The sequence below is a fragment of the Aquamicrobium defluvii genome (genome assembly GCF_004363725.1).
GTDB classification, from domain to species: Bacteria; Pseudomonadota; Alphaproteobacteria; order Rhizobiales; family Rhizobiaceae; genus Mesorhizobium; species Mesorhizobium defluvii.
In genome coordinates, this window is record NZ_SNZF01000002.1 from 1 (window position 1) to 55289 (window position 55289).

Genomic DNA, 55289 nt, shown 5'->3' on the forward strand with positions numbered 1-55289 from the left:
TCGCAACACGGTACGACAAGCTGGCAACAAACTTCGCCGCAGCAATCTTCATTGCCGCAATCATCACATGGTGGATCAATTGAGTCTCGACCCTAGAGCATTTTGCAGCCAAATGGAAACATTTTGGCGTCGCATAAATGCAGTATAAACAAGCAGATAGATCATTTTCTCGATTCCGTGAAACGAGGAAATGATCTATCGTCATGTGCGCAAGCGGACCGACCTGCTTCTGGCCGCAGCCAATCTGGCCATATTGCGCTTCGAATGGCGGGGCAACTCAACGCACTGGCGGCCCTATGTCGAAACGCTGGCCCTTGCAGTCTGGTTCCTCGACCAGCGATATCCGGGACTGGCGGATGCCATGCGCAGTCTGGATACGACACCGCCCTCGGCGATCCGCGGCTTTGCCGAGGCGACGGCACAGCTGGAGACGTTCGGTTTCCCGCAACCCGATGCGGTTCTGGTGCTCGACTCGATCATGGACATGACCGTCGATTCCGCTTCGAGCTGGCGGCGAATGGTGCGGATGGGCCGCGCCTTGCTGCAAGCCGGTCACGACGGACCCGAAGGCGCTCCATCGCTGGCGCCGCAAATACAGGCCATGACGAAAGCCTTGTCGGGCGACCCGGAAGAATGGTGGCGGCGCAAGCCCGCCCTCCTGCTCGACGGAGCGGAACTGCTGCTCGAGCGGACAGCGCAGGCTCAGGACGGGCGCGTAAACACGTAGACGACGCCCGCCACCATCAGCGCCGCGACCGATAACATGAGCAGAGGCCCCGGATTGCCGCCCTGCCAGAACAGCAGGAAACCCAGGCTCGTGCCCGCCAGCGACATCATCTTGGCCTTGCGGGGGATCGCGCCGCGCATGCGCCATTCGCGCAAGGTGGGTCCGAACCGCGGATGATCCAGGAGCCAGAACTCCAGCCGCCGCGACGATCTGGCAAAGCAGGCGGCGGCAAGGATCAGAAACGGCGTTGTCGGCAAAACAGGCAGGAAAGCACCCACGAAACCCAGCGCCACGAAGAAAAAGCCGAGTGCGAGGAACAGACCCCGCACAGGCGCGGAAACCGGCGCCGACTCCTCGCGCAGCGTGTCGTCCGGCAAGCTCATGCTGTCGTCACCTTGTGTATACGGGCGCGCGAATGGGCGGTGCGGGCAGCCATGGCTGATGACATTGGTCGCGTCCTGCGATCGGCCTTGAGCATTTCCGTGAACCGCGGAAACGCTTCAATTCTTTCGTTTCACGCAATTCCGGACACCAAACCGCTCGGCACTTTTGCCGGAATCGCTCTTCCCTCGCCGCGCTTGCCGATGGGCGCGGCAAGGCGATCAGTCTGTTCGCGCCGAACATCCGACAGGAACGGGCATCAATCAAGTGGACAAATCAACTCAAGATCAGCCTTCAGCAATCGCCTGCCCTGCACAGGCAGCGACGAAAGCCGGATTACGCTTTTGCCTGAAGAACTTAAAGCCGCGGGCATTCCGACGAACGCTGCTTGCGTTGCTCCAGCCTCTTTTCCTGGCCGCATTCATGCGACGTCAGACGATTCCGGCTGACTGCAAAATGCCAGATTGAAATCCGAACCTTGAAGCGTGTCGCGATCTTTCAGATTCGCTCCTTACGCTTCAAGTATTTGTTCTTACGAATGTCGTTGCCCGGAAACCGGGTCCCGCTTTCGGGCGACATGCTCTAGCCAGCAGGGCGCTCGTCGGCGATGACCTTGCCGTCATTCGGCAGGCTGTCCGGCGAAACGATCTCCACCCGGCCCTTCATCTTGGTCGAAGCCTGCAATGCCTGCTCCAGCGCCCCCGAAAGATCGCTGCCGGCCGATGCGGCTTCCGCTTTCAACACCATCTGGTCCTGCTCGTCGGCACGCGTCACGACCAGTCGCAGCCGGCCGAGTTCGGGAAACTTTTTCGCGATCGCCGCGATCTGGGCCGGATCGACGAACATGCCCTTGACCTTGGTGCGCTGGTCGGCGCGCCCCATCCATCCGGCCAGCCGCCGGTTGGTACGGCCGCACGGGCTTACGCCCGGCACGATGCGGGAAAGGTCCCCTGTGCCGAAGCGCAGCAGCGGATATTCGGGGCTGAGCCGCGTTACAACAACCTCGCCCACTTCGCCCTCGGCCACCGCTTCATCGGTGCCGGGGCGCACGATCTCCACGATCAGCCCCTCATTCACGACAAGGCCCGAGCGCGCGGACGTCTCATAGGCGATGACGCCAAGCTCGGCGCTGGCATAGGCCTGATAGGCATCGACGCCGCGCGCCGCCACCTCCTGTTGCAGAGAGGGAGGAAAGGCCGCTCCCGAAACCAGAGCGCGCTTTATGGGATTGTCGATGCCTGCCTCGGCCAGCCGGTCGAGCAGGATTTTCAGGAAATCCGGCGTACCGAGATAACCCGACGGCCGCAGCGCCGCGATCGCCTCGATCTGCTGCTCGGTATTGCCGACGCCGGCCGGGATGACGGCGCAGCCCAGCGCATGCGCTCCCGATTCCATGATGTAGCCGCCCGGCGTCAGATGATAGCTGAAGGCGTTGTGGACGATGTCGTGCTCGCGCATACCGGCCGCGAACAGGGCGCGCGCCGAACCCCACCAGTCCCGGCCGTGGCCTTCGGGGTCGAAGATCGGGCCGGGCGACACCAGCAATCGCTTCAGCCTGCCGGCCGCGACCGAAGTGAGGCCGGCAAAGGGCGGCGCCTTGGCCTGCAAAGCCACCAGATCGCTCTTGCGGATGACCGGAATCCCTTGCAGGGCGGCCCGATCCGTTATCGCACCGATGGAGATGCCATCCAGTTGCCGCTTGAGTGCCGGGGCCGTCTCCACCACATCCGCAAGCATGGTGCGAAGGGCCCCGAACAGGGCGTTCTCCCGGCTTTCCGGTGCCCGGGTTTCCTCGGCGTCGAAATGTTCAGGCATGGATGACATCGCTTCTGTAGGGATTCTGGACGGGTGACGGCTCAGCTCAGCCAGCGCTTGCGGCGCTTGTAGCTCTTCACGTTGCGGAAGGACTTGCGGCCCTCACCGCCGATGCCGAGGTAGAACTCCTTGACGTCCTCGTTGTCGCGCAGCGCATCGGCCGCGCCGTCCATGACGATGCGTCCCGTTTCCAGAATGTAGCCGTAGGTCGCGTATTTCAGCGCCATGTTGGTGTTCTGCTCGGCCACCAGGAAGGATACACCCTGCCTGGTGTTGAGGTCCTTCACGATCTCGAAGATCTCGTCGACCACCTGCGGGGCGAGGCCCATGGACGGCTCGTCGAGCAGGATCATCTTGGGCCGGCTCATCATGGCGCGGCCGATGGCGCACATCTGCTGCTCACCGCCGGAGGTGTAGCCAGCCATCGAATTGCGCCGCTGCTTCAGGCGCGGGAAATAATTGTAGATCATCTCCAGATCGTCGCGGATGGCGGCCCGGCCATCGCGCCTTGTGAAGGCGCCGGTCAGCAGGTTTTCCTCGATGCTGAGATGGCCGAAGCAGTGGCGGCCCTCCATCACCTGAATGCAGCCGCGCCGCACCAGCTCGTTCGGGCTCAGCCGGTCGATGCGCCCGCCATCGAACTCGATCGAGCCCTTGGTGACCTCGCCGCGCTCGGAATGAAGCAGGTTGGAGATGGCCTTGAGCGTGGTCGTCTTGCCGGCGCCGTTGGCGCCCAGAATGGCGACGATGCCGCCCTTCGGCACAGTCAGCGACACGCCTTTCAGCACGAGGATGACGTGATCGTAGATGACCTCGATGTTGTTGACCGACAGGATCGGCGGCGCCGGATCCGGAAGGCGGGAAACAGGGTCGGCAGTGGCAGGTTCAGGCATGGGTCAGCTCCGGATTGGGGCCCTTCCCCCGGCAGGCGGGGGAAGGGAAGCTGGCAAGGGCTTGCGCCTTACGAGGCGTCGCAGGCCTCGGTGCGCTCCGGCCATGGCGCATTCTTCTCCGCATAGGACTTCGCATCCTCATCGAGCAGCGGAATGACCTTGTCGCTCATCGGCGCGATGTAATCGGTCACCTTCTCGAAGGCGGTGCCGTTCCAGCTCTGCACGAAGTTGGACTGATGGCCGTTATGGTCGTTGCAGGAGAGCTTCAGCGGCTGGGTGAAGCCTTCGAGGCCAATCTCCTTGAGGCGTGCCTCGTCGATGTTGAGGTTCTCCAGACCGCGGCGCACGTCCTCGCCGGTCACCACCTTGTTGCCCGTCACCTCCTGCGCCGTGCGGATGGCCTCCGCGATCAGCATGGAGTTGTAGACCCCGCGGTTGTACAGCACCTGCCCGACCTTCGACTTGTCGGAGACCTGGCTCTTGCCCGCATCGACGACATATTTCTGGATGTCCTGGATAAGCGGGAAATCCGTGCCGGCGGCATGCCAGTTCAGCGTCTTGAAGCCCTTGGCGCCATCGCCGGCACCGCGCACGTCATCCTCGCCCGGCCACCACACGGAGATGAACTTCTCCATCGGGAAGTTGGTCTTCACCGCTTCCTTGACGGCGGTTGAGTTGAGCGCGCCCCAGCCGAACAGGATCATGTAGTCGGGCCGGTCGCGGCGCACGCTCAGCCACTGCGACGACTGGTTCTGCATGTCGGCGGCAGCCACCGGATAGAGCTTCGCCTCGAAGCCGAGTTCCTTGGAAAGCTGGTCGATGAGCGGCAGCGGCTCGCGCCCGAAGCTGGCATCCAGATAGATGTAGCCGATCCTCTTGCCCTTGAGCTTGTCGACGCCGCCGCCTTCCTGATCGGCGATGTAGTTCAGGATCTGCGTGAAGCCGTCCCAATAGGTCGCCGGCGGGTTGAAGATCCACGGGAAGACGTCGCCCTTGGCCGAAGCCGACAGGCCATAGGCCATGGACAGCACGGGAATCTTGTCGACGGCGGCCTTGGGGATCAGCGGCAGGGTGATGCCGGTCGACCACGGATTGACCAGGACCGGCTTCTTCGGCTTCATCGCCTCGTAGCATTCGAGACCCTTCTTGGTGTCGTAGCCGGTCTCGCATTCCTCGATCACCAGCTTGACGCCGCCGATACCGCCATCGCGCTCGTTGAGCATGGTGAGATAGTCGTGCATGCCGTCCGCGATCGGCGAGCCGGAGCCGGCGAAAGCGCCGGTGCGATACGTGAACAGCGGCACGTAGATCGAATCTTCGGCATTCGCAGCCTCGATGGCCGGCATGGCCAGCACCGATGCGGCTGAAAGTGCCAGTATCATTTTTTTCAGTGACATTTCCGTTCTCCTCCGGTTTCCACTCCCACCACGTGCACCGCCCCTCAGTAAGGGAACGGCCACACGCGAAGCTTCTGTTTGGTGATCTGCCAAAGCCGGGCCAGACCGTGCGGCTCGACGATGAGGAAGAAGATGATGAGCGCCCCGACGATCAGATAGGTCAGGTGCTCGACCGTGGCCGCCGCTACCGGCAGCCCCAGCGATTCCGGCAGGGCGCGGATGAAGATCGGCAATATATGGATCAGCGCTGCGCCCATGAAGGAGCCGATGAGCGATCCCAGCCCGCCGATGATGACCATGAACAGCAGCAGGAAGGACAGCTTGATGTCGAAGGCGGACGGCTCGGCCGCGCCCAGCCACAGGAACACCATCAGCGCACCCGCCACGCCGCAATAGAAGGACGACACGGCGAAGGCGAGCAGCTTGGCCGGCAGCAGGCGGATGCCCATGAGCTGGGCGGCGATGTCCATGTCGCGCACCGCCATCCATGTGCGCCCGATGCGGCCATGGACGATGTTGGAGGCGATCAGCGTCATCACCACCACGACGCCCAGCACCACGTAATAGCGGTTGACCGGCGTGGCCATCGGTCCGGTGATGGCGATGCCGAACAGCGTGCGGCCGGGCACCTCGATGGCGCCGGAGGGATTGTAGTTGTAAAGCCAGGCCACGCGCACGAAGCACCATTGCAGGAAGAACTGCGCGGCGAGCGTGGCGACTGCGAGGTAAAAACCCTTGATGCGCAGCGAGGGCAGGCCGAAGATCACCCCGATGCCGGCGGCGAAGAAGCCCGAGCACAGGATCCACACCAGTATGTTCACCTGCGGGAACATGGTGGAAAGCTTGTAGGCGGCATAGGCGCCCACGCCCATGAAGCCGGCCGTGCCGAGCGAGAGAAGCCCGGTATAGCCGACGAGGATGTTGAGCCCGATCGCCCCCAGCGACAGGATCAGGAACGGAATCATCACCGAGGCGAGCAGGAACTCGCTGCCGAACATGGGGATCGCCACGAAGGCGATGACCATGATGATGGCGAGGCCGTAGCGATCCTGAAGGATCGGGAAGACTGCGGAGTCCGCTGCGTAGTTCTGCTTGAACTGGCCGGTTTCGCGATAGAACATCGTGTCAGATCCGCTCGATTATCTTGTCGCCGAACAGGCCCTGCGGCCGGTACAGCAGGAACACCAGTGCGATCACATAGGCGAGCCAGCTCTCGATGCCGCCGCCGAGCAGCGGGCCCCAGTAGAACTCGCCGAGTTTCTCGCCCACTCCGATGATGAGGCCACCGACGATGGCGCCCGGCACCGATGTGAAGCCGCCCAGAACCAGCACCGGCAGGGCCTTGAGCGCCACGATCTCCAGCGCGAAGGAGACATCGGAGCGCGCGCCCCACATGATACCGGTGACCAGCGCGACGAGGCCGGCGGCGAACCACACGATGACCCAGATCTGGTTGAGCGAGATGCCGACCGAAAGGGCCGCCTTGTGGCTGTCGGCAACGGCGCGCAGCGCGCGGCCGATGCGCGTCTTCTGGAAGAACAGCGCCAGTCCCACGATCATCAGCGAGGCGATGACGGCGGCGGCGATGTCGATCTTCTGGAGGCTCACCAGGCCGCCCAGCATCTCGATGTCGACGGAGCCGCTTGGCAGGAACAACTCGTTGGCGATCATCTGCTTGGGGTCGCCGCCGAACACGATCTCGCCGAAGCCGATCAGCACATAGGTGATGCCGAAGGTGGCCATGAACAGGATGATGTCCGGCTGAGTGACCAGCGGGCGCAGCACCACCCGCTCGACCAGCATGGCAAGCACCAGCATGACGCCGGCCGCAAGCAGCAGCGCAAGGAAGGCGGCGGCGTGGCCGGAAAAGCCCCATGAGGAGAATTTCGCGTAGAAGCCGACCAGAGTAAGCGCAGAAAACACCACCATGATGCCCTGCGCGAAATTGAAGACGCCGGATGCCTTGAAGATCAGCACGAAGCCCAGCGCGATCAGCGCATAGAGAACACCCGAAACCAGCCCCTCCCACAGGGTCTGCACCAGCAGATCGGGCATCTGCACCATCTGCACGAACGGGTCGATGAATATATTGTAGAGCATCGATCCTCCCTGATCGACGTCAGCGCCGTCACGGACGGCGTGCCGTATCCTCGCGTTTCAGTGTCCGACGCCCAGATAGGCGTCGATGACCTTCGGGTCGGCCTTCACCTCTTCCGGCGTTCCGTCTGCAATCTTGTGGCCATATTCGAGAACCACCACCCGGTCGGACAGGTCCATGACCACGCCGATGTCGTGCTCGATCAGGGCGATGGTGGTGCCGAAATGCCGGTTGAGATCGAGGATGTAGCGGCACATGTCCTCTTTCTCCTCCATGTTCATCCCGGCCATCGGCTCGTCGAGCAGCAAAAGCTCCGGCTCCATCGCCAGCGCCCGGCCAAGCTCCACCCGCTTCTGGAGACCATAGGGCAGCTTGCCGACAGGCGTCTTGCGGATCGCCTCGATCTGCAGGAAGTCGATGATGTCCTCGACATGGCGGCGATGGTCGATCTCCTCGCGCATGGCCGGCCCGAAGCGCAGCATCTGCCAGAACAGGCCGCGATGCATGCGCAGCGTGCGCCCGACCATGATGTTGTCGAGCGTCGACATGCCCCTGAACAGCGCCACGTTCTGGAAGGTGCGGGCGATGCCCTGGCTGGCGGCCTGATAGGGGCGCATGCGCGAACGGGTCTGGCCCTTGTAGGTGATGCGGCCCTGCTGGGGATGATAGAAGCCGTTGATCACGTTGAGCATCGAGGTCTTGCCGGCCCCGTTGGGGCCGATGATGGCGCGGATCTCGCCCTTGCGGATATCGAAGGACACGTCGGTGATCGCCTTCACTCCGCCGAAGCCGAGCGACACGCCATCCACGGCAAGCAGGGTTTCGCCCATGGTTTCTCCCACGGCGTCCTTGGGGCCGCTCATGCCGCCACCTCCAGCCTGCCCGTTTCAACGGTCGCTGCATCGGTTATCTTCACCCGCGCCGAAATAACGCCCTTGCGGCCATCCTCGAAGGTCACTTCCGTCGAGATGTCGGCGGCCTCGGCACCGTTGTAGAGCGCATCGACCAGCGGCTTGTAGCGCTCGGCGATGAAGCCGCGCCGCACCTTCTGGGTGCGGGTCATCTCGCCGTCGTCGGCATCAAGCTCCTTGTGCAGGATGAGGAAGCGGCGGATCTGGGCGGCGGCCATGCGCGGCTCGGCGGCAAGCGCCCGGTTCACCTCGGCCACATGCCCGGCGCAGATGGCGTAGACCTCGGGGCGCTGCGCCAGTTCCTGATAGGATGCATAGGGAATGTTGTTGCGCTCGGCCCAGTTGCCCACCGCCGTCAGGTCGATGTTGAGCATGCAGGTGACGAAGTCGCTGTCCTGCCCGAACGCCACCGCTTCCTTGATGTTGGGGAAGAACTTCAGCTTGTTCTCGATGTATTTCGGGGCAAACATAGCCCCCGAACGCAGCCGGCCGACGTCCTTCGCACGGTCGATGATGGTGAGGTGGCCGTCCTCGTCGAAGAACCCGGCATCGCCCGTGCGCACATAGCCCTCCGGCGTGACCGTCTCGGCGGTACGCTCCTCGTCCTTGTAGTAGCCGATGAACTGGCCGGGCGAGCGGTAGAGCACCTCGCCCTCCTCGGTGATGCGGATATCGACGTTGGGCGTCGCCAGCCCGACCGTGCCGACCCGGATATGGCCGTCGGGATGGGCGGTGACATAGAGGAAGGCTTCGGTCTGGCCGTAAAGCTGCTTCAGGTTGATGCCGAGCGAGCGGTAGAAGGAAAAGAGGTCGGGCCCGATCGCCTCGCCGGCGGTATAGGCCACGCGGATGCGGGAGAAGCCGAGCACGTTCTTCAGCGGCGCATAGACCAGCAGATTGCCGAGCCCATAGCCGAGACGCGCGGTGAGCGGCACCTTGTCGCCATCGAGGATCTTCTCGCCCCAGCGGCGGGCGAGGCCGATGAAGTAATCGAACATGCGCCGCTTCAGCGCTCCGGCATCCTCCATGCGGATGGTGACGCGGGTGAGCAGCGCCTCGAACACGCGTGGCGGCGCGAAATAGAAGGTCGGCCCGATCTCCTGAAGGTTCGTCTCGACCGTCTCCCGGCTTTCGGGACAGGCCACGCAGAAACCCGACACCAGCGATTGCGCATAGTTGAGATAGTGGTCGCCCACCCAGGCCAGCGGCAGATAGGCCAGAACCTCGTCGCGGTCGGTCAGCTTGTCGAACGCCACGGTGTCGCGCGCCGCCGCGATGGAGCGACCGGCCGACAGGAGCACGCCCTTGGAACGGCCGGTGGTGCCGGAGGTGTAGAGAATGATGGAGATGTCGTCGCCGTTGCCGCGATCGCGCTCGGCATCGATGGCAGCCGCCACCGCCGGATCCGACGCGAGCAGCGTGCGTCCCTTTTCGATGATGCCGGAAACCGCATGCAGGCGGCTATGGTCGTAGTCGCGCAGGCCGCGCGGCTCGTCGTAGAGAACGACGCGCAGCTTCGGCACCTGATCCTGGATCGCCAGCAGCTTGTCGACCTGTTCCTGATCCTGCACGACCGCGAAGCCGACCTCGGCGTGACCGAGCACATAGGCCATCTCGTCGGCGACGGCGTCGGCATAGACTGGCACCGGAATGGCGCCGAGCCATTGCGCCGCGAGTATGGTCCAGTACATGGCCGGGCGGTTCTCGCCGATCACGGCCACGGTCGCGCCGCGTTCGAGGCCGAGGTCGCGCAGACCCGCCGCATAGGCACGGATGGTTTCGGCCATCTCGCGCCATGTCCATGTGTGCCAGATACCCAGATCCTTGTGCCGCATCGCGGGACGGTCAGGCCGCACACGAGCGTGCTCGCACAAGAGCTTGGCGAACGTATCGAGCATTGGCATCTCACTCCCTGGTGCCAAAGCAACTCCTCCCGTTATTGGACACCGGTGTTGGTCCCGGCTTGCTGGACGGAGATTGCAGATGTGGCCGCCCCTTTTCAACTTCCGCCTTGACAGACAGGAAGCCTTGTTGAATGTAATCTCACGAGGTTCTCTTTGCCTATTGGCAATAAGGCGAATCCGGGATTCGCCTAACCCCTTGCATATCCGGGCTTATTCGCCGTAGTAGCGCAGCCTCTCCAGGTCGAGGATCGTGACCCCGCCGCCCTCGTTGCGCAGCAGGCCGGCTTTTTCCAGTTCCTGCAGAACGCGATTGGCGACGGGTCGCGACACGCCGGCCAGCAGACCGATCTCTTCCTGGCTGATGTCGATATGCGAGCCCATGAACGGGCTGATCACCGGATTGAAAAGCGACGCCAGACTGCGCGCCACACGGCCGGCCGAATCAAGTGTGCGGTCATGCTCGACCTGCGCGATGAACTGGCCGAGCCGCTCGTTGATGAGCCGCACCAGAAGCCGGTCGAAGGCGACGCTGTTCTCGTAAAGCCAGTGAAACGTCGCGCGGTTGAGAAGGGCGACCTGCGTGCGCCTCAGTGCCAGAACGTCATACTGGCGCGGCTCGTCCTTGAGCAGCGACCCCTCCCCGAACCAGCAGCTCGGCGGCAGGCCGGCATAGGTTACAGCCTTGCCGGACGTGGTGATGGAACCCAACCGCAGCAAACCGGTGACCACCCCGGTCCAGTTGTCGATGCGGTCGCCGCGATGGATGAGATAGGCGCCGGCCTCGACGGTGCGCAAGGTGATGCCGCGCCGGGCGCGCTCCTGCTCGTCGCGCGGCAATTCCTGCGCCCAGAACACCGACGTCAGAAATTGCTCCTCGCTGATCATGCACGCTCCCGACTATTACCTGAAAGATGCGCGTATCATGAGCGCGCGGCAATAGTCATCTTCGACGAATGGATTGAAGCGGCGGCAGAATGCATTACGTACGTATTTATTGGGGGATACCGATTGCTCACGACCGAAGAAAGGCCCTTCATGCCCACATCCAAGGCAAGCGTAGCCACCGGGAACGCCAGCCGCTATCTCCAGCAACTGTGCAGGCACTGGTCCCACCGTTTCGAGGTGAGTTTCGATCCGCAGCAGGGCCGCATCGGGTTCGGCGAGGGCGAGGCGATTGAACTGACCGCCCGGCCCGACACGCTCGACATCGCCATCGAAGCCGGCGACCCGGCCCGCCTGCCGGAACTGAACAAGGTCGTCGAGGCCCATATCGTGCGCTACGCGTTCCGCGAGACGCTCGAATTCAACTGGAGCTGACGGCTGCGCTGTGTCCCGCCGCAAGAAAATCGACCGAGACAAACTCCTCGACCTAGCCGAGGCGATCGTGCGCGAACGCGGCGCCGCCGCATTGACGGTCGCGGCGCTCGCCCGGGCGGCGGGCATCACCAATGGCGGCGTTCAATACAGCTTCGCCACCAAGGAACACCTGCTGACGGCGATGTATGACCGGTGGGCCGAGGAGTACGACACCAGGGTTGCCGCGCTGGCCGGCGACAATGCCGACCGGCGCGCAATTCTGCGTGCGCAGATCATTGTCGCGCGCGAGGAAGAACACGATCCGGTCTCGCGCGACCGCACGGCCGTGATGATGGCCGTGCTGATGCAGTCTCCCGAGCAGCTCGAACGCTATCGCAAGGATTGCACCCAACGCCTCGATGGCCTCGATTTCAGCCGCCAGGAGGACCGCCGCCTGCTGCTGGCGCTGATGGCAATGGAAGGCGCCTTCATCATGCGCGGCTTCGGCTTCATGAGCTTCAGCGAAGACGCCTGGAAGGGGCTCGACAGGGAAATCGACGAACTTCTTGGGGAATCCGGCAAGGAATCCTGATTTTCGCCAAAATCGGATTCGACGTGGAACCTAGTATAAATACATACGTATTGAATTATTGAATCGAAAGCCAAGGTGTCCCATGCCCTCCCGGTGGATCGTACTCGCCATCGTTTCCAGCGCCCTGTTCATGATCAGCATAGACATGACGGTGCTGCATACGGCGCTGCCCGGCATCGTCCACGACCTCGATGCGACCAACGCGCAGAAGCTGTGGATGATCAATGCCTATTCGCTGGTGATGGCGGGCCTGTTGCCGGGCTTCGGAACGCTGGGCGACCGCATCGGCCACCGGCGCGTGTTCACATGGGGGCTGGTCGTCTTCGGCGCCGCCTCGCTTGCCGCGGCCTTTGCGCCGGATGCCGGCCTTCTGATTGCAGCGCGTTCCCTGCTCGCCGTCGGCGCGGCGATGATGATGCCGGCCACGATCTCGCTCATACGCCTCACCTTCCCGCAGGATCGCGAGCGCGCCATCGCCATCGGTGTCTGGGGCTCCATCGCATCCGGCGCGGCGGCCATCGGACCGCTGATCGGCGGGGCGCTGCTGGCGCATTTCTGGTGGGGATCGGTGTTCCTCATCAACGTGCCCGTGGTGCTGGCCGCCCTCGTCATGACGCGCGTTTATGTGCCCGACCATCCCGGCAACCCGCAGCGTCACTGGGATCTGTGGACATCCGGCCTCGCCACCATCGCGCTCATCGGCATCATCTATGCGCTCAAGGAGGCGATGAAGCCGGAGGCCGACATGGGGCATGCGCTGATCGCCGCGGCTGTGGGCACGCTGTTCGGCTGGCTGTTCCTTCGCCGGCAGAGGGGCCTGCCCTCGCCGCTGATCGATTTCACGCTGTTTTGCAATGCCCGCTTCGCCGTCGGCACGGTGGCAGCGCTTGTCGCCAGCCTCGCGCTGATGGGCGTCGAGTTCGTGTTCAGCCAGCAATTGCAGCTCTCGCGCGGCTACACGCCCCTTCAGGCGGGCCTGTTCCTGCTGCCGATCGCCGTGGCTGCGGTCCTGGCCGGCCCTCTCGTGGGCGCGGTGCTGATGCGGGCCGGGGTCGAGCGCATGCTGGCCATCACGATGGCCATGACCGCGCTCGGACTCGGCCTGCTTACCCTGTCCGTCGATGCGCCGCTTGCGTGGAGGGCCACGGTGCTTGCCATACTGGGCTTCGGCGCCGGCGGGGCCATGTCTGTGGCATCGACCGCCATCATGATCAGCGCGCCCGAAGACCGGGCAGGCATGGCAGGGTCGATCGAATCGGTCGCCTATGAGCTTGGCGGCACTCTGGGGGTCGCCATACTGGGCAGCCTTCTGGCGTCGATCTACACATTCACGCTGGCCGTGCCGCCGGACGCCTCCGCCCCGGCGCTCGTTTTCGACAGCATAGACCAGGCATTGCTTGCGTCCGAATCCATGGCGCCAGAGGCGGCCGCGGGGCTGATCGAGGCCGCACGGGCAGCCTTCGACCGGGGAGCTCTGGCCAGCTACGTTCTGGCGACGGTCGTCGTCGCAGCACTCGCCGTGGCGATCGGGTTCATGGCGGGACGGAAAAGGAACAGCGCCACTTCCGTTTCCGGCCCGGCATGAGGCCGGCGGACAAGCGTTCCGGACCCTATTCACCGCTCCGTCTTGCGCACACCCGCTGCCGCCGCATTTATGCGGCGGCGGGAGATTTCACTTCCCCCAAAAATGTCCTAAGACGCCCCAACCTCTCCAGATACGGGATTTGAGCGATGACGGAACAGGACGCCAGCGCCGAGATGCAGGCAGCGCTTCTCTCCAGGGCGTTGCCCTACATGCAGCGCTACGAGAACAAGACGGTGGTGGTGAAATATGGCGGCCATGCCATGGGCGACACGGAGCTTGGCCGCGCCTTCGCCCGCGACATCGCCCTGCTCAAGCAGTCGGGCGTCAATCCCATCGTCGTGCACGGGGGCGGCCCGCAGATCGGCTCGATGCTGGAGCGGATGGGCATCGAATCCAAGTTCGAGGGCGGCCTGCGCGTCACCGACCAGAAGACGGTCGAGATCGTGGAGATGGTGCTGGCCGGCTCCATCAACAAGGAGATCGTGGCGCTCATCAACGCAGAGGGCGAATGGGCCATCGGTCTTTGCGGCAAAGACGGCAACATGGTGTTCGCCCAGAAAGCCCGCAAGACGGTCAAGGATCCGGATTCCAATATAGAGCGCGTTCTCGACCTCGGCTTCGTCGGCGAGCCGGTGGAAGTCGACCGCACGCTGCTCGACCTGCTGGCGCGCTCCGAGATGATCCCGGTCATCGCCCCGGTGGCTCCCGGCCGCGACGGCCATACCTACAACATCAATGCCGACACGTTTGCAGGCGCGATCGCCGGTGCGCTGAACGCCAAGCGCCTGCTGTTCCTGACCGATGTTCCCGGCGTCCTCGACAAGGACAGGAGGCTGATCGACGAGCTGACGGTGTCGCAGGCGCGCAAGCTGATTGGCGACGGCACCATTTCGGGCGGCATGATCCCCAAGGTCGAGACCTGCATCGAGGCCATAGAGCGCGGCGTGGAAGGCGTCGTCATCCTCAACGGCAAGACCCCGCATTCGGTGCTGCTCGAACTGTTCACCGAGCACGGCGCCGGAACGCTGATCGTTCCCTGAGCCTGAAGACGACCGCGGGCGGCCGCTCAGGCGGCCTCCGTGTCCCTCTTGTCGCTGCCGAAGATGACCAGATTGCGCCCCCGGTTCTTGGCCTCGTAGAGCCGGCGGTCGGCGCTGCGCATGAGTTCCGACACGGTCGCGCCCGGCTCGCATATGGTGCCGCCGATCGACACTGTGAGCGGGACGATGCGGTCGCCTTCGACCCTGAACCGGATCATCTCCACCTGCTGGCGGATGCGCTCGGCCACGCGGGCCGCCTCGTGCTCGTTTGCCCCGACCAGGAACGCTCCGAATTCCTCGCCGCCGATGCGGCCCAGGACATCGCCGGCGCGCACGCCGCCGCGCAGCGCGCCGGCGATCTGGAGCAGCGCCTCGTCTCCCGCAAGATGGCCGAAACGGTCGTTGATGGACTTGAAATGATCGGCGTCGATGATGAGCAGGGCCCCGGAATCGGTCTTGCGCCGCGAGCGCTCCAGAACGCCGAAGAAGCTTTCGCGATTGAGCATGCCGGTCATGTCGTCATGGCGTGCCTTTTCCGCCAGCCGCCGGTGGGCGGCTGCAAGCTGCGCATGAGCGCGCGACAGATCGCGATGCGCCGCCTGCAACCTGTCGTTCTGCCAGAACATATAGGCGCTGGCCGGCCAGGCGATGACGAGCGGACACGCGATGCACATGAGCAGGCCCAGTCCTCCGATGGAATCGCCGAAGAACGACAGGATCATCATGACAAGCAGCACGGAGCTGGCCGCCGATGCGACCGCCACCCAGAATGCCTTGAAGATCGCACGCGCCATACTCAACCCCCGGTCGCACCCACTATGCCGCAAAACCTGAAATTTGCGTTTCCTGGCGACAAAAAACTTCAGCCCTGCCGCTATGGACCTGAACCTGCCTGAACAGGCGATGAATAAGAAGCCATAACGAGATTTTCATGCAATAAGCCCGCCATGACACAGACGCCCGACGCCTCCCGATTCGCCCATGTCACCGACTGGGTCTTCGACCTCGACAACACGCTCTACCCGCACCATACGAATCTGTTTTCGCAGATCGACGTACGCATGACCGCCTATGTCTCGGAGTTGCTGACGCTCTCGCGCGAGGATGCGCGCGCATTGCAGAAGGAACTCTACCGCGAACATGGCACCACGCTCAACGGGCTGATGAAGCGTTACGGCATCGATCCGGACGACTTCCTCATGAAGGTCCATGACATCGACTATTCGTGGCTGGTGCCCGACCCGGTTCTGGGGGCCGCCATCCATCAGCTTCCGGGCCGCCGTTTCATCTTCACCAATGGCGACCGCACGCATGCGGAGCGCGCCGCGCGCCAGCTCGGCATTCTCGACCATTTCGACGATATCTTCGACATCGTCGCGGCGGACCTGACGCCGAAGCCTTCGCATGCGACCTACGAAAAATTCACCACGCTGCATTCCGTCATCGGAACGAATGCCGTGATGTTCGAGGATATCGCCCGCAACCTTGCGGTTCCGAAGAAGATGGGAATGACGACGGTTCTCGTCGTCCCCAACAATTTCGAGCCGACCTTCTCCGAAATCTGGGAAAGCGATCCCGACCATGAGGACGACGTCGACTACGTGACCGACGACCTCGCCGGATTTCTGGGAAGAATAGTTGCGGACAGATAGGCATTTCACCGGCCTGGAACGGCGCATTGACGAGGCCGCGCACCGGTTCCTCGCCGGTCTGCCCCGGCATCGTGTCGCCGACTCGCTGGTCGAATTTCTGGTCTTCGGGCTGAAGCAGGCGTGGGCATGCCTGTTCGGCGGGGCGATGCTGGGCCTCATCATCCTCACCCGCTGGCTGTGGCCGGAAGGCGGCGCGGGCTTCATCGCCCGCTACGACTTCCTGTTCCTTGCCGCCCTTTTCATCCAGCTCGCCATGCTCGTCTTCAGGCTGGAGGCATGGGAGGAAGCCAGGGTCATCCTCATCTTCCATGTCGTGGGCACGGCGATGGAAGTGTTCAAGACCCATGCCGGCTCATGGATCTACCCGGAAGAAAACCTTTTCCGCATCGGCGGGGTGCCGCTGTTTTCGGGGTTCATGTACGCCGCGGTCGGCTCGTACATGGCGCGCATCAACCGCATCTTCGACATCCGGCTGAACCGCTATCCGCCATTGTGGGCGACCATCGTCCTGGCAGGCGCGATCTACATCAACTTCTTCTCGCACCACTTCATGTGGGACGTTCGCTGGGTGCTGTTTGCGGCGACCTTCGCGCTCTACCGGCACACGACCATGCATTACCGCGTCTTCCGGTTCCGGCACAAAATGCCGCTGCTCGTCGCCTTCCTGCTGACGTCGCTCTTCATCTGGATTGCCGAGAACATCGGCACATGGTCGCGGGCATGGATCTATCCCAACCAGCATGACGCATGGGTACCGGTTTCGCCCGGAAAGCTCGGTTCCTGGTACCTTTTGATGATCATATCGGTCGTGCTGGTGACGCTTGTCCACCGGCCCCGGCCCTACATCGCGCAGGAAGAGCCCCGGGACGTGGCCGGCGACGCCGGGGAAACCGCGTGAGCGCTCAGAGCCTGTAGAATTTCCGGATCAGTTCCCAGGCCTCGTCGGCCGTGTCGACGAAGTCGATGATGTCCTGGTCGCCGGGGCTGATCGTGCCCTGTTCCGCCAGATAGTCGAGATCGACGGCACGCCGCCAGAATTCCTTGCCGAACAGGATGACGGGGACCCGCTCCATGCGCCCGGTCTGGATCAGCGTCAGCGTCTCGAACAGCTCGTCCATGGTGCCGAAGCCGCCGGGGAAGACAGCAACCGCCTTGGCGCGCATGACGAAATGCATCTTGCGGATGGCAAAGTAGTGGAAATTGAAGCACAGTTCCGGTGTCACATAGGGGTTCGGCGCCTGCTCGTGCGGCAGCACGATGTTGAGGCCGATCGACGGGGCGCCGACATCGTCGGCGCCACGGTTTCCCGCTTCCATGACGCCGGGCCCGCCGCCGGTCACCACCACGAATTCGCGGTAATAGGTGGCCGCGGACTGCTCCGAGCACAGGCGGGCGAACTTGCGCGCCTCGTCATAATAGACGCTGTTGAGCTCCAGATTGCGCTTCTGCGTCTCGTTCTTGGCGGCCCATGCCTCGCCGCCGGGCTCGGGAAGGCGCGCGCCTCCGAACAGAATCACGGTGGAGCGGATGCCCCGTTCGGCCAGCGTCATCTCCGGCTTCAGCAGCTCGAGCTGGAGGCGCACCGGGCGCAGCTCGCGCCGCGTCATGAAGTCCTCGTCATTCCAGGCAAGACGATAGGTCGCGGCGCGGGTCTGGGGAGTGTCGGGCACGCTGCGCATCCGCTCAAGGTCCTCGTCCGAGTGCGGCAGAGGCGTCCAGCCCGTCTTTTCTTCCGGATTCATCATGCGATATCCCAAAATGTCGGCAGCCGGAACGGGCTGCCGCGATTGACCCTCACCATGCCTTCAAATAGGGTCCGCGCGGCTTTCCAACCCGTTAAGAACTGCCCCACAAAGCATCCGCAGGAGCAATAGATGTCGCAGCCCGATCTGGCAAACCTCGAAACCACAATCGACCAGGCATTCGAACAGCGCGATCAGGTCTCGACATCGACGCGCGGCGAGATCCGCGACGCCGTGGAAACGTCCCTGAGACTGCTCGACAGCGGCGAGGCGCGGGTGGCGGAAAAACAGGCAGACGGCTCCTGGCACGTGAACCAGTGGCTCAAGAAGGCGGTGCTGCTTTCCTTCCGGCTCAATCCCATGGAGATCGTCAGGGGCGGACCGGGCGAATCGGGCTGGTGGGACAAGGTTCCCTCCAAGTTCGACGGCTGGGGCGCGATCGACTTCGAGAAGGCCGGCTTCCGCGCCGTTCCCAATTGCATTGTGCGCCGCTCGGCCTATGTCGCGCCCGGCGTGGTGCTGATGCCGTCCTTCATCAACCTCGGCGCCTATGTCGATGCCGGCACCATGGTCGACACCTGGGCGACGGTGGGCTCCTGCGCCCAGATCGGCAAGAACGTGCACCTGTCGGGCGGCGTCGGCATCGGCGGCGTGCTGGAGCCGATGCAAGCCGGCCCCACCATCATCGAGGACAATTGCTTCATCGGCGCGCGCTCCGAGGTGGTCGAGGGCTGCATCGTGCGCGAGGGTTCGGTGCTGGGCATGGGCGTGTTCATCGGCAAGTCCACCAAAATCGTCGACCGCGCGACAGGCGAGGTGTTCTACGGCGAGGTGCCGCCCTATTCGGTGGTGGTGGCCGGCACCATGCCGGGCAAGCCGCTGCCCGGCGGCGAGCCGGGCCCGAACCTCTACTGCGCGGTGATCGTCAAGCGCGTCGATGAAAAGACCCGTTCGAAAACCTCGATCAACGAATTGCTCAGGGACTGATCCTTGAACAGCTCACAGGATCTTTTCTGGCTTTTCTTCGGTGCCTCGGGTCGCATCAACCGTCGCGTCTACGCGATGGCGTGCGCCCTCTCCTACATGGCCCGCTTCTTCACTGCCTATCAGTTCGTACGCTACTCCACCGAAGCGCAACCGAGCGTGGCCTGGGCCACGATCATGCTGGTGGCGATGCTCCTGTCGCTGTGGAGCAACGTCATGCTGTCGATCAAGCGGCTGCACGATTGCGGCCTGCCGGGGGGCTGGGCGATCCCGACGATCCTGTTCGACATCCTCGCCGTCTTCGTCCTCGCGCTCATGCCCGGCAATCCCGGGCCGAACCGCTATGGAGAGCACACCAACCGGCCGCGATGAGAACTGTGCGGGACCGGTGACAGAGCGCATTGTTTGGACTATCGCTGTGACATGAAGCTGCCGACCGATCCCGCCGAAAACCTCGCTGCCCTGATCCGCTGCCCATCCGTCACCCCTGCCGAAGGCGGGGCGCTGACGGCGCTGGAGGCGATGCTCGTGCCGCTGGGTTTCACGGTCGAGCGGCCGGTGTTCTCGGCGGACGGAACGCCGGACATCGAAAACCTCCATGCACGCCGCTCCGGCGAAGGCCCGCACCTGATGTTCGCCGGACATACGGATGTGGTTCCGGCGGGTGACGAGGCCGCGTGGACGCATGCGCCCTTCGCCGCCGAAATCGTCGATGGCGTGATGTATGGCCGCGGCGCGGTGGACATGAAGGGCGGCATCGCCTGCTTCGTGGCCGCGCTGGCACGGCATGTCGGGGCGACCGGCGGGCCACGGGGACCGGTCTCGCTGCTCATCACCGGCGACGAGGAAGGCCCGGCCATCAACGGCACCGTCAGGCTGCTCGAATGGGCCGCCCGCAAGGGCGAGCGCTGGGACGCCTGCCTGCTCGGCGAACCGACCAATCCGGACCGGCTCGGCGACATGATCAAGGTCGGCCGGCGCGGTTCCCTGTCGGGCACCCTCACCGTGCTGGGGCGGCAGGGACATGCCGCCTATCCCCATCTTGCCGACAATCCGGTGCGTGGCCTGATGACCCTGCTGGACGCCCTGCTCGGCCCGCCATTCGATGCCGGCACGGAACGCTTCCAGCCGACCAATCTGGAAGTGACATCCGTGGATGTCGGCAACACGGCCACCAACGTCATCCCGGCGCGCGCGAGCGCCGCCTTCAATGTGCGCTTCAACGACACATGGTCCGCGGAGAGCCTTCAGGCCGAGATCCACAACCGGCTCGATGCGGCGAGCCGCCGCCGCAAATATCGCAAGGGCCGCAAGGAACCGATCGGGTTCGATCTGGCATGGCGCGACAATCCGAGCCACGTCTTCCTGACCCATGACGAAAAGCTGATCGGCACGCTTTCGCGCTCGGTCGAGGCGGTGACCGGCGTCCGCCCGGTCCTGTCCACGTCAGGCGGCACGTCGGACGCACGCTTCATCAAGGATTATTGCCCGGTTGTCGAATTCGGACTGGTCGGCCAGACCATGCACATGGTCGACGAGCGGGTGCCGCTCGCCGATCTGGAAACGCTGACCGAAATCTACCGGCGCTTCATCGGCAACTGGTTCGGAGAGCAGTGACGATCATGCTGTCGGCGGACGAGATCCAGACATCGCTTGTCGGCGCATGGCGCCTGATGATGGGCAAACCGGATGGGTTTCGCCTGCTGGATCTTTCCGCCGAAGGCTTCTGGAATTCGTTTCAGGCCATACTCGTGGCGGTGCCGGCGCTGATCCTCGGCTGGATCGGCGCAGCCAATGAAATCAGCGATCCCGCGGCCGCAACCGGGCGCTTTTCCATGGTGGTGAAGCTGGGGCTGGTCGATCTCGGAAGCTGGCTGCTGCCGCTTGTGGGGCTGGCCCTGGTGGCGCAGCATGTCGGCATCGCCAATCGCTTTGTGCATTATGTGGTGGCAAGCAACTGGGCTTCGGCCATCATCGCCTGGCTGCTATTGCCCCCGGCATTGCTCCGGCTGTTCCTGCCCTCGGCTACCGAAGCCGCCATGCTCGTTTCCCTGCTTCTGTTCGTCGCCTCGCTGGTGCTGACATGGCGCATGACCAACGCAGCCATCGGCAGGGGAGCGGCGATGGGCTCGGCCGTGTTCGCCGGCATGTTCGTTGCATCGCTGGTCGTGCTGTTCACGCTCCAGTCGCTGCTGGGGATCCCGATTCCGGGATAAGCCCCGTCTTGTCCGGCGCCGTGCCCGAGGCCTTTCAGCCGTCCGGGTAGTCCACCCCGGTCAGATAGAGCCCGTCGGGAGGCGCGACCTGCCCGCAGGCGGCCCGGTTGGCGGCCTCCAGCGCTGCCCCGAGATCCGCCGAAGTCCACGCCCCGTCGCCCACACGCTTCAGCGAGCCGACCATGGACCGCACCTGATTGTGCAGGAAGGAGCGCGCGGAGGCCCTGATCTCGATCTCGTCGCCAAGACGCGTGACGTCGAGGCGGTCCAGCGTGCGTATCGGACTGTTGGCCTGACACTGGGACGAGCGGAAGGTGGTGAAATCGTGCCGGCCGAGCAACAGCTGCGCGGCATGGTGCATGGCTCCCGCATCGAGCGCTTTGGGCACCCACCACACCTTGCCCTTGTCGAGCGCCGGCGGCGCGCGGCGGTTGGATATGCGATAGAGATAGTGGCGCCCGAGCGCGGAAAAGCGCGCATCGAAATCGTCGCCGACCTGCGCCGCGGCAAGAACGGCGACGCGTTCGCCGGCCTGCCGGAGATGGGCGTTCAACGCATCGCGCACCGTATCGCCGCGCCATTGCTTCATGAGATCGACATGGGCGACCTGGGCGGTGGCATGCACGCCGGCATCGGTGCGGCCCGCGCCACGGATCGAAACCGTTTCCCCGCTCAGCCTGAAAATGGCCTCTTCCACGGCCTGCTGGACCGTAGGCAAACCGGCCTGACGCTGCCAGCCCGCATAAGGCCCGCCGTCATATTCGAGATCGATCCGGTAGCGCGGCATGGCGGCGCTCTCAGGCGGAGGCTTCGGCGCCGAAGGCAGGCGCATAAACCAGCCGGCCCTCGAGCGGCGCGTCGCCCCAAGCCAGCGCCATCAGCTCCGCGCACTGGAAAACGCTTTCGAACCGCGCCGCGCGGTCGTGACGATAGCCGAAGCGGGAATAATAGGCCGGATGACCGAGCACCACGGCAAGGGTTTCGCCGGCATCGCGCAGGCGTCGATGCGCCTCCAGCACGAGCGCGCTGCCGATCCCGGTCTTCTGGAACTCCGGCAAAACCGCGAGCGGCGCAAGCGCCACGGCAGCGAAGCTGTCCCCGCCATCGCGCACGGCCATTCGCGTGAACATGACATGGCCGACAATCCGCCCATCCTCCTGCGCCACCAGTTCGAGCAGGTCGTCACCGGCAGCGGCGAGGGCCTCGACCAGATCGGCCTCGTCGCTGCGGCCAAACGCCCTTTCCTCGACGGTGCGAATGGCCGCCCGATCCCCGGGCCTTGCCTCGCGGATAGCGCTCATGACAGCTTCGCTCCGGCGGCGAGCCGCGAGCCGCGCACGAACTCGCTGGCGGAGACGGCGCGCGAGCCGGCGCGCTGCACCTCGACAAGCCGCACCGCGCCCGTGCCGCAGGCGATTGTGAGTTCGTCATCGAGCACGGTTCCCGGCCCTCCCGAACCCGCAGCCCCCCCACTATTTGCCCCCGCCCCCTTCGCCAGAGTGGAGCGCAGGAGCTTCAGGCGTTCAGGCTTGCCGCCCGTCCCGAACTCGCACCATGCGCCCGGAAACGGCGACAGGCCGCGAATGTGATTGTGCACCTCCTGCGCGGGGCGGCTCCAGTCGACCCGCGTTTCAGCCTTGTCGATCTTTCTCGCGTAGAGAGCCCCGTCTTCGGGCTGCGGCGTGAAGCCGAGGGTTCCGGCCTCCAGCTTCGCCAGCGCCTCCACCATCAGGGCCGCGCAGGCCGGCATCAGCGCATCGTGCAACTCGCCGGCGGTCATGTCCGCGCCGATTTCCGTGCTGTGGGTCAGCGCGACAGGGCCGGTGTCGAGCCCTTCTTCCATGCGCATCACCATGACGCCGGTTTCCGTATCGCCGGCCATGATGGCGCGCTGGATGGGAGCGGCACCGCGCCAGCGCGGCAAAAGCGACGCATGACCGTTGAGACAGCCGAAGCGGGGCGCGTCCAGAATGGCGCGGGGCAGGAGCAGGCCATAGGCGACGACAACCGCCACGTCGGCATTCAGCGCCCGGAAAGCTTCCTGCTCATCCATCCCCTTGAGAGAAAGCGGTGTGAAAACCGGTATGCCCAGCCTCCCGGCCTCACGGTGAACCGGTGAAGCGGTGAGTTCCAGCCCGCGCCGCCCCGCCGCGCGCGGCGGCTGCGTATAGACCGCGACGATCTCATGCCCGGCTTCGGAGAGGGCGCGAAGCGTGGGCACCGGGAAATCCGGCGTGCCCATGAAGACGACGCGCAACGCCATGGATCAGCCGACGAGCCGGCCGGCCGGCTTCTCGCGTGCCAGCTTGCGGAACTTGCGCATGACCATGTCGCGCTTGAGCTTTGAAATATGGTCGATGAACAGCACGCCATTGAGATGGTCGATTTCATGCTGAAGGCACGTCGCCATCAGCCCCTCGGCCATCATTTCCTGTTCCCTGCCGTCACGGTCGACATATTTCACACGCACGGAGGCGGGGCGCTCGACTTCCGCGTAATATTCGGGGATCGACAGGCAGCCCTCCTCGTAGACGGAGCGTTCGTCGCTCGAGTCCAGGATTTCGGGATTGACGAAGACATGCGGGGCCGGTTCGTCATCTTCCTTGGCCAGGTCGATGACCAGAAGGCGCAGCGGCAGGCCGATCTGGATCGCGGCGAGGCCGATGCCCGGTGCGTCGTACATCGTTTCCAGCATGTCGTCGGCGAGCCTGCGCAGCGAATCGTCGACACGCTCGACCGGTTTGGAGACCTGTCGCAGCAAGGGGTCGGGAAGGATGATGAGCGGCTTGATGGTCATTGCGCTCACGTAAGACCTCGCCAGTTTCCCGTCAACCGGGAAGGTTGGCACATGTTCACGTTTTGATCTGGTGACGGGAAGCGAATCTGCTAGGATATGTTAATGAGCGACCTGCAAAGTCCCTTCTCCCTGCCAATCGCGCGGCTCGGCGCCAGCACCTTCACGCTCGGCCAGTTGCTGGTTTTGACCGCTCTCCTCTTCGCCATTCTGCTCATGGTCATGGTTGTTGCCCTGTGGCGTGCAGCGAAGGCCCGTGCCGAGGCAGCGGCGGAAGCTGCGGACAACGCCCGCGATGCGGAAGCGCGGATGGCCGAAATCATGCGCAGTCAGGCCGAAATGCAGGGGCGCATGGGCGCGATCGCCGACGTGTTCGGCTCCCGGCAGGCGGAACTGACGCAATCGCTCAGCCAGCGCCTCGACGCCATGAGCGGCCGGCTGGGCCAGACCATCAGCGAACAGACCCGTGCCACCCACGAGAATCTCGCCAGACTGCAGGAACGGCTGGCCACAATCGACAGCGCCCAGAACAACATTCAGGCCCTGGCCGGGCAGGTGGTGCAGCTTCAGGCGATCCTTTCCGACAAGCAGACGCGCGGCGCGTTCGGCCAGTCGCGCATGGAAGCGATCGTCGCTGACGGCCTGCCGATGGGCTCCTATGAATTTCAGGCCACGCTGTCCAACGGCAGCAGGCCGGATTGCCTCGTGAAAATGCCGAATGGCGTGCCTTCGCTGGTCATCGACGCCAAGTTCCCGCTGGAGGCATGGAACGCCATTCGCGCCGCCGAAACGGGCGAGGCGCGGAAGGCGGCGGCGCAGGCATTCCGGCGCGACGTTGAAATCCATATCCGGGACATTGCCGGAAAATACCTCATTCAGGGGGAAACGCAGGACACGGCCTTCATGTTCGTGCCCTCCGAATCCGTGTTCGCCGAGATCCATGAGAATTTCGAAGCGCTGGTGCAGCGCGCGCATCGCTCGCGCATCGTCATCGTTTCACCCTCGCTGCTCATGCTGTCGATTCAGGTCATACAGGCGATCCTCAAGGACGCCCGCATGCGCGAGCAGGCGCATGTCATCCAGGGCGAGGTGATCCGGCTGATGGAGGATGTGGGCCGACTGGACGAGCGGGTGCGCAAACTGCAAACGCATTTCGGACAGGCATCGAAGGACATCGACGACATTCTCGTCTCGACCTCCAGGGTAACGAGGCGCGGGCAGAAGATCGAGGCGCTGGAATTTGGGGGCGCTGCGGCCGAAGCCGAAGCCGGCAAGGACGACGGCGCCGCTGCCCCCATGGCCGCCTCCAGGACCGGGCAATTGCGGCTGCGGATTGTCGAGGAGGCCGAATAGGCCGGGTCGCTGCGGGTTTCTGGCGGCAGCGGTCCCCCTGCCTTCGTCTTTCCGTGCGTTCTCCGGGTCCGGGAAAAAGGTCGATGTCCGTGACCCGGCCCGTCCGGTTCCATCGGCGGGCAAGGATGAGTCTGCCTCAGCCGTAATTTCGCAGACGCTCCCGCGCATTGCTGCGTTGCAATGGCGACCCTTGATCCCTTTGCGGCCCGGCCTTATGTCACGGACCGTGGGGACGGCCCCATGGTTTCAGAACCGGGAAAGGACCTGAAATCCCTGTTTCCGGTCGGGACGACCCGCCCTATGACGGAGCGTCCCATGAGCTGGTTTCTGCTTTTCATCGCCGGTCTTTTCGAGGTGGGCTGGGCGATCGGCCTCAAATACACCGATGGCTTTACGAGGCCGCTGCCAACCCTGCTGACCGTTGTTTCCATGGTGATCAGCATGGTGCTGCTCGGCCTTGCGCTCAAGCATCTGCCGGTCGGCACAGGTTACGCCGTCTGGACCGGCATCGGCACCGTGGGCACGGCGCTGCTCGGCATTTTCCTGCTGAACGAGCCGGCCACGGCAGCAAGGCTTGCCTGCATCGCGCTGATCGTGGGCGGCATCGTCGGCCTCAAGCTGGCGACCTGATCCGCACCGCAAAGCGCCAAAGCGCAGCAGGCAGTCCCATCAGGCGGCCTGCTGCAACCGCCCGCCTGTTCCGGTTTTTTTCCGCGCCTGCAAAACGATAGTGCATGGCAAAAAAGACCTGAAGCGTGTCGCGATCTTTCAGATTCGCTCCTTACGCTTCGGGTTCTTGTTTTACGCATGTCGTTGCCCCGAAACCGGTCCCACTTTCAGGCGACACGCTTAAAGGCCGGTCCCTGTTCGGGGCCAGCCTTTCAAGATTCCAGTTTTGTCGCGGTCAGCGGCCGGAGAAGCCCGGCGGCAGGCGGCCGCCGCGGGCCTTGCGGGCCGCATAGCGGGCATCGCGCTTGGCCTTGCGTTCGGCCTCAAGAGCCAGTTCGGCGGCAATACGCTCGGCTTCCTCGGCTTCGCGGATGCGGGCCTGCTCGGCGGCGATACGCTCCGCCTCGGCGCGCTCGGCCGCTTCACGGGCCAGCTTTTCCTGCTTCAGACGGGCCTTCTCGGCCTCGCGCTCGGCACGGGCGGCCAGAATGGCCTCACGCTCGGCCTTGCGGGCCAGAACGCGCGGATCGTCTTCCGCCGGACGCTGCTTGAAACGCTCGAGAAGAGCCTTTTTTGCATCACTAGCGGCATTGCGCCGCTCAAAAATGTCTTTTTCCCTGTAGATAGCCAACTTTACTTCCCTGAAATCGGTTCGCGTGCCCTACATACGGGTCCAACGCCAGACTTCAAGCACCAAAACGGCATGTCTGCCATGAAATCCCGGCATGTTGCACTGCGACGACACATGGTCATGCGGCGTTTGCGGTGAACAGGCCGGCTCCCTATATCCAGCGGGACCTGACACGGAAACCCGAAATGACCTCACTCTCCGTTCTCGACCTGTCGCCCGTCACCGAAGGCGGTACGGTCGCCCAATCGCTCGCCAACACGCTGGACCTTGCCCGCCACGCCGAAAGGCTCGGCTACAGGCGCTACTGGCTGGCCGAGCATCACAACATGCCGGGCATCGCCAGCGCCGCCACTTCCGTGGTCATCGCCCATGTCGCAGCCGGAACGAGCACGATCCGGGTGGGGGCAGGCGGCATCATGCTGCCCAACCATGCGCCGCTGATCATCGCCGAGCAGTTCGGCACGCTGTCGGCGCTGCATCCGGGCCGCATCGATCTCGGCCTCGGCCGCGCGCCGGGCACCGACATGCTGACAGCGCAGGCACTGCGCCGCAATCTCGACGCGTCGGTCGACAATTTCCCGCGCGATGTCGTGGAACTGATGGCCTATTTCCAGCCGTCCGCGGAAGGCCAGCGCGTGCGCGCCATTCCCGGCGAGGGCGAGAAGGTGCCGGTCTGGATTCTCGGTTCCAGCCTCTATGGCGCGCAGCTCGCGGCGATGCTCGGCCTGCCCTATGCCTTCGCCTCGCATTTCGCGCCTGCCGAAATGGAGCGCGCGCTGGAACTGTACCGCTCGCGCTTCGAGCCCTCGGCGCATCTCGACAAGCCGCATGTGATGCTCGGCCTCAATGTCGTCGCCGCTCCCACCGATGAGGAAGCACGGTTCCTGTTCTCATCGCTCCAACAGGCTTTCGTCAATCTGCGCAGCGGGCGCCCCGGCAAGCTGCCACGCCCGGTGGAAAACTATGCCGAACAGCTCGGGGCACAGGAGCGCGCCATGCTCGGCCATGCCCTGTCCTGCGCCATCGTCGGCTCACCGGAGACGGTGCGGCTCGGGCTCGATGCCTTCATCCGCCGCACCGGGGCGGACGAATTGATGGTGACGGCGCAGGTTTTCGATCATGCGGCGCGTGTTCGCTCGTTCGGGATTCTCGCTGAGCAGCATCGCGAACTGGCAAAGGCCGCTTAGCGCCTTGCTTGAGGCGACCGCCGGCTATTTCAGCGCGCGCACCAGCCCGGCATCGGGGAAGCAGGTGGCGGCGCGGCCGTTCTTCGCCTGCCAGTGGCCAATCGAACGCCGCGTCTTGAAGCCGGGCAGGCCGTCGGCACCGCCGACATCGTAGCCCCTGTTCTCCAGCGCCCGCTGCAAGCCGGCGATGTCGGAGCGGTAGAGCTTGTCCACCGGGCCCCAGCGCCCGGCGAAGCCCTTGTCGCCATAAGCGATCCGATCGGCAGCATGGCCGATGAACAGGGCATAGAGGTCGCTCATGTTGTAGTCCTTGAGGACGTAGAAATTGGGCGTGACGATGAAGGCGGGTCCGTTGCGCCCGGCCGGCATCAAAAGGAAGCCCCCGGCCCTCGCCTCATGCGCCGGGAACGGCTTGCCGCTCACCCGCCGGATGCCCATCGCGGCCCATTGCGAGATCGGCCTGCCGATGTCCGGCCCTTCCAGCGCACAGGACACATCGTCCGGCACCACCACCTCGAAGCCCCAGTCGCGGCCCTTTTGCCAGCCGTGATGGACGAGATAGTTGGCGATGGAGCCGAGCGTATCCGGCACCGAGTTCCAGATGTCGGCGCGCCCGTCGCCGTCCATGTCCACCGCATGTTCGAGGAAGGACGAAGGCAGGAACTGCGGCTGGCCGAGCGCGCCGGCCCATGAGGATTTCATCGCCCCGCGGCTGACGGCGCCGCGCTCGACCATGGCGAGAGCGGCCAGCACCTCCTTGCGGAACATGTCCTTGCGGGTGGCCATGAACGCCTTGGTGCCCAGCACCTCGAAGGCGTCGTAGGGCATGCGCGCGGCCCCGAAGCCGGACTCACGGCCCCAGATCGCCAGCACGACAGGGCCCGGAACGCCGAAGCGCTGCTCGACCGCCGCCAGCGTGCGGGCATGGGTGGCGGCGCGGGCGCGTCCGCCCGCCGTGACACCGCCCACCGTCTTCTCGGCGAAATAGGCGCCGGGTGCCCCGAACTCGGCCTGATGCTGGGTCTTCGGCGTTTTCGGCTTCTGGCCCGGCATGACGAGATCGGGCAGCTTGAGGTTGGGCTTCACGCCAGCGAATGCAGCGTCGAAGGTTTTCTTCGAAATGCCTTTTGCCCTCGCCTCGGGCCACAGATCATTCGCCAGCCACGTGCGGAACTGGTCGTCCACGGGGGCGGCGGAAACGGTGGACGCGCACAGCAACGCCGCAAGCACACCGGCACAAAGGGAGATGATGCGACGCCTCATGAAAAATCCCCCGGATCAGAATGCGGTTCGCGACTTCAAGGCGGCGGTGAGCGTGCCTTCATCGAGATAATCCAGCTCGCCGCCCACCGGCACGCCGTGGGCAAGCCTCGTCACCTTCACGTCGAGGCCCGAGAGCTGGTCGGTGAGATAATGGGCGGTGGTCTGACCCTCCACCGTGGCGTTGACGGCAAGGATCACCTCCTTCACCCCGCCGGCCGCGACGCGATCGACCAGCGAGCGGATGTTGAGCTGATCGGGACCGATGCCGTCGAGCGGCGACAACGTGCCGCCCAGCACATGGTAGCGCACATTCATGGCCGAGGCCCGCTCCAGCGCCCAAAGATCCGAAACGTCCTCGACCACGATCAGGGTCGACGGATCGCGGCGGGGGTCGTTGCAGATGGTGCAGGGATCGGAGGTGTCGACATTGCCGCAGGTGGAACAGACGCGCACCTTTTCCAAAGCCTCGCCCATGGCTTCCGTCAACGGGCCAAGCAACTGCTCCTTCTTCTTGATGAGATGGAGCGCGGCGCGGCGCGCAGAGCGCGGGCCAAGCCCCGGCACCTTGGCCAGAAGCTGGATCAGGCGTTCGATTTCGGGGCCGGCGATTCGCTTGGACATAGCCGGGTTTTAAAGCATGTCTCCCCAAAACGGGAGACACACGAAGGTGATGCGGCGCGTCAGTATCCCGCAGCCTGAGACTGACTGACAATCAGGGAGCCGATGGCGCTGGTGTCCAGCGGCGTCTGCTCGAAAGCCATGACGGGTTGCGCGGATTCAGGAACCGAAGCGGTGGTGATCATATCCGTTTCCGGCGTCGAAGGCTGTACCGGCGCAGCCGAGGCGACTGCCACGGTCGCCGCTGCCGGCTCCTCTTTCTTCGCCGCAGCGATGGAGGGCGGATTGGCGGTTTCGGGCGTGGCCGCCGCCACACGGAATTCGGAATCCGGCGGCAGCGGCTCGAAATTGCGGCCGCGCTTTTCGTAGAAGGCGTTGCCGCCCGCCACCGCCACATAGTGCATGTTGTCGTATTTGAATTTAAGGCCCGCCGTGTGGAAGAACATGGCGTCCTTCATCTTCGGGTGACGTTCACCCTTGAGCACGGCATCGGCGGCTTCCGCCACATCGGGCAGGGCTTTTGAATTCATCGGCCGGGTGAGCACGCCGGGAGCGAACTGCCGGGGCGCGCCCACAACCTCACAGATCGTGTCGCCATGCTTGCCCGATTTGAGCCGGTTCATGACCACCGTGCCGACGCCGATCATGCCCTCGCGGCTGGAACGGTTGGCCTCAAAGAAGATCGCGCGCTGCAGGCATTCGCGATCGTTTTGCGTGTAGCGATAGCTGTAGGTTCTGGACGGCGAGGTTTCCGTCCTGTCGTGCAGGGCAAGGCTCTGCGTGGTCTGGCTGCAACCGGCGAGCAGCATGAGAAATCCGGCGGCGCCCATCGACGCGGGCGTCTTCCATCGCATGACGATCAACAACCGTCCCCTCTTCCTGCCGCCGCCACGTCCCCGGATCGTGGCCAAGATGAGACAGTTTCGGGCAAAATGATGGCAAAAGGGTAATTTTGCCGGCTGCGGGGCAGGAAACCCGCTTCCTCCGGCAGCCGCGAGAGATCAGAACGGCAGCTTCATGCCGGGCGGGATCGGCAGGCCGGCAGTCAGCGCCCTGGTCTTTTCCTGCATCACCTGCTCGACCTTGGCCTTGGCGTCGTTGTGCGCGGCAAGGATCAGATCCTCGAGAATCTCCACCTCGTCTTCCTTGAACAGGGACGGGTCGATCTTCAGCGCCTTCATCTCGAACTTGCCGGTGAGCGTGACGGCAACCATGCCGCCGCCGGCCTGACCGGAGGCTTCGAGCTGCGCGATCTCCTCCTGCATGGCCTGCATCCTGGCCTGCATTTCCTTGGCTTTGCCCATCAGGCCGAGCAGATCTTTCATCGCGATATCCTCATGCTTGGTTGTTGCCGGTGCGCCCGCCGACGCATGCCGGCCGGCCGCGTTCAGTCGTCTTCGTCGGTTTCAGGTTCCGGCAGCGTATCGTCATCCGGGCCCTGCGCCTGCAAGGCGTCGGGAATGCGCACATCGATGATCCTCGCCCCTGGAAATCGTTCCAGTACCGCCGCAACGGCCGGATCGCTGCGGGCGTCGAGCAGGGCGGTCTCGCGGCGTTCGGATTCCATCTCGGAAAGCGTCTGGCCGCCTTCGTCCTTCGACAGGGATACAACCCAGTGCCGCCCCGTCCACTGCTTGAGCTTGACCGTCAGGTCGTTGAGCAGGGTGCGCGGGGCATCTTCGGTCAGGCTGACCTCGACATGACCGGGCTCGATGCGCACCGGGCGCACGCAGCGCCGTACCAATGCCTTGAACAGCCCGTCACGATGGCTGTCGGCCAGCGCAACGATGTCGTTGAGAGATTTGATGGATTGCTGAGGCTGCTCGGGCTCCGGTTCCGGCTGCGGCGTGAACGAAACCGGCTCAGGCGCGGCCTCGACCACCCGCATGGTCTGCGCGCCGCCCGAGGACGACGGCATGACGGAGGGCATCGCCAGCTGCGCCATCGCGCCTGCCGGCCCGCCGCTTGGCGCGCCCGCCGGCGCGGGGCGCGGCTGCGGGGCGCGGGGCGCAGGCGCGGGCTGGCCGTCCAGCGATTTCAGCGCCTCGTCCAGCGTCGGCAGGTCGGCGGCGTGGGCGATGCGGATCAGCACCATCTCGGCCGCGCTGACCGGACGGTTCGAGCTCTGCACTTCGGGTATGCCCTTCAGCAGCATCTGCCAGGTGCGCGACAGCACCTTGACCGACAGGGCTGCGGCGAATTCGACGCCGCGCCGGCGCTCTGCCTCGGAAAGCGATGCGTCCTCGGCCGCGTCCGGCACGAAGCGCAGGCGGGTGACCAGATGATTGAACTCGGCAAGGTCGGTAAGAACCGCCGCCGGGTCCGCGCCGGTGTCGTACTGCGCCCGGAACTCGCCGAGCGCGGCGGCGACATCGCCTCTCATCAGATGCTCGAACAGGTCGATGATGCGGCCGCGGTCGGCAAGGCCCAGCATGGCGCGCACCGCCTCGGCGGTAACAGCCCCGCCACCATGGGCGATGGCCTGGTCGAGGATCGACAGCGAATCGCGCGCCGAACCCTCGGCCGCGCGCGCGATCATGGCCAGCGCCTCGTCATCGATGGAAATGCCTTCCTTTTCGGAGATCGCGCCAAGGTGCCTCACCAGCGCGCTGGCATCGATGCGCCTCAGGTCGAAGCGCTGGCAGCGCGACAGCACCGTGATCGGCACCTTGCGGATCTCGGTGGTGGCGAAGATGAACTTCACATGCGGCGGCGGCTCTTCCAGCGTCTTCAGCAGGCCGTTGAAAGCCTGCGTGGAGAGCATGTGCACCTCGTCGATGATGTAGACCTTGTAGCGCGCGGACACCGGCGCATAGCGCACACGGTCGATGATGTCGCGGATATCGTCGATGCCGGTGTGGGAGGCGGCGTCCATCTCGATCACGTCGACATGGCGGCCTTCCATGATGGCCTGACAATGTTCCCCAGGCACCGACAGGTCGACCCACGGCTTGTCGATCCCGGGCGTGCGGTAGTTGAGGGCGCGGGCGAGGATGCGCGCGGTCGTCGTCTTGCCCACGCCGCGCACGCCGGTCAGCATCCATGCCTGCGCGATGCGCCCGGACGAGAAGGCGTTGGTCAGGGTGCGCACCATCGGCTCCTGGCCGATGAGCTGGGAAAAATCGGAGGGCCGGTATTTACGGGCGAGAACCCGATAGGCGCCGGACGCCTTGCCGGCTGCGGAAACGCCTGCGTCGCTGGTTCCGGCGTCGTTCATCGATCGGCTCTGCTCCAAGCAAGCACCAAGGGACCGCGACCGGAAGCGGCCGTCTGCGAAAGCCAATTTCGCCCGCACGCCCCGCCGACACAGTCCCCCTCGGCCCGGTCAATGAGCATGCGCCGTCATCATCGCGGAGCTGGCGAAAGTAAAGGCGGGAGGCTGGAACAATGACCCGTTCCGGGCTCGTTAGGGCTGCTTCCTTCCGGACCTGACCCGGTTGGCGAGTGGACCGTCCACCACCAACCTCCCGGTTTCCATATCGGCAATTCGATTACGAAATGCAAGGGCGAGAACAAAATCGTTGCCGGCTGCGAACCGGAATCGCTTGCAGCGCGGGCAAGCTCGCAATACCGTTTCGGATGGACGGGCGACGATGCCGCTGATTGTCGATGAATGCGCGGACGCCGGCCCTGACAATTCAATAACGCCGGCGGTGCCGGCTGTGGGTCAATACGCCGGCAATGCCGGCTATGGGTCAATAACGCCGGCAATGCCGGCTGCGGGAGAACGCAAATGCTGCGCGGGCTCAAGGCTGGTTTTTCGCTCGACGCACGCCTGGAAACGGACAGCGAGCCGCTGATGTGGCTTGGCCTGTGCGAATTGCGGGTCATGAACGATCGCCGCTGGCCTTGGCTCATCCTCGTGCCGCAACGGCCCGGCGCCGAGGAAATCCACGATATGGCCCCCCTCGATCAGGCCATGCTCACCTTCGAGACCAACATGGTGGCGCAGGCGCTGAAGCGCGTCACCGACTGCACCAAGATCAACACGGCCGCGCTTGGCAACATCGTGCGCCAGCTCCATGTCCATGTCGTCGCCCGCAGGGAGGACGACGCCGCATGGCCCGGCCCCGTCTGGGGTCACGGTGTGCGCGAGCCCTATCAGGCCGAAGAGCTGCGCCGGTTTGCCGAAACGGTGAAGGCAGCGCTATAAGCGCCAGCCAGCCAGATTTCCGGAAAAGCCAGCCGATGAGCTTCCCCTTCTTCGATGCGCCCCTGCACGAGCCCAGCCAGTTCGTCGGTTTCGCCGGCAACCGTATCGAGCGCCAGTCCGAACGACGTCCCGACGACTGCGTGATCAGGGCTCTGAAAGACGCTGCCGCGCGCATCATGGTGCTGGGCAGCGGGCGCATCCTGCTCAGGCCCGATGGCGAAGGGTTCAATCCGTGGTTCACGGCGGCCGAATGCGGGCAGTCCGGCTTCGATCCCGCCTCCTCGATCCTGCTGGGCCTTGCCAGCCATGGCCCGGCGCTGGCCCTTCATGCAAAGCTCGATCCCGAGCAGCCGCGCGAGGGGCTGGAGATGCTGGAGCACCGCACCGTCTATGTCCAGGGGCTGATCGGCGAGACGGAGCTGGGCGCCCTCGCCCAAGCATCGTCCCTGCTGACATGGAACCACACGCATGCCTTCTGCGGACGCTGCGGCCAGAAGACGGAAATGCGCGCCGGCGGCTACCGCCGCAATTGCCCGGCCTGCGGAACCGACCATTTTCCGCGCACCGACCCGGTGGCGATCATGCTCACCGTCACGCCACAAAAGTGCCTGATGGGGCGTGGACGTCATTTCGCGCCGGGCATGTATTCGGCGCTGGCCGGCTTCATCGAGCCGGGCGAGACCATCGAGGATGCGGTGCGGCGCGAAACCTTCGAGGAGGCCGGCATCCGTCTTGGCCGCGTCGTCTATCACGCCAGCCAGCCATGGCCGTTTCCGCATTCGCTGATGATCGGCTGCTATGGCGAACCCCTCAACGAGGACATCCGCGCCGACATCGACGAACTGGAGGATTGCCGCTGGTTTACCCGCAACGAGGTGCGGGCGATGCTGGAACGCACCCATCCGCAGCAGCTTGTCGTTCCCCCGTCGGGAGCCATCGCCCATCACCTCATCCGGGCATGGGCGGAGCAGCCGGAACAGGCCGTGCAAACAAGCTGACCGATGTCAGATAATTATTGCGAATCTCCAGTTTCCTGACTAAGGTCAGGCAATGGAAAACAGCAAGATCGCCAGAATTCGCAGCTTCAACCGCGCCGTGACCCGCCGGGTCGGCGCGCTGGAGGAAAGTTATCTCAGCCGCGGCAGGCCGCTCGGCGAAGCCCGGCTCCTGTTCGAGATCGGACGGCAAGGCGCCGCGCTTGGCGCGCTCCGCCAGCGGCTTGGGCTCGATTCCGGTTACCTCAGCCGTATGCTGCGCTCGCTTGAGGCACAGGGTCTGGTGTCGGTCGGGGCGCAGGACGACGACGCCCGCGCGCGATACGCCACGCTGACGGAAAGCGGGCTCGCGGAACTCGCCGCCTATGATGCGCTTTCGGACGATCAGGCGCAGTCGCTGCTGAAGCCGCTGTCACCGGCTGCGCGGGACCGGCTTGTCGCGGCCATGGCCGAGGTCGAGCGCCTGATGGCCGCCGCTGCGGTGGCGATCGAAGAGGAAGACCCCGACAGCGCCGACGCACGTCAATGCCTCGGCCTCTATGTGGCCGAGGTGGCGTCGCGGTTCACGGACGGCTTCGACACGGCAAAGGGCAGCACGGCGAGCGGCGACGAATTCACCCGCCCGCACGGCGCTTTCCTGCTCGCCCGTCTGGACGGAAACCCGGTCGGCTGCGGCGCGGTCCGGCTGCTCGATGCCCGGACGGCGGAAATCAAGCGCATGTGGGTCTCGCCGCAGGCGCGCGGCATGGGCCTTGCCATGCGGATGCTGCACCGCCTTGAGGAGATCGCCCGCGATCTGGGCGCGCGCACGGTGTGCCTCGACACCAACCGCGCGCTCACGGAAGCTCAGTCCCTCTATGAGCGGCAAGGCTATGAAGAGGTCGCCCGATTCAACGACAACCCCTATGCCGACCGCTGGTATTCGAAGCGGCTGTAGCGCGCCGTTCAGCCTTCCGGGTTTTGCGTGGCCCGGAACTCATTCGCCGGATAGACGCCCAGAATGCGCACTTCCTTTGAGAAGAAACGCAGTTCTTCCAGCGCATTTGCCAGGCTCCGGTCGTCGGGATGGCCTTCCACGTCGGCGTAGAACTGCGTGGCCGTGAAGGCGCCGAGCTGATAGCTTTCCAGCTTGGTCATGTTGACGCCGTTGGTGGCGAAGCCGCCCATGGCCTTGTAGAGCGCGGCCGGCACGTTGCGCACGCGGAACACGAAGGTCGTGACCATCGGCACGCCGTTGCGGCGTTCGGCCCATTGCTTCGTCTTCGAAAGCACGACGAAACGGGTGATGTTGTTTTCCGTGTCCTCGACATTCTCCTCGATGATGTCGAGACCATAGAGATCGGCCGCGAGACGCGGGGCGAGCGCTGCCATGGTGCGGTCCTGCGTTTCTGCCACCAGCCTGGCGGCGCCGGCCGTATCGCCGGCAACCATCGGCTTCCAGCCATTCCTGCGGGTGTATTTGCGGCACTGGCCAAGCGCATGGATATGGCTGTGCACGGTCCTGATCTCATTGCGCTGCACGCCCGGCAGCACCATGAGCTGGAAATGGATCGGCAGGAAATATTCGCCCACGATATGCAGCTTCGATTCGGGCAGCAGATGGTGGATGTCGGCCACCCGCCCGGCGATGGTGTTCTCGATCGGGATCATGGCAAGATCGGCCTTGCCGGTTTCCACCGCGTTGAAGGCATCCTCGAAGGTCGGGCACGGCAGCGGCTCCATGGCCGGATAGACGTTGCGGCAGGCAGTGTCCGAATTGGCGCCCGGCTCGCCCTGGAAGGCAATTCTGTTGGTCTTTTCCGGCATTGTGGACCCTGTCAATTTGAGAGAATGGTTCTGGCGCGTTCGAGGTCTTCGGGCGTGTCCACGCCCAGCGGCACCGCATCGACGATTTCCACGTCGATGCGCATGCCGGCTTCCAGCGCCCGCAACTGCTCGAGCTTCTCGCGCCTTTCCAGCGCCGAGGGCGCAAGCGCCACGAAGCGCTCCAGAGCGGCGCGGCGATAGGCGTAGAGTCCGACATGATGATAGAGCGGGCCCTCGCCCCACGGCGCCGTGGAACGGGTGAAATAGAGCGCCCGCATGCGGGACGGCGAAAGCGGGGAACCGACGATCTTGACCACGGCGGGATTGGTCTTTTCCTCCTCGCGCACGATCTCCACGCCGAGCGTGGCGATGTCCACCTGCCTGTCCCCGAACGGACGCAGCGCGGCGGCGGCGATGCCGGGATCGAGCGTCGGCAGGTCGCCCTGTATGTTGACGATGATCTCCACCTTTCCCTGCGGGTCCAGCGTCGTCAGCGCCTCGAATATGCGATCCGAGCCCGTTTCATGATCGGCCCGCGTCATCACCGCCTCGAAACCGTGGGCTTCGACGGCCTGCGCGATTTCGTCCGTGTCCGTGGCGACGACGACGCGTCCGAGCCCGGTTTCGGCGGCGCGGCGCGCCACATGCACGATCATCGGCATGCCGGCTATGTCGGCCAGGGGTTTGCCCGGCAACCGGGTGGAGGCCATGCGGGCCGGGATGAGAACGAGTGTGGACATGGGGACCGAGCGAAGTGAAAAGGCTGCTGAAAAGTGTCAAAAGGTCTCACTGGAAGCGCTCTTATAGGTGTTGCAAGAGCCGAGCAAAAGACCTAGTTTCCGCGCGATTTGGCCGCCCTGCGTTTTTCGGGGCAGCATGGATGTTACCGACGGACGGAGGACGGGAAGGTCCGCCGGAAAAGGGAGCCTGGGGCGTATGGATTCATTCGAGGTCAACAAGGTCCTGGGCGGTCTGCTCGGTACTGTTTTTGTCATTTTCTCGGTCGGTATCGTTTCCAATTCGCTTTTTGCCACGCACGCTCCCGAAAAGCCCGGCTTCGTCATCGAAGCCGCTGAAGGCGATGCCGGAGGCGCCGCTGCCGGAGGCGCGGCCGAGGCGACCCCGATCGCCGACCTGCTGGCCAGCGCCGACGCCAAGGCCGGCGAGGCGGTGTTCAAGAAGTGCGCGGCCTGCCACTCGATCGAGAAGGGCGGCCCCAACAAGGTCGGTCCGGACCTGTGGTCCATCGTCGACCGCCCCGTCGCCTCGCATGAGGGCTTCGCCTATTCGGGCGCCATGAAGGAGTTCGCCAATGGCGGCTCCGAGAAGTGGACCTTCGACAACCTCAACCACTTCCTGACCTCGCCCAAGGGCTTCGTGAAGGGAACGGCGATGGGCTTCGCCGGCCTCAAGAAGGACGACGAGCGCGCCAACCTGATCGCCTACATGCGCGAACAGGCCGACAGTCCAGTTCCGCTGCCGGAAGCCGGCGCCGCCGCCCCCGAGGGCGAAGCCACCGAAGCCGCGCCCGCCGAAGGAGCCGCGCCCGCCGAAGGAGCCGCTCCGGCCGAGGCAGCGCCCGCAGAACAGGCTCCGGCCGAAGCGGCACCTGCCGAACAGGCTCCGGCTGATCAAGCCCCCGCCGCAGGTGAAGCCGCGCCGGAAGGCCAGCCGGCCGAATAACGAAATCGTAATCTGCCTATCCTTGAAAAAGCCGGGTTCTGCCCGGCTTTTTTGCTACTGTGGGCCGGGCGCGGCATTATCGCCACAATCCGATTCCCTCGTCGGACGAATCCAGTACAGTGCCCATTACGGCGCATGCCTGCACGTAGCGAAAGGACCGGGATGAACTTTCACCATATCAGGGCATCGATGACGGCAATGCTTGTCTCGGCGCTGGCCTGCGCCGCTCTGGCGCCCGGCATCGCCGGGGCGCGGGCGGATGAATGGCATACATCCTCGTCGCTCATCGGCGGCTCCAAATATGGCGAGAACTTCGAACGCTACGACTACGTGAACCCCGACGCACCGAAGGGCGGCACGCTGAACACCACCGTTATCGGCACCTTCGACAGCTTCAACCCCTACATCGTGCAGGGCACGCCGGCCTCGGGGCTGGCCGAATTCGGCGGCGGACTGCTTTACGACACGCTGATGGAGCAGGCGACCGACGAAGGCAGCGTCAGCCATCCGCTTGTGGCCGAAGCCTACAAATATCCGGACGACTTTTCGTCCGCGACCTTCAGGCTCGATCCCGATGCGCGCTGGCATGACGGCCAGCCGATCACCGTCGACGATGTCATCTGGTCCTTCGGGGTGCTGAAAGCCAACAGCCCCATGTACAACCGCTACTACGACAACGTCACCGAAGCGGTGAAAATATCGGATCGCGAGGTCGAGTTCCGCTTCGACCAGAAGGGCAACCGCGAACTGCCCAAGATCATGGGCGACCTCGTGGTGCTGCCGAAGCACTGGTGGGAAGGCACCGATGCGAAGGGCAAGAAGCGCGACATCACCCGCCCGACGCTGGAAGCCCCGCTCGGCTCCGCCGCCTATCGCATCAAAAGCTTCAGGCCGGGGCAGGAGATCATCTGGGAGCGCGTGCCGGACTACTGGGGCGCGAAACTGCCGGTGAAGATCGGGCGCGAGAATTTCGACCAGCGCCGCTATCGCTATTTCCTCGACAACAATGCCGCGTGGCAGGCCTTCACAAAGGGCGGCTTCAAGGACATTCACCCCGAAAACAGCGCGCGGCGCTGGATGACCGCCTATGATTTTCCTGCCGTAAAGGCTGGCGACGTGATCAAGAAGGAGTTCGTGTCCACCGCCCGTGCCAACATGCAGGGCTTTGTCCTCAACACCCGCCGGCCCCTGTTCCAGGACAGGCGCGTGCGCCAGGCGCTGTCCTACGCCTATGATTTCGACACGGCAAACCGCACCCAGTCCTTCGGACTGAACACACGTATCACCAGCTATTTCATGGGCGGCGATTTTGCATCCCGGGGCCTGCCGGAAGGCAAGGAGCTGGAGATCCTCGAGCAATATCGTGACAAGCTGCCGCCGGACCTGTTCACGAAGGAATTCGCCCTGCCGCGCTTCGACAACCCGCAGGCGGAGCGCAAGATTCTGCGCGACGCGGTGGCGCTGTTCAAGGAGGCAGGCTGGGAAATCCGCAATGGCCGGATGGTCAATACCGAAACCGGCCAGCCGTTCAGCTTTGAAATCCTCGATTTCAGCCAGGACTCCGGTCCCACCATCAGCCCGTACATCGAAATGCTGCGCAAGATCGGCGTGACCGTCACCCACCGTATCGTCGATACCAGCCAGTTTGTGAACCGGGTCAACGATTTCGACTACGACGTGATCACGCAAGTGCTGCAGCAGTCCGACTCGCCCGGCAACGAACAGCGCGACTACTGGAGCACACGCGCCGCCGACGCGCCCGGCTCGCGCAACTATTCCGGCATCAAGGACCCGGTGATCGATGCGCTTGTCGACCGGGTGATCTTCGCCACCGACCGCGACGACCTCATCGCAGCCACCCGCGCGCTCGACCGTGTGCTGCTGTGGAATTACTATGTCGTGCCGCAGTTCACCCGCCCGAACCTGTGGGTCGCCTACTGGAACAAGTTCGGCATGCCCGACAAGCAGCCCGAATATATCGGGGCCGACGTCGAATCCTGGTGGATCGACCCCGAAAAGGAAAAGGCGCTGGCGGCCAAGTACCAGAGCGCCAACTGATGAGCGCCTTTTCGCGTCGCGACTTCCTTCTGCTGGGGGGTGCCGCGGCAGCGTGGCCGCTGATGCCCGGCCCTGCCTCCGCCAGCATGGCAACGGGCGTGAAGCTTCACGGCCTCTCGGCCTTCGGGGAGCTGAAATACCCGCCCGGCTTTGCCCATTTCGACTATGTGAACCCCGATGCCCCCAAGGGCGGCACCTTCAATTTTCCACCGCCCAACTGGGTCTTCAACCAGAACCCGCTCACCTTCAACACGCTGAATTCCTTCACGCTGCGCGGCGATGCGCCACCGCGCATGGAGCTCTGCTTCGATACGCTGATGACGCGCGCGCTGGACGAGCCGGACGCGCTCTACGGGCTGCTGGCCGAAGGCGTCACCATCTCGCAGGACCGCAACAGCTTCGACTTCCATCTGCGCAGCGAGGCGCGGTGGCACGATGGCACGCCGCTGACGGCCGGGGATGTCGCCTTCACCCTGATGCTTTACAAGGACAAGGGGCATCCGCAACTGGCGCTGCCGCTTGTCGAGCTTGCCGACGCAGAAGCGCTGGATACGCTTACGGTGCGCCTGACCTTCACCGGCAGGCAGCCGCCGCAGACCATTCTCACAGCCGCCGGAATGCCGATCCTGTCGAAGGTCTACCATACGCAAAACGAATTCGACGCCGGACGCATGACACCCCCTTTGGGCTCCGGCCCTTACAAGGTGGGCCGGGCCGCCGCCGGACAGTTCATCGAATATGAGCGGGTGCCGGATTACTGGGGTCGCGACCTGCCGGTCAATCGCGGTCAGTACAATTTCGACCGCCTGCGCATCGATTTCTACCGCGATCGCAGCGCCGCCTTCGAGGCGTTCAAAAAGGGTGACACCCACTACCGCGAGGAATTCGTCGCCCGCACCTGGGTCTCGGAATACAATTTCCCCGCCATTGCCGACGGACGCGTCCTGAAGCGCGAATTCGACGGCGAGAAATGGCCCGAGATGCAGTCTATGGCGATCAACCAGCGCCGCCCCCGGTTCCGCGACGTGCGTGTGCGCCGTGCCATCGGCCTGTGTTTCGATTTCGAGTGGACGCGCCGCACGCTGTTCTCCGGCGCCTATGAGCGCTCACAGTCCAATTTCGAGAAATCCGAGTTCAAGGCGGAAGGTCTCCCGTCTCCCGCGGAGCTGGCCCTTCTGGAGCCCCTGCGCGCCGACCTGCCGCCGGAGGTGTTCGCGGAACCTGCCCTTCAGCCGGTTTCCGACGGCTCGGGCCGGGACCGCAAGCTGCTCGGCGAGGCCATGGGACTGCTCCGCGACGCCGGCTGGAGCCGCAACGGGTCCTTCGTCGTCAACGACAAGGGCGAGAGGCTGAAGGCGGAAATACTTGCCGACGACGATGCGCTGGCCCGCATTTTCCTGCCCTGGGCGGAAAACATGAAGGCGGTCGGCATCGACGCCTCCGTGCGTGTGATCGATTCCGCACAGTATCAGGCGCGCCAGAACGATTTCGATTTCGACATGATCCTGATGCGCGTCTCGGTCGGCGCGACACCCGCTCACGCGGCAATGGAAGCGCTTTATCACTCCCGTGCCGCGGGACGGCCCGGCACCCGCAATTATCCCGGAACCGAGAGCAGCGCTGTCGATGCGCTCGTCGATGCCGCGGGGCGCGCAAAAACCCGCGACGAGCTGGTTACGGCGCTGCGCGCGCTCGACCGGGTCTTGCGCGCAAGGCTCGACTGGATTCCAACATACTTTGTGGCGAATCACCGGGTCGCGTACTGGGACATGTTCGGGTTTCCCGAAACCAAGCCCGATTACGGCTTTCCGGTCGAGACGCTGTGGTGGTTCGAACCCGAAAAGGCTGCGAAGATTGGAAAAGGCTGACGGTTCAATGAAACGGAGCAGCGCCTGATGGGTGCCTATATCCTGCGCCGCCTGCTTCTGATGATCCCGACCCTCTTCGGCATCATGGCGATCTCCTTCGTCGTCATCCAGTTCGCACCCGGCGGCCCCGTCGAGCAGGTGATCGCCCGCCTGACCGGTCAGGCGGGGGATTCCAGCGACCGTCTCGGCTCCGGCGGGGGCGGCGACATGGGCATGGCCGGCGGCTTCGAGGCCGGGGGCGGCGCCATCTCCGGCAAGTATCGCGGTGCGCAGGGACTCGACCCCGAATTCATCGCCAAGCTTGAAAAGCAGTTCGGCTTCGACAAGCCGCCGCTGGAGCGCTTCGGCCTTATGCTGTGGAACTACGCCCGCTTCGATTTCGGCGAGAGCTATTTCCGCGACATATCGGTGGTCGACCTGATCCTCGAGAAAATGCCGGTGTCGATCTCGCTGGGACTGTGGATCACGCTGATTTCCTACATGATCTCGATACCGCTCGGCATCCGCAAGGCGGTGAAGGACGGCTCGGCTTTCGATACCTGGACCAGCGCCATCGTCATCGTCGGCTATGCGATACCCGGCTTCCTGTTCGCCATCCTGCTGATGATCCTGTTCGCCGGCGGCTCGTTCTATGACTGGTTCCCGCTGCGGGGGCTCACCTCCGACAACTGGTCGCAGATGTCATGGCCGGACCGCATCGTCGACTATTTCTGGCACCTTACCCTGCCGCTGACCGCCATGGTGCTGTCGGCCTTCGCCACCAACACGCTGCTGACGAAGAATTCCTTCCTCGACGAGATCCGCAAGCAATATGTGGTGACGGCGCGCGCCAAGGGCCTGTCCGAACACCGCGTTCTCTATGGCCACGTCTTCCGCAACGCCATGCTGATCGTCATCGCCGGCTTTCCCGGTGCGTTCATCTCGGCCTTCTTCACCGGCTCGCTGCTGATCGAGAACATCTTCTCGCTCGACGGGCTGGGGCTTCTCGGCTTCAAATCGGTGGTCGACCGCGACTATCCGGTGGTGTTCGCCAATCTCTACATCTTCTCGCTGATCGGCCTGTTCGTCAGTCTCATCTCCGACCTCACCTACACATGGATCGACCCCCGCATCGACTTCGACCGGAGGGATGTGTGATGGCCGAGGCCACGATGAAGACGGACGCCGAAAGCGTCGCTCCCCAGCCCGTCACGCCAAGACGGCGGCGGCGGTTCCTGTCGCCGCTCAACCAGCGGCGCTGGGCGAACTTCAAGGCGAACCGGCGCGGCTACTGGTCGTTGTGGATTTTCCTTTTCCTGTTCGTCGCCTCGTTGTTTGCCGAGTTCATCGCCAACGACAAGCCGATCATCGCCTCCTACAAGGGCGAGATTCTCTTCCCCGTCCTCGTCGCCTATCCGGAGGAAAAATTCGGCGGCTTCTATGCCGTCACCGACTATCGCGACCCGGTGATCCGCGACGAGATCGAGGCCAATGGCTGGATGATCTGGCCGCCGATCCGCTATTCCTACCGCACCGTCAACAACGCGGTGCCGCAGGCCGCCCCCGCCAAACCCTCGTGGAGCTACGATGCCGCCACGCGCTGCGGCCAGTATCCGCAAGGCGCGGCGGACCCCGACTGCATCGTCGGCAACTGGAACTGGCTCGGCACCGACGATCAGGCGCGCGACGTCATGGCGCGCGTCATCTACGGTTTCCGCGTCTCGGTGCTGTTCGGGCTGACGCTGACGCTGGGCTCGGCCATCATCGGCGTTTCGGCGGGCGCCATCCAGGGCTATTTCGGCGGCTGGGTCGATCTTCTGTTCCAGCGCTTCATCGAAATCTGGTCGGCTATCCCGGTGCTTTACCTGCTGCTGATCGTGGCGGCAGTGCTGCCGCCCGGCTTCTTCATCCTGCTCGGCCTCATGCTGTTGTTTTCATGGGTGGCCTTCGTCGGCGTGGTGCGGGCGGAATTCCTGCGCGCGCGCAACTTCGAATATGTGAACGCGGCGCGCGCACTCGGCGTCTCCAACCGCACCATCATGTTCCGGCACCTGCTGCCCAACGCCATGGTGGCGACGCTGACCTTCCTGCCCTTCATCCTCAACGGCTCGATCTCGACGCTGACCTCGCTCGACTTCCTCGGCTTCGGCCTGCCGCCGGGCTCGGCCTCGCTGGGTGAAATGCTCAAGCAGGGCCAGCGCTACCTCAACGCGCCGTGGCTCGGCATCACCGGCTTCATCACGCTTTCGATCATGCTCTCGCTGCTGATCTTCATCGGCGAAGCCACGCGCGACGCCTTCGACCCGAGGAAGACGTTCAGGTGAGCACGCCCCTCCTTTCCGTTCGCGATCTCTCGGTCGCCTTCTCGCAAGGGGGGCGGACCTCGCTCGCCGTCGATCATGTGTCCTTCGACATCGGCAAGGGCGAGACGCTGGCGCTGGTGGGTGAGTCCGGTTCCGGCAAATCGGTCTCGGCGCTGTCGGTGCTGAAGCTCCTTCCCTATCCGGCCGCCAGCCACCCTTCCGGGGAAATCCTGTTCGGCGGGCAGGACCTGATGCGGCTCGGTGAAAACGGGCTGCGCAAGGTGCGCGGCAACAAGATCACCATGATCTTTCAGGAGCCGATGACCTCGCTCAATCCGCTGCACACGATCGAGCAGCAGATCGTCGAGGTGCTGAAGCTGCATCGCGGCATGGGCGATGCGCAGGCGCGCAAACGCACGCTGGACCTGCTCAACGAGGTCGGCATCCGCGAGCCGGAAAAGCGGCTCGACGCCTATCCCCACCAGCTTTCGGGCGGGCAGCGCCAGCGCGTCATGATCGCCATGGCGCTCGCCAACGAGCCCGAACTGCTGATCGCCGACGAGCCGACCACGGCGCTCGACGTGACGGTTCAGGCCCAGATTCTTCTTCTCCTCGACACCCTGAAGAAGAACAACGGCATGTCGATGCTGTTCATCACCCACGACCTCGGCATCGTGCGCAAGATCGCCGACCGGGTCTGCGTGATGACAAAAGGCAAGGTGGTCGAGATCGGGCCGACGAAGGACATCTTCGCCAATCCGCAGCACGAATACACCCGCCATCTGCTGGCGGCAGAGCCCCGGGGCAAGCCGCCCGCCGCGGACCCCGCCGCCAAAGCGGTGATGCATGGCGAGGACGTGAAGGTCTGGTTCCCGATCAAGCAGGGCTTTTTCCGCAAGACCGTCGACCATGTGAAGGCCGTCGACGGCATAGATGTGACAGTGCGCGAGGGCCAGACGCTTGGCATCGTTGGCGAATCCGGCTCCGGCAAGACCACGCTCGGCCTTGCGCTGGCGCGCATGATCTCCTCCACCGGCAAGATCCGTTTTGACGGGCGCGACATCGACGCGCTGTCGTTCAACGAGATGCGGCCGCTGCGGCGCGAACTGCAGATCGTGTTCCAGGACCCCTACGGCTCGCTCAGCCCGCGCATGTCGGTGTCGGAGATCATCGAGGAAGGGCTGAAGATCCACGAGCCGAAACTCTCCGCAGACGAGCGCGACGACCGTATCGTCGACGTGCTCAGGGAGGTCGGCCTCGATCCGGAAACGCGCTTCCGTTACCCGCACGAATTTTCGGGCGGGCAGCGCCAGCGCATCGCCATTGCCCGCGCCATGGTGCTCAAGCCCCGCTTCGTCATGCTGGACGAGCCGACCTCGGCGCTCGACATGAGCGTGCAGGCACAGGTGGTCGACCTGCTGCGCGACCTGCAAGCCAAACACAACCTTGCCTATCTTTTCATCAGCCACGACCTGAAGGTGGTGCGCGCGCTCGCCAACGAGGTGATCGTCATGCGCAACGGCAAGGTGGTGGAGGCCGGCCCGGCGGCGCAGATCTTCGAAGCGCCGCGGACCGACTACACGAAGGCGCTGATCTCGGCGGCCTTCCGGATCGAAACCGCCCCCGAAGGCGTGGTTTCGGAATAATTGTCGAGGAGGATATCTTGAGCAATCCGGGCACGGGCCGCGTTCTGCTTGCGGTCAACGCGTTCCACCCCCAGCGCTGGCACGAACTGCTGTCGGCCGAGCGGGAAGTCGTTCTGGAGCGTAATACGGACACCGATGCGTCCATCACCTATGCGGTCGTGTGGAAGCAGAAGCCGAACCTGCTCGCCGGACTGCCAAACCTCAAGGTCATCTTCTCCGTCGGCGCGGGCGTCGATCACATCGTGGAGGACGCCACCATCCCCGCCGACGTCCCGGTGGTGCGCGTGGTCGCGGAAGACCTGACGCGGCACATGGTTGAATATGTCGTGTGGCGCGTGCTCGATCATCATCGTCAGGGCCGGCAGTATCGCGAGCAGCAGCGCCTGCGCGCCTGGCACGACATCGACCAGCGCAATGCCGACGACGTGTCGGTCGGCATCATGGGCTTCGGCCATCTGGGGCGCGCGGCAGCCAGCGCCCTCATGGCGCTCGGCTTCCGCATCAATGGCTGGGCGCGCTCGGCGCGCGAGATGGAAGGCGTCACCACCTATGCCGGCGACGCCGGGCTGGTGCCTTTCCTCAACGCCACCGATATTCTCGTCGTCCTGCTGCCGCTGACGAAGGCGACCACCGGCATCATCGACTACAAGCTTCTCAAGGAACTGCGCCGGCGCAATGCGCTGGGCGGCTCGGTGCTTGTCAATGCAGGACGGGGCCGCTTGCAGAAGGAGGCCGACATCCTGCGCGCGCTGGACGACGGAACGCTCAAGGAAGCGAGCCTCGACGTGTTCGAGATCGAGCCGCTGCCGAAAACCAGCCCGCTGTGGAGCCATCCGAAGGTGTTCGTCACACCGCATGCGGCAGCGACTTCGGACGCCGAACATCTGGTGCCGGTGATGCTCGGGCAGATGGCCGCCTACGAGCGGGGCGAGGAGCTGGAAAACCTGATCGACCGCGAAGCCGGCTACTGAGGCACGGCGGGCGCAGGGGCCGCGCATTTGCGCCGCGTCAGCGACCTGTTCATGGCGTCGATCTCGCCGCGCGCGGCCTCGGCCTTGCGGCGGCGCTCGCTGCGCACGTCTGGCGTCAGCGGCCCGACGCCATAGGGCTGGCGCACGAAGACGGGCCTGGCGTCCAGCGGCAATCCGTACTGGGCGGCCAGCGCATCGCGGTGCATGAACAGCGTGTCGCAGGGCACGCTGTCGTAAGGCAGCGCCGAGACAACGGCCTGATCCTGACGTTCGGTCAGCGAGTTGCCGCACCCCGCCACCATCACGCTTATGCCGGCGGCACCACAAATCCGCACTGCTGCGACCAATCTCGACAATGCCGTCTCCCTGTCCCGACGCAGGGCCGACTTATGGCAGGATTCGGGCATTGTGTAGACCATGCGGCGAATTGGCCGAAACAAGAGGCAGAAAAATTCAAAAAGCGGTTTCCCGTTCCTTTCCCGATGCTATAGGCAGGCAATGCCACAGCAGGAGTGCAAGGAATGAGCGCAAGGACCCTGATCGCACCGTCGGTTCTGTCATCGGACTTCTCGAAACTCGGCGACGAGGTCGAGGCTATTGTCGAGGCTGGCGCGGACTGGGTGCATCTCGACGTCATGGACGGCCACTTCGTGCCCAACATCACCTTCGGCGCACCCGTCATCAAGGCGATCCGCAATCGCACCGACGCCTATTTCGACGCCCATCTGATGATCGCGCCGGTCGATCCCTATCTGGCGGCCTTCGCCGAGGCCGGCTGCGACGGCATCACCGTCCATGCCGAGGCCGGCCCGCATCTCGACCGCTCGCTGCAAACCATCCGCAACCTCGGCAGGAAGGCCGGCGTCTCGCTCAATCCCGCCACCCCGGAAAACGCCATCGAATATGTGCTCGACCGGCTGGACCTCATACTGCTGATGACGATCAACCCCGGTTTCGGCGGACAGGCATTCATTCCGGCGGTGGTGGAGAAGGTGAGGCGCGTCAAGGCGATGATCGGCGAGCGCCCCATCGACATCCAGATCGACGGCGGCGTCACGCCGGAGACGGCGCCCCTGATCGCCGCTGCCGGCGCGAACGTGCTGGTGGCAGGCACGGCCGTGTTCAAGGGCGGCACGGTGGCCTCCTACCGCGCCAATATCGAGGCGATCCGCCAGGCGGCCGACGCCGCCCGCGAATAAACGACCTGCACCTCGGCTTTTTCGTCGACCGGCTTGCACCGAACCCTTTTGCGCCTCAGGCCCGGAACGAGCGCACGCCGTCGATCCATACTGAGGCCACGTCAAGGTCGTCCGACAGCGCGACGATGTTGGCGCGCATGCCTTTCATCAGCCGTCCGAGACGCTGCGACTGCCCGACCGCCTGCGCCGGGCAGGTCGAGGCCATGCGCAGGGCCTCGCCGAGTTCAAGACCGATGGTGCGGTGCATGAAACGCACGGCCGAGATCATGTCGAGATCGGCGCCGGCCAGCGTTCCGTCGCCAAGCCGCAGGCTGCCCCCCCTGCGATAGACGGTGCGCCCGTTCAACGTGAAAGAGGACATGAGCGTGCCGATCGTCGCCATCGCATCGGTGACGAGGAAAATTCTCGCCGGGCCGCGCTTGGCCCTGAGCGCAATCGCCATGGTGGCCGGATCGACATGGATGCCGTCCGCGATCAGACCGGCGAACAAGGTGCCGGTATCGATGGCCGCGCCGGCAAGCCCCGGCTCCCGGCTGCCCAGCGGGCTCATCGCGTTGAAGAGGTGCGTGGCCATGGTCGCGCCGGCTTTCGCATAGGCGGTCGCAGTCGCATAGGAGGCGTCGGAATGGCCGAGGCTTACAATGACGCCGGCCTTCGCCAGCGCCTCCACCTGTTCGGGGCTCACCGATTCCGGCGCGATCGTTGTCAGAAGCACCGGCATGGCGCCGGCCGCCGCCACCAGCGCCTTCAGATCGCCGTCTTCCATCCTGCGGATCAGTTCCGGATCGTGCGCGCCCTTGCGGGCCAGCGACAGATGCGGGCCTTCGAGATGGAGGCCGAGGAAACCGGGAACATTTTTGACCGCCGCCTGCCTGCCCGCGTCTATCGCCGCCGCGGTGATCTGCGGGGTATCGGTGATCAGGGTGGGCAGCAGTGCCGTGGTGCCGAACGGTACATGGGCGGCACAGATGGTTTCGATGGAGGCGAGGTCGGGATGGTCGTTGAGCATCACCCCGCCACCGCCATTGACCTGAAGGTCGATGAAGCCCGGCGCCAGAAAGGCGCCACCGGCCTCGACCCGTTTCACGCCGGCAGGGATGGAAACAGCCGGCACGATGGCCTCTATCGCGCCATGGGCCACGACCAGTGCCGCGTCGTCATGCCAGGTTTCGCCGTCGAAGATCCTGGCTCCCGAAAGGGCGAAACGCTCGCTCATATCGTCTCCGTTACCTTGCGCAGATTGCGGGGCGCATCGGGATCGAGGCCCCTGTGCCGGGCGAAAGCCTCGACGAATGCATAGAAGGACACGATCAGCGGCAGCGGATCGGTGAGCGGATGGCCGGTGGCCGCGAACGGCAGCCGCGCGGCCTTCGTCACCCGGTCGCTGGTCGCGAAGGCGGCGGCCTGCTTGTCCGCCAGCGCATCGACGGCCTCGACCAGCGACGGCTCGGCCGCGTCGCGCGCGGCGAGCGCCAGCACCGGAAAGCCCGGGCCGACCAGCGCCATGGGGCCGTGCATGACCTCTGCCGCACTATAGGCTTCGGCATGAACGCCGCAGGTTTCCTTGAACTTCAGCGCGGCCTCGCTGGCCATGGCGCTCGACGGGCCGCGCCCGAGAATGAACAGCGAACCCTCCCTGCCGAACGGCTCGATCAGCGCGCTCCAGTCGCAGGCGAGCGCCCGCTCCAGCGACTTCGGCAGTTGCTGTAGCGCCGCCAGAAGCGTTTCGTCGCGGGTGGCGTGCGCCATCAGCGCCAGTCCGGCCACAGCCGAATTGACGAAGGTCTTGGTGGCGGCGACGCTCCGCTCCGGTCCGGCCATGATGTCGATGGCGTGGTCGCAAACGCCGGCCAGCGGCGAGCCGGCCGTATTGGTGAGGGCAATCGTGACCGCTCCCTGCTCAGCCGCACTTTGCGCCAGAGCCACGATGTCGGGGCTCTTGCCCGACTGCGACACGGCCAGGCACGCCGCGCGATCGAGGCGCAGCTTTGCCCCATAGATCGAGGCAACGGACGGCCCGATCGACGCCACCGCCAGTCCGGCTGTCAGCTCCACCGCATATTTCAGATATGTCGCGGCATGGGCGGACGAGCCACGCGCCACGGTGACGACGAAGCCCGGCGCACGGCGGCGTAAATCCTGCGCGACATCCTCAAGCACGCTGTCCGACCGGTCGAGGAAGCGGGCGACGGCCTGCGGTATCTCCTCGATCTCGGTTCGCATATAAGTTGCGGCCGTCGTCATGCACTTCCTCCACTGTCATCGCCGGGTCCGCCCAGACGCAGCTCGGCCACGAAATCATAGGCATCGCCCCGATAGACGGAGCGGGTGAATTCCACCACCCTGCCGCTGGCGAGATAGGAAATGCGTTCGATGCGCAAGCCGGCTGCGCCAGCCGCAACCTTCAGCAGCTCCGCATCCTGACCGGTGAGGTTGGCGGCCGAAATGCGCTGCACGGCACGTACCGGACGATAGCCCCCCTTGCCCAGCGCAGCGTAGAGCGAAGCGCCGATGAGCCCGGGTTCGGGCAGCATGCTGGCCGACACGCAGGCACGCTCGATGGCAAGCGGCGTTCCGTCGGCCATGCGCAGGCGCGCCATGCGCACCACCAGTTCCCGGGCCGACAGGCCGAGCACCATCATCTCGTCGGGCGAGGGCGTGAACACGCCCCGGTCCAGCCATTGCGACGTCACGGCCTTGCCGCGCCTTGCCATGTCCTCGGTGAACGAGGTGAGCCGCGACAGCGACTGTTCGACACGCTCGACGCGCGGGGCCACGAACGTGCCTGAGCCGTGGCGCTGCACCAGCACCCCGCTCTCGACCAGATCGCGCACCGCCTTGCGCACGGTCACACGCGAAATATCCGCCTGAACGGCTATGTCGCGCTCGGAGGGCAGCGCGTCGCCCGGCCCCAGCAAGCCGTTCCCGACGGCTTCCTCGATGGTCCGGCGCAGATGCAGGTAAAGCGGCTGACCCCGTGCCGTCTCCCTGATCCCCGCAAACAGATTGCCGGCAGCCTCAGCCATTGCCGGCCCCGCCCGCATGGCCGAAATACCGGGCAGCCATGCGCACCGCTCCGGCCAGCGCATCGCCCTGCGGGTCACGCAGCAAGGCCCGGTAGCGCGGTGCGAGCAAGGGCGCGTAAAGACCTGCCAGCCCGCCCAGAAGGCAAAGCACGTCACCTTCGCCGAGCCGCAACGCTCCAAGCGCCCCTTCCACATCGGCCACAGCCTTGTCGACGATACGGCGCGCCACCGCATCGCCCCGCGCGGCATGGTCGAAGACCTTGGGCGCGAAGCCGCCATAATCGCCCGGCTTTGCCGCCACGGTGAATTCGACCACATCCTCGGGATTGTCGCGGAACACGGCCATGATCTCGCGCGTCAGGGCGGAGGCTTCGCATATGCCGTCATAGGCCAGCAGCGTCTGCTCCAGCAGATCGCGACCGATGCGCGCGCCGCTTGCCTGATCGCCCACCTGAAACCCCCATCCGCCGACAGGGCGCGAAACGCCGTTGCGGCGCACCCGGTAGGCGCTGCCGGTGCCCAGCACCGCAATCGCGCCGTCGCCGGCACCGATTGCGCCTTCCAGCGCGATTTCGGCATCGCTTTCCACCCGGCTTTCCCGGAACGGCAGAATGGCCTGCAACTGCTGGCGATAGGTGCCGACATTGGCACCGGCGAGCCCGAGCACGGCCGGAGTGCGCACGGTCAGCCCGGAATCCTTGCCGGCCGCGACAAAGGCCCGCTGCGCCGCCTCGACGATATGGGCGCGGGCGCTGGTCAGGTCGGTACGGATGTTGGCCGCTCCGGAACTGCCGCGCGCCAGCACCTGTCCGTCAGGAGTGGCGAGCGCCGCCCTGCAACCGGTTCCACCGCCATCTATGCCGAGTATGAAGTCCACCTTCGATCCTCCATTCTTTATAATACCACTTAAATACCAATATCCAAGTGTTAATTTTGAACGCATGACGCAACAGCAGAAGAACGAGCCAATTTGTTAAAATACAAGAGATTTTCATGCCACCTCCGCGTGCCCGCCCGCAAAAGGTTAATAAGCGTGGACAAGTGGTATTTTTTTGGTATTGTTTTAACCAGGAGAACGAGGGGAGCGATGGATATCCGCAGCACGATTGCGCACCGGACAGCCGGCTTCCGCAAACATCTGCGGCAGCCGCAGGCCCGCATTCTTTTCCAACACGCCTGTCGAAGCCAGCCGGAAACCCGCTTTCCGATGGCCGCGCACCTGTTCATAATCGGGAAAGCGTTCAGGCAGGGCTTCCGCAGCCCGGCGCGCCGCCGCCCGTATGCGCAGCTTCATTCGACACAACCGGCCTGAAAAGGCCCAACAGGGAGACCGAGCATGAACATGAAACTCTTCACCGCAGCGCTTCTGGGATCGAGCCTCCTGTGCTCGGCCGCCCATGCGCAGGAAGCCACGCTCACCATCGAAAGCTGGCGCAATGACGACCTCGCCATCTGGCAGGAGAAGCTCATCCCCGCTTTCCAGGCCGCCCACCCCGATGTCAAGGTGGTGTTCTCGCCTTCGGCTCCGACCGAATACAATGCCGCCCTCAATGCCAAGCTCGACGCCGGTTCGGCCGGCGACATCATCACCTGCCGTCCGTTCGACGCCTCGCTCGACCTGTTCAAGAACGGCAAGCTCGCCGACCTGACCGGTCTTTCCGGCATGGAAAACTTCTCCGACGTCGCGAAGTCGGCCTGGACCACCGACGACGGCAAGCAGACCTTCTGCGTGCCTATGGCCTCGGTGATCCACGGCTTCATCTACAACAAGGACGCCTTCAAGGAGCTCGGCATCGAACCGCCGGCGACCGAGGACGAGTTCTTCGCCGCCCTCGACAAGATCAAGGAAGACGGCAACTACATCCCCATGGCCATGGGCACCAAGGACCTGTGGGAAGCCGCCACCATGGGCTACCAGAACATCGGCCCCAACTACTGGCATGGCGAGGAGGGCCGTCTGGCGCTCATCAAGGGCGAGCAGAAGCTGACCGATCCGCAATGGGTGGAGCCCTTCGCCACGCTGGCGAAGTGGAAACCCTATCTCGGCGACGGCTTCGAGGCGCAGACCTACCCCGACAGCCAGAACCTGTTCACGCTCGGCCGCGCCGCCATCTTCCCGGCCGGCTCGTGGGAGATTTCGGTGTTCAACACGCAGGTCGACTTCGAGATGGGCGCCTTCCCGCCCCCGGTCAAGGCGGCCGGCGACACCTGCTACATTTCCGATCACACCGATATCGGCATCGGCATGAACGCCGCCACCAAGAACCCGGAAGCCGCGAAAACCTTCCTCACCTGGGTGGCCTCGCCGGAATTCGCCGAGATCTACGCAAACGCCCTGCCCGGTTTCTTCAGCCTGAACTCGACGCCGGTCAAGATGGAAGACCCGCTGGCGCAGGAGTTCGTCTCGTGGCGCGGCAAGTGTAAGTCGACCATCCGCTCGACCTACCAGATCCTGTCGCGCGGCACGCCCAATCTCGAAAACGAAACCTGGGTGGAATCCGCCAACGTGATCAACGGCACGGTGACGCCGGAGGAGGCAGGCAAGAAGCTTCAGGCCGGTCTCGACAGCTGGTACAAGCCGGCCGAGTGATCAGGGGATCCCTCCCCGGCTTTCCGGGGAGGGCACCTTCAGCGATCCTGTTCCACACCCATGTCATGCAGGCCACTGCCTACCACCCTATGGCGCCGAAGGCCGCAGGGAGACTATGCTGAAGCATGTCGCCCGGAAGTGGGAACTGGTTTCGGGCGACATGCGTAAAGACAGGAACTGAACGCGTGAGGAGCGAATCCGAAAGATCGCGACACGCTGTAGAATCTTCGACCACGGACCCCGCCCATGACGGCAGAAGCTGCACCCAAGAGACCGTTCCGCTGGCACATCATCGTGTTCCTGGCGCCGGCGGTGCTGGTCTACACGGCGATCATGATCGTGCCGCTGTTCGGCACATTGCAGTTCTCGCTGTTCCGGAATGTTTCCGGTGGCCATACCTTCGTGGGGCTCGACAATTTCCGCACGCTGTTCGGCGACCCGAACTGGTCGAGGGGCTTCTGGAACGCGCTGTGGAACAATGTCTGGTTCTTCATCATCCACATGCTGGTCCAGAACCCGATCGGCATATTGCTGGCGGCGCTGCTTTCCAGCCCGAAACTGCGCCTCTCGTCGTTCTACCGAACCGCCATCTTCATTCCGACGATCCTGTCCTTCGTCATCGTCGGCTTCGCATGGAAGCTGATCCTGTCGCCGATCTGGGGCGTCGCGCCGAACCTGCTCGACCTCGTCGGCCTGAAAAGCCTGTTCACGCCGTGGCTCGGCAAGGAGGAATATGCGCTCACCGCGCTCAGCCTGATCTCGGTGTGGCAGTTCGTCGGCATTCCGATGATGCTGATCTATGCCGCCCTGCTCTCCATTCCCGATGAGGTGATCGAGGCCGCCGAATGCGACGGCGTGACCGGCATGGCGCAGTTCTGGAAGATCAAGCTGCCGCTGGTCCTGCCTTCCATCGGCATCATTTCCGTGCTGACCTTCGTCGCCAATTTCAACGCCTTCGACCTCATCTATTCGGCGCAGGGCGCGCTTGCCGGCCCCAACTACTCGACCGACATTCTCGGCACATTCCTCTACCGCGCCTTCTTCGGCTTCCAGCTTCAGGTGGGCGACCGCAACATGGGCGCTGCCATCGCCACCATGATGTTCCTCATCATCCTGACCGGCGTGTGCCTTTATCTGTTCCTCATCCAGACGCGGCTGCGCCGCTACCAGTTCTGAGGCGAAGACGATGAACCGCGCCACCGCCTCGCTCCCCCGCTCGGTCGCCGCCCACGCGATCCTGATCTCCTACACGGTGATCGCGCTG

58 protein-coding genes and 1 other RNA gene (1 of these 59 running past the window's edge) are annotated in these 55289 nt (G+C 64.5%); 30 read left to right on the forward strand and 29 right to left on the reverse strand.

Features of this window, described 5'->3' with window-relative positions; translation table 11 throughout:
* Nucleotides 1-190: 190 nt before the first annotated feature.
* Entirely contained in the window at nucleotides 191-727 is a 537-nt protein-coding gene (locus tag DES43_RS01345; protein ID WP_051520539.1) for a hypothetical protein, read from the forward strand.
* Here the strand turns inward: DES43_RS01345 and DES43_RS01350 are convergent.
* A complete protein-coding gene (locus tag DES43_RS01350) occupies nucleotides 703-1110 on the reverse strand; it encodes a YbaN family protein (RefSeq protein WP_051520538.1) in 408 nt (135 codons plus the stop codon). The genes DES43_RS01345 and DES43_RS01350 overlap by 25 nt on opposite strands.
* A gap of 51 nt (nucleotides 1111-1161) precedes the next feature.
* On the opposite strand from DES43_RS01350, the gene DES43_RS01355 reads away from it, so the two are divergent.
* A complete protein-coding gene (locus DES43_RS01355) occupies nucleotides 1162-1557 on the forward strand; it encodes a hypothetical protein (protein ID WP_133674774.1) in 396 nt (131 codons plus the stop codon).
* 133 nt (nucleotides 1558-1690) lie between these two features.
* Here the strand turns inward: DES43_RS01355 and DES43_RS01360 are convergent, their stop codons facing one another.
* From DES43_RS01360 to DES43_RS01395, 8 genes are all read right to left on the reverse strand, one after another.
* Complete coding sequence (locus DES43_RS01360) at nucleotides 1691-2923, reverse strand: phenylacetate--CoA ligase family protein (protein WP_035026608.1); 1233 nt, start codon at nucleotides 2921-2923, stop codon at nucleotides 1691-1693.
* Between the two features lie 41 nt (nucleotides 2924-2964).
* Complete coding sequence (locus DES43_RS01365; RefSeq protein WP_035026527.1) at nucleotides 2965-3816, reverse strand: ABC transporter ATP-binding protein; 852 nt, start codon at nucleotides 3814-3816, stop codon at nucleotides 2965-2967.
* A 68-nt stretch (nucleotides 3817-3884) separates the two neighbouring features.
* On the reverse strand, nucleotides 3885-5213 hold the full coding sequence (locus DES43_RS01370; protein WP_035026523.1) for an ABC transporter substrate-binding protein: 1329 nt from the start codon (nucleotides 5211-5213) through the stop codon (nucleotides 3885-3887).
* A 44-nt stretch (nucleotides 5214-5257) separates the two neighbouring features.
* Nucleotides 5258-6334 carry a branched-chain amino acid ABC transporter permease gene (locus DES43_RS01375; RefSeq protein WP_035026521.1) on the reverse strand — a complete coding sequence of 359 codons (1077 nt, stop codon included), beginning with the start codon at nucleotides 6332-6334 and terminating at the stop codon, nucleotides 5258-5260.
* Nucleotides 6335-6338: 4 nt separating this feature from the next.
* The gene (locus DES43_RS01380) at nucleotides 6339-7313 is read right to left on the reverse strand and encodes a branched-chain amino acid ABC transporter permease (RefSeq protein WP_133674775.1); all 975 of its coding nucleotides are present in this window, start codon (nucleotides 7311-7313) and stop codon (nucleotides 6339-6341) included.
* 57 nt (nucleotides 7314-7370) lie between these two features.
* On the reverse strand, nucleotides 7371-8174 hold the full coding sequence (locus DES43_RS01385) for an ABC transporter ATP-binding protein (protein ID WP_051520537.1): 804 nt from the start codon (nucleotides 8172-8174) through the stop codon (nucleotides 7371-7373).
* A complete protein-coding gene (locus DES43_RS01390; RefSeq protein ID WP_245264693.1) occupies nucleotides 8171-10120 on the reverse strand; it encodes an AMP-binding protein in 1950 nt (649 codons plus the stop codon). Before DES43_RS01390 ends, DES43_RS01385 begins: the two co-directional genes overlap by 4 nt.
* Nucleotides 10121-10336: 216 nt before the next feature.
* On the reverse strand, nucleotides 10337-11011 hold the full coding sequence (locus DES43_RS01395; RefSeq protein WP_035026515.1) for a Crp/Fnr family transcriptional regulator: 675 nt from the start codon (nucleotides 11009-11011) through the stop codon (nucleotides 10337-10339).
* Nucleotides 11012-11161: 150 nt separating this feature from the next.
* Between DES43_RS01395 and DES43_RS01400 the strand changes: the two genes are divergently transcribed.
* The 4 genes from DES43_RS01400 (at nucleotide 11162) to argB (ending at nucleotide 14639) form a co-directional block, all read left to right on the forward strand.
* Nucleotides 11162-11443, forward strand: coding sequence for a DUF2218 domain-containing protein (locus DES43_RS01400; protein ID WP_035026598.1), 282 nt, complete (start codon nucleotides 11162-11164; stop codon nucleotides 11441-11443).
* Between the two features lie 10 nt (nucleotides 11444-11453).
* Nucleotides 11454-12014, forward strand: coding sequence for a TetR/AcrR family transcriptional regulator (locus DES43_RS01405; RefSeq protein ID WP_035026512.1), 561 nt, complete (start codon nucleotides 11454-11456; stop codon nucleotides 12012-12014).
* A gap of 82 nt (nucleotides 12015-12096) precedes the next feature.
* A complete protein-coding gene (locus DES43_RS01410; RefSeq protein ID WP_035026510.1) occupies nucleotides 12097-13599 on the forward strand; it encodes an MFS transporter in 1503 nt (500 codons plus the stop codon).
* Nucleotides 13600-13745: 146 nt separating this feature from the next.
* The gene (gene argB / locus DES43_RS01415) at nucleotides 13746-14639 is read left to right on the forward strand and encodes an acetylglutamate kinase (RefSeq protein ID WP_035026509.1); all 894 of its coding nucleotides are present in this window, start codon (nucleotides 13746-13748) and stop codon (nucleotides 14637-14639) included.
* A gap of 26 nt (nucleotides 14640-14665) precedes the next feature.
* Here the strand turns inward: argB and DES43_RS01420 are convergent, their stop codons facing one another.
* Nucleotides 14666-15433, reverse strand: a complete 768-nt coding sequence (locus DES43_RS01420) for a GGDEF domain-containing protein (RefSeq protein WP_035026506.1) — start codon at nucleotides 15431-15433, stop codon at nucleotides 14666-14668.
* A 153-nt stretch (nucleotides 15434-15586) separates the two neighbouring features.
* On the opposite strand from DES43_RS01420, the gene DES43_RS01425 reads away from it, so the two are divergent.
* Together DES43_RS01425 and DES43_RS01430 are read left to right on the forward strand one after the other, a co-directional pair.
* Nucleotides 15587-16291: a pyrimidine 5'-nucleotidase gene (locus DES43_RS01425; protein ID WP_035026504.1), complete on the forward strand. Its 705-nt coding sequence runs from the start codon at nucleotides 15587-15589 to the stop codon at nucleotides 16289-16291.
* A complete protein-coding gene (locus tag DES43_RS01430; protein WP_133674776.1) occupies nucleotides 16278-17189 on the forward strand; it encodes a DUF817 domain-containing protein in 912 nt (303 codons plus the stop codon). The genes DES43_RS01425 and DES43_RS01430 overlap by 14 nt, the downstream gene beginning before the upstream one ends.
* Nucleotides 17190-17193: 4 nt before the next feature.
* Here DES43_RS01430 and DES43_RS01435 read toward each other — a convergent pair whose 3' ends face one another.
* A complete protein-coding gene (locus DES43_RS01435; RefSeq protein WP_035026596.1) occupies nucleotides 17194-18033 on the reverse strand; it encodes an LOG family protein in 840 nt (279 codons plus the stop codon).
* Nucleotides 18034-18165: 132 nt separating this feature from the next.
* On the opposite strand from DES43_RS01435, the gene dapD reads away from it, so the two are divergent.
* Genes dapD through DES43_RS01455 form a run of 4 tightly spaced genes read left to right on the forward strand, consistent with a single transcriptional unit; the run spans nucleotide 18166 to nucleotide 21233 of the window.
* On the forward strand, nucleotides 18166-19020 hold the full coding sequence (dapD, locus tag DES43_RS01440; protein WP_035026500.1) for a 2,3,4,5-tetrahydropyridine-2,6-dicarboxylate N-succinyltransferase: 855 nt from the start codon (nucleotides 18166-18168) through the stop codon (nucleotides 19018-19020).
* A gap of 3 nt (nucleotides 19021-19023) precedes the next feature.
* Nucleotides 19024-19389, forward strand: coding sequence for a DUF805 domain-containing protein (locus DES43_RS01445; protein ID WP_035026498.1), 366 nt, complete (start codon nucleotides 19024-19026; stop codon nucleotides 19387-19389).
* A gap of 51 nt (nucleotides 19390-19440) precedes the next feature.
* Complete coding sequence (gene dapE, locus DES43_RS01450; protein WP_035026591.1) at nucleotides 19441-20634, forward strand: succinyl-diaminopimelate desuccinylase; 1194 nt, start codon at nucleotides 19441-19443, stop codon at nucleotides 20632-20634.
* A gap of 5 nt (nucleotides 20635-20639) precedes the next feature.
* Entirely contained in the window at nucleotides 20640-21233 is a 594-nt protein-coding gene (locus tag DES43_RS01455; RefSeq protein ID WP_035026588.1) for a hypothetical protein, read from the forward strand.
* A 34-nt stretch (nucleotides 21234-21267) separates the two neighbouring features.
* Here DES43_RS01455 and truA read toward each other — a convergent pair whose 3' ends face one another.
* From truA to def, 4 genes are read right to left on the reverse strand one after another with little or no spacing between them, the layout of a single operon-like run.
* On the reverse strand, nucleotides 21268-22020 hold the full coding sequence (gene truA / locus DES43_RS01460; protein ID WP_035026496.1) for a tRNA pseudouridine(38-40) synthase TruA: 753 nt from the start codon (nucleotides 22018-22020) through the stop codon (nucleotides 21268-21270).
* Between the two features lie 10 nt (nucleotides 22021-22030).
* Nucleotides 22031-22534 carry a GNAT family N-acetyltransferase gene (locus DES43_RS01465; RefSeq protein ID WP_035026493.1) on the reverse strand — a complete coding sequence of 168 codons (504 nt, stop codon included), beginning with the start codon at nucleotides 22532-22534 and terminating at the stop codon, nucleotides 22031-22033.
* A complete protein-coding gene (gene fmt / locus DES43_RS01470) occupies nucleotides 22531-23496 on the reverse strand; it encodes a methionyl-tRNA formyltransferase (RefSeq protein ID WP_035026490.1) in 966 nt (321 codons plus the stop codon). Before fmt ends, DES43_RS01465 begins: the two co-directional genes overlap by 4 nt.
* 3 nt (nucleotides 23497-23499) lie before the next feature.
* Nucleotides 23500-24030, reverse strand: a complete 531-nt coding sequence (gene def / locus DES43_RS01475; RefSeq protein WP_035026487.1) for a peptide deformylase — start codon at nucleotides 24028-24030, stop codon at nucleotides 23500-23502.
* A gap of 102 nt (nucleotides 24031-24132) precedes the next feature.
* Between def and DES43_RS01480 the strand changes: the two genes are divergently transcribed.
* Together DES43_RS01480 and sugE are read left to right on the forward strand one after the other, a co-directional pair.
* Nucleotides 24133-25380, forward strand: a complete 1248-nt coding sequence (locus DES43_RS01480) for a DNA recombination protein RmuC (protein WP_035026485.1) — start codon at nucleotides 24133-24135, stop codon at nucleotides 25378-25380.
* 315 nt (nucleotides 25381-25695) lie between these two features.
* Nucleotides 25696-26010, forward strand: a complete 315-nt coding sequence (gene sugE, locus DES43_RS01485) for a quaternary ammonium compound efflux SMR transporter SugE (RefSeq protein ID WP_035026585.1) — start codon at nucleotides 25696-25698, stop codon at nucleotides 26008-26010.
* A gap of 274 nt (nucleotides 26011-26284) precedes the next feature.
* Here the strand turns inward: sugE and DES43_RS01490 are convergent, their stop codons facing one another.
* A complete protein-coding gene (locus DES43_RS01490; RefSeq protein WP_035026483.1) occupies nucleotides 26285-26680 on the reverse strand; it encodes a DUF6481 family protein in 396 nt (131 codons plus the stop codon).
* A 185-nt stretch (nucleotides 26681-26865) separates the two neighbouring features.
* Here DES43_RS01490 and DES43_RS01495 point away from each other — a divergent pair, with 185 nt between their 5' ends.
* Complete coding sequence (locus tag DES43_RS01495) at nucleotides 26866-27867, forward strand: LLM class flavin-dependent oxidoreductase (RefSeq protein ID WP_035026481.1); 1002 nt, start codon at nucleotides 26866-26868, stop codon at nucleotides 27865-27867.
* A gap of 24 nt (nucleotides 27868-27891) precedes the next feature.
* Here DES43_RS01495 and DES43_RS01500 read toward each other — a convergent pair whose 3' ends face one another.
* The 6 genes from DES43_RS01500 to ffs all read right to left on the reverse strand — a co-directional run bounded on the left by DES43_RS01500 (nucleotide 27892) and on the right by ffs (nucleotide 33216).
* Entirely contained in the window at nucleotides 27892-29130 is a 1239-nt protein-coding gene (locus DES43_RS01500) for a lytic murein transglycosylase (protein ID WP_035026479.1), read from the reverse strand.
* Nucleotides 29131-29145: 15 nt separating this feature from the next.
* The gene (recR, locus tag DES43_RS01505; RefSeq protein WP_035026478.1) at nucleotides 29146-29751 is read right to left on the reverse strand and encodes a recombination mediator RecR; all 606 of its coding nucleotides are present in this window, start codon (nucleotides 29749-29751) and stop codon (nucleotides 29146-29148) included.
* 59 nt (nucleotides 29752-29810) lie between these two features.
* A complete protein-coding gene (locus DES43_RS01510) occupies nucleotides 29811-30611 on the reverse strand; it encodes a cell wall hydrolase (RefSeq protein WP_036993358.1) in 801 nt (266 codons plus the stop codon).
* 138 nt (nucleotides 30612-30749) lie between these two features.
* Nucleotides 30750-31073: a YbaB/EbfC family nucleoid-associated protein gene (locus DES43_RS01515; protein WP_035026476.1), complete on the reverse strand. Its 324-nt coding sequence runs from the start codon at nucleotides 31071-31073 to the stop codon at nucleotides 30750-30752.
* 62 nt (nucleotides 31074-31135) lie between these two features.
* Nucleotides 31136-32965 (reverse strand): DNA polymerase III subunit gamma/tau, encoded by a 1830-nt coding sequence (locus DES43_RS01520; protein ID WP_035026474.1) that lies wholly within the window; start codon nucleotides 32963-32965, stop codon nucleotides 31136-31138.
* A gap of 154 nt (nucleotides 32966-33119) precedes the next feature.
* An RNA gene (ffs, locus tag DES43_RS01525) (signal recognition particle sRNA small type) lies at nucleotides 33120-33216 on the reverse strand.
* Between the two features lie 265 nt (nucleotides 33217-33481).
* On the opposite strand from ffs, the gene DES43_RS01530 reads away from it, so the two are divergent.
* From DES43_RS01530 to DES43_RS01540, 3 genes are read left to right on the forward strand one after another with little or no spacing between them, the layout of a single operon-like run.
* Nucleotides 33482-33901, forward strand: coding sequence for an HIT domain-containing protein (locus DES43_RS01530; RefSeq protein ID WP_035026471.1), 420 nt, complete (start codon nucleotides 33482-33484; stop codon nucleotides 33899-33901).
* A gap of 35 nt (nucleotides 33902-33936) precedes the next feature.
* Nucleotides 33937-34899, forward strand: coding sequence for an NAD(+) diphosphatase (nudC, locus tag DES43_RS01535; protein ID WP_035026469.1), 963 nt, complete (start codon nucleotides 33937-33939; stop codon nucleotides 34897-34899).
* A gap of 52 nt (nucleotides 34900-34951) precedes the next feature.
* Nucleotides 34952-35833, forward strand: a complete 882-nt coding sequence (locus DES43_RS01540) for a bifunctional helix-turn-helix transcriptional regulator/GNAT family N-acetyltransferase (protein WP_035026468.1) — start codon at nucleotides 34952-34954, stop codon at nucleotides 35831-35833.
* An 8-nt stretch (nucleotides 35834-35841) separates the two neighbouring features.
* Here DES43_RS01540 and DES43_RS01545 read toward each other — a convergent pair whose 3' ends face one another.
* Nucleotides 35842-36702, reverse strand: a complete 861-nt coding sequence (locus DES43_RS01545) for a prephenate dehydratase (RefSeq protein WP_035026466.1) — start codon at nucleotides 36700-36702, stop codon at nucleotides 35842-35844.
* 11 nt (nucleotides 36703-36713) lie between these two features.
* Nucleotides 36714-37442 carry a 3-deoxy-manno-octulosonate cytidylyltransferase gene (locus DES43_RS01550; RefSeq protein WP_035026464.1) on the reverse strand — a complete coding sequence of 243 codons (729 nt, stop codon included), beginning with the start codon at nucleotides 37440-37442 and terminating at the stop codon, nucleotides 36714-36716.
* A gap of 196 nt (nucleotides 37443-37638) precedes the next feature.
* Here DES43_RS01550 and DES43_RS01555 point away from each other — a divergent pair, with 196 nt between their 5' ends.
* The 7 genes from DES43_RS01555 (at nucleotide 37639) to DES43_RS01585 (ending at nucleotide 47210) form a co-directional block, all read left to right on the forward strand.
* On the forward strand, nucleotides 37639-38385 hold the full coding sequence (locus DES43_RS01555; RefSeq protein ID WP_035026462.1) for a c-type cytochrome: 747 nt from the start codon (nucleotides 37639-37641) through the stop codon (nucleotides 38383-38385).
* A 162-nt stretch (nucleotides 38386-38547) separates the two neighbouring features.
* Complete coding sequence (locus tag DES43_RS01560) at nucleotides 38548-40443, forward strand: extracellular solute-binding protein (RefSeq protein ID WP_425352079.1); 1896 nt, start codon at nucleotides 38548-38550, stop codon at nucleotides 40441-40443.
* Entirely contained in the window at nucleotides 40443-42311 is a 1869-nt protein-coding gene (locus DES43_RS01565; protein WP_035026459.1) for an extracellular solute-binding protein, read from the forward strand. Before DES43_RS01560 ends, DES43_RS01565 begins: the two co-directional genes overlap by 1 nt.
* Before the next feature lie 27 nt (nucleotides 42312-42338).
* Nucleotides 42339-43448, forward strand: a complete 1110-nt coding sequence (locus DES43_RS01570) for a microcin C ABC transporter permease YejB (RefSeq protein WP_035026457.1) — start codon at nucleotides 42339-42341, stop codon at nucleotides 43446-43448.
* Nucleotides 43449-43462: 14 nt separating this feature from the next.
* On the forward strand, nucleotides 43463-44614 hold the full coding sequence (locus DES43_RS01575; RefSeq protein WP_425352081.1) for an ABC transporter permease: 1152 nt from the start codon (nucleotides 43463-43465) through the stop codon (nucleotides 44612-44614).
* Nucleotides 44611-46239: an ABC transporter ATP-binding protein gene (locus tag DES43_RS01580; RefSeq protein WP_035026452.1), complete on the forward strand. Its 1629-nt coding sequence runs from the start codon at nucleotides 44611-44613 to the stop codon at nucleotides 46237-46239. The genes DES43_RS01575 and DES43_RS01580 overlap by 4 nt, the downstream gene beginning before the upstream one ends.
* Nucleotides 46240-46256: 17 nt before the next feature.
* On the forward strand, nucleotides 46257-47210 hold the full coding sequence (locus DES43_RS01585) for a 2-hydroxyacid dehydrogenase (protein ID WP_035026449.1): 954 nt from the start codon (nucleotides 46257-46259) through the stop codon (nucleotides 47208-47210).
* On the opposite strand, the gene DES43_RS01590 is transcribed toward DES43_RS01585, so the two are convergent.
* Complete coding sequence (locus tag DES43_RS01590; RefSeq protein ID WP_245264692.1) at nucleotides 47204-47566, reverse strand: hypothetical protein; 363 nt, start codon at nucleotides 47564-47566, stop codon at nucleotides 47204-47206. The genes DES43_RS01585 and DES43_RS01590 overlap by 7 nt on opposite strands.
* Before the next feature lie 165 nt (nucleotides 47567-47731).
* Between DES43_RS01590 and rpe the strand changes: the two genes are divergently transcribed.
* Nucleotides 47732-48409, forward strand: coding sequence for a ribulose-phosphate 3-epimerase (gene rpe, locus DES43_RS01595; RefSeq protein WP_035026443.1), 678 nt, complete (start codon nucleotides 47732-47734; stop codon nucleotides 48407-48409).
* Nucleotides 48410-48464: 55 nt separating this feature from the next.
* Here rpe and nagA read toward each other — a convergent pair whose 3' ends face one another.
* The 4 genes from nagA to DES43_RS01615 are packed head-to-tail and all read right to left on the reverse strand — an operon-like array spanning nucleotide 48465 to nucleotide 52312.
* A complete protein-coding gene (gene nagA / locus DES43_RS01600) occupies nucleotides 48465-49625 on the reverse strand; it encodes an N-acetylglucosamine-6-phosphate deacetylase (protein WP_035026440.1) in 1161 nt (386 codons plus the stop codon).
* Nucleotides 49622-50653 (reverse strand): SIS domain-containing protein, encoded by a 1032-nt coding sequence (locus tag DES43_RS01605; protein WP_035026437.1) that lies wholly within the window; start codon nucleotides 50651-50653, stop codon nucleotides 49622-49624. Before DES43_RS01605 ends, nagA begins: the two co-directional genes overlap by 4 nt.
* Nucleotides 50650-51435, reverse strand: coding sequence for a GntR family transcriptional regulator (locus DES43_RS01610; RefSeq protein ID WP_035026435.1), 786 nt, complete (start codon nucleotides 51433-51435; stop codon nucleotides 50650-50652). Before DES43_RS01610 ends, DES43_RS01605 begins: the two co-directional genes overlap by 4 nt.
* Nucleotides 51428-52312, reverse strand: coding sequence for a glucosamine kinase nucleotide-binding domain-containing protein (locus DES43_RS01615; protein WP_035026433.1), 885 nt, complete (start codon nucleotides 52310-52312; stop codon nucleotides 51428-51430). Before DES43_RS01615 ends, DES43_RS01610 begins: the two co-directional genes overlap by 8 nt.
* A 156-nt stretch (nucleotides 52313-52468) precedes the next feature.
* Between DES43_RS01615 and DES43_RS01620 the strand changes: the two genes are divergently transcribed.
* The 4 genes from DES43_RS01620 to DES43_RS01635 form a co-directional block, all read left to right on the forward strand.
* Nucleotides 52469-52747, forward strand: a complete 279-nt coding sequence (locus DES43_RS01620) for a hypothetical protein (RefSeq protein WP_133674778.1) — start codon at nucleotides 52469-52471, stop codon at nucleotides 52745-52747.
* Nucleotides 52748-52771: 24 nt separating this feature from the next.
* Entirely contained in the window at nucleotides 52772-54025 is a 1254-nt protein-coding gene (locus tag DES43_RS01625) for an ABC transporter substrate-binding protein (RefSeq protein WP_035026427.1), read from the forward strand.
* Between the two features lie 246 nt (nucleotides 54026-54271).
* Entirely contained in the window at nucleotides 54272-55201 is a 930-nt protein-coding gene (locus DES43_RS01630) for a carbohydrate ABC transporter permease (protein ID WP_035026425.1), read from the forward strand.
* Nucleotides 55202-55211: 10 nt separating this feature from the next.
* Nucleotides 55212-55289, forward strand: partial view of a carbohydrate ABC transporter permease gene (locus DES43_RS01635; RefSeq protein WP_035026421.1) — the start only. Its footprint extends 762 nt past the window's final position; only the first 78 of its 840 coding nucleotides appear in the window; its start codon is at nucleotides 55212-55214; its stop codon lies off the right edge, out of view.

Excerpts from the sequence above, each read along its gene's own strand:
- DES43_RS01395 (WP_035026515.1), bottom strand. The coding sequence starts at position 11,011 with ATGATCAGCGAGGAGCAATTTCTGACGTCGGTGTTCTGGGCGCAGGAA.
- DES43_RS01515 (WP_035026476.1), bottom strand. The coding sequence starts at position 31,073 with ATGAAAGATCTGCTCGGCCTGATGGGCAAAGCCAAGGAAATGCAGGCC.
- rpe (WP_035026443.1), top strand. The coding sequence starts at position 47,732 with ATGAGCGCAAGGACCCTGATCGCACCGTCGGTTCTGTCATCGGACTTC.
- DES43_RS01385 (WP_051520537.1), bottom strand. The coding sequence starts at position 8,174 with ATGAGCGGCCCCAAGGACGCCGTGGGAGAAACCATGGGCGAAACCCTG.
- DES43_RS01540 (WP_035026468.1), top strand. The coding sequence starts at position 34,952 with ATGGAAAACAGCAAGATCGCCAGAATTCGCAGCTTCAACCGCGCCGTG.
- DES43_RS01410 (WP_035026510.1), top strand. The coding sequence starts at position 12,097 with ATGCCCTCCCGGTGGATCGTACTCGCCATCGTTTCCAGCGCCCTGTTC.
- DES43_RS01380 (WP_133674775.1), bottom strand. The coding sequence starts at position 7,313 with ATGCTCTACAATATATTCATCGACCCGTTCGTGCAGATGGTGCAGATG.
- DES43_RS01435 (WP_035026596.1), bottom strand. The coding sequence starts at position 18,033 with ATGAATCCGGAAGAAAAGACGGGCTGGACGCCTCTGCCGCACTCGGAC.
- truA (WP_035026496.1), bottom strand. The coding sequence starts at position 22,020 with ATGCCGCGCTACCGGATCGATCTCGAATATGACGGCGGGCCTTATGCG.
- DES43_RS01560 (WP_425352079.1), top strand. The coding sequence starts at position 38,548 with ATGAACTTTCACCATATCAGGGCATCGATGACGGCAATGCTTGTCTCG.
- DES43_RS01625 (WP_035026427.1), top strand. The coding sequence starts at position 52,772 with ATGAACATGAAACTCTTCACCGCAGCGCTTCTGGGATCGAGCCTCCTG.
- DES43_RS01355 (WP_133674774.1), top strand. The coding sequence starts at position 1,162 with ATGGCTGATGACATTGGTCGCGTCCTGCGATCGGCCTTGAGCATTTCC.
- DES43_RS01465 (WP_035026493.1), bottom strand. The coding sequence starts at position 22,534 with ATGAGCGCTATCCGCGAGGCAAGGCCCGGGGATCGGGCGGCCATTCGC.
- DES43_RS01500 (WP_035026479.1), bottom strand. The coding sequence starts at position 29,130 with ATGAGGCGTCGCATCATCTCCCTTTGTGCCGGTGTGCTTGCGGCGTTG.
- DES43_RS01345 (WP_051520539.1), top strand. The coding sequence starts at position 191 with ATGATCTATCGTCATGTGCGCAAGCGGACCGACCTGCTTCTGGCCGCA.
- DES43_RS01350 (WP_051520538.1), bottom strand. The coding sequence starts at position 1,110 with ATGAGCTTGCCGGACGACACGCTGCGCGAGGAGTCGGCGCCGGTTTCC.
- DES43_RS01520 (WP_035026474.1), bottom strand. The coding sequence starts at position 32,965 with ATGAACGACGCCGGAACCAGCGACGCAGGCGTTTCCGCAGCCGGCAAG.
- DES43_RS01530 (WP_035026471.1), top strand. The coding sequence starts at position 33,482 with ATGCTGCGCGGGCTCAAGGCTGGTTTTTCGCTCGACGCACGCCTGGAA.
- DES43_RS01565 (WP_035026459.1), top strand. The coding sequence starts at position 40,443 with ATGAGCGCCTTTTCGCGTCGCGACTTCCTTCTGCTGGGGGGTGCCGCG.
- DES43_RS01455 (WP_035026588.1), top strand. The coding sequence starts at position 20,640 with ATGCTGTCGGCGGACGAGATCCAGACATCGCTTGTCGGCGCATGGCGC.
- dapD (WP_035026500.1), top strand. The coding sequence starts at position 18,166 with ATGTCGCAGCCCGATCTGGCAAACCTCGAAACCACAATCGACCAGGCA.
- DES43_RS01375 (WP_035026521.1), bottom strand. The coding sequence starts at position 6,334 with ATGTTCTATCGCGAAACCGGCCAGTTCAAGCAGAACTACGCAGCGGAC.
- DES43_RS01550 (WP_035026464.1), bottom strand. The coding sequence starts at position 37,442 with ATGTCCACACTCGTTCTCATCCCGGCCCGCATGGCCTCCACCCGGTTG.
- recR (WP_035026478.1), bottom strand. The coding sequence starts at position 29,751 with ATGTCCAAGCGAATCGCCGGCCCCGAAATCGAACGCCTGATCCAGCTT.
- DES43_RS01360 (WP_035026608.1), bottom strand. The coding sequence starts at position 2,923 with ATGCCTGAACATTTCGACGCCGAGGAAACCCGGGCACCGGAAAGCCGG.
- DES43_RS01425 (WP_035026504.1), top strand. The coding sequence starts at position 15,587 with ATGACACAGACGCCCGACGCCTCCCGATTCGCCCATGTCACCGACTGG.
- DES43_RS01570 (WP_035026457.1), top strand. The coding sequence starts at position 42,339 with ATGGGTGCCTATATCCTGCGCCGCCTGCTTCTGATGATCCCGACCCTC.
- DES43_RS01420 (WP_035026506.1), bottom strand. The coding sequence starts at position 15,433 with ATGGCGCGTGCGATCTTCAAGGCATTCTGGGTGGCGGTCGCATCGGCG.
- def (WP_035026487.1), bottom strand. The coding sequence starts at position 24,030 with ATGACCATCAAGCCGCTCATCATCCTTCCCGACCCCTTGCTGCGACAG.
- DES43_RS01370 (WP_035026523.1), bottom strand. The coding sequence starts at position 5,213 with ATGTCACTGAAAAAAATGATACTGGCACTTTCAGCCGCATCGGTGCTG.
- DES43_RS01390 (WP_245264693.1), bottom strand. The coding sequence starts at position 10,120 with ATGCTCGATACGTTCGCCAAGCTCTTGTGCGAGCACGCTCGTGTGCGG.
- argB (WP_035026509.1), top strand. The coding sequence starts at position 13,746 with ATGACGGAACAGGACGCCAGCGCCGAGATGCAGGCAGCGCTTCTCTCC.
- DES43_RS01495 (WP_035026481.1), top strand. The coding sequence starts at position 26,866 with ATGACCTCACTCTCCGTTCTCGACCTGTCGCCCGTCACCGAAGGCGGT.
- DES43_RS01400 (WP_035026598.1), top strand. The coding sequence starts at position 11,162 with ATGCCCACATCCAAGGCAAGCGTAGCCACCGGGAACGCCAGCCGCTAT.
- nudC (WP_035026469.1), top strand. The coding sequence starts at position 33,937 with ATGAGCTTCCCCTTCTTCGATGCGCCCCTGCACGAGCCCAGCCAGTTC.
- DES43_RS01575 (WP_425352081.1), top strand. The coding sequence starts at position 43,463 with ATGAAGACGGACGCCGAAAGCGTCGCTCCCCAGCCCGTCACGCCAAGA.
- sugE (WP_035026585.1), top strand. The coding sequence starts at position 25,696 with ATGAGCTGGTTTCTGCTTTTCATCGCCGGTCTTTTCGAGGTGGGCTGG.
- DES43_RS01630 (WP_035026425.1), top strand. The coding sequence starts at position 54,272 with ATGACGGCAGAAGCTGCACCCAAGAGACCGTTCCGCTGGCACATCATC.
- DES43_RS01480 (WP_035026485.1), top strand. The coding sequence starts at position 24,133 with ATGAGCGACCTGCAAAGTCCCTTCTCCCTGCCAATCGCGCGGCTCGGC.
- DES43_RS01545 (WP_035026466.1), bottom strand. The coding sequence starts at position 36,702 with ATGCCGGAAAAGACCAACAGAATTGCCTTCCAGGGCGAGCCGGGCGCC.
- DES43_RS01605 (WP_035026437.1), bottom strand. The coding sequence starts at position 50,653 with ATGACGACGGCCGCAACTTATATGCGAACCGAGATCGAGGAGATACCG.
- DES43_RS01365 (WP_035026527.1), bottom strand. The coding sequence starts at position 3,816 with ATGCCTGAACCTGCCACTGCCGACCCTGTTTCCCGCCTTCCGGATCCG.
- dapE (WP_035026591.1), top strand. The coding sequence starts at position 19,441 with ATGAAGCTGCCGACCGATCCCGCCGAAAACCTCGCTGCCCTGATCCGC.
- DES43_RS01610 (WP_035026435.1), bottom strand. The coding sequence starts at position 51,435 with ATGGCTGAGGCTGCCGGCAATCTGTTTGCGGGGATCAGGGAGACGGCA.
- DES43_RS01555 (WP_035026462.1), top strand. The coding sequence starts at position 37,639 with ATGGATTCATTCGAGGTCAACAAGGTCCTGGGCGGTCTGCTCGGTACT.
- fmt (WP_035026490.1), bottom strand. The coding sequence starts at position 23,496 with ATGGCGTTGCGCGTCGTCTTCATGGGCACGCCGGATTTCCCGGTGCCC.
- nagA (WP_035026440.1), bottom strand. The coding sequence starts at position 49,625 with ATGAGCGAGCGTTTCGCCCTTTCGGGAGCCAGGATCTTCGACGGCGAA.